At 71.9% G+C, this 56497-nt stretch carries 53 protein-coding genes and 1 riboswitch (1 of these 54 cut by a window edge); of the genes, 11 read left to right on the forward strand and 42 right to left on the reverse strand.

Translation table 11 applies throughout. From position 1 onward, the window contains the following. Positions 1-51: 51 nt before the first annotated feature. The gene (locus ACSU6M_RS05560) at positions 52-1275 is read left to right on the forward strand and encodes a glycoside hydrolase family 18 protein (protein WP_437067565.1); all 1224 of its coding nucleotides are present in this window, start codon (positions 52-54) and stop codon (positions 1273-1275) included. Positions 1276-1338: 63 nt separating this feature from the next. Here ACSU6M_RS05560 and ACSU6M_RS05565 read toward each other — a convergent pair whose 3' ends face one another. The 3 genes from ACSU6M_RS05565 to ACSU6M_RS05575 all read right to left on the reverse strand — a co-directional run bounded on the left by ACSU6M_RS05565 (position 1339) and on the right by ACSU6M_RS05575 (position 3778). Next, a complete protein-coding gene (locus ACSU6M_RS05565; protein WP_437067566.1) occupies positions 1339-1998 on the reverse strand; it encodes a TetR/AcrR family transcriptional regulator in 660 nt (219 codons plus the stop codon). 176 nt (positions 1999-2174) lie between these two features. Further along, complete coding sequence (locus ACSU6M_RS05570; protein ID WP_437067567.1) at positions 2175-2318, reverse strand: SCO1431 family membrane protein; 144 nt, start codon at positions 2316-2318, stop codon at positions 2175-2177. Between the two features lie 74 nt (positions 2319-2392). Further along, on the reverse strand, positions 2393-3778 hold the full coding sequence (locus tag ACSU6M_RS05575; protein ID WP_437067569.1) for a peptidase C39 family protein: 1386 nt from the start codon (positions 3776-3778) through the stop codon (positions 2393-2395). Between the two features lie 176 nt (positions 3779-3954). Here ACSU6M_RS05575 and ACSU6M_RS05580 point away from each other — a divergent pair, with 176 nt between their 5' ends. Together ACSU6M_RS05580 and ACSU6M_RS05585 are read left to right on the forward strand one after the other, a co-directional pair. Next, positions 3955-4560 carry a uridine kinase family protein gene (locus ACSU6M_RS05580; protein WP_437067570.1) on the forward strand — a complete coding sequence of 202 codons (606 nt, stop codon included), beginning with the start codon at positions 3955-3957 and terminating at the stop codon, positions 4558-4560. Between the two features lie 460 nt (positions 4561-5020). Next, complete coding sequence (locus tag ACSU6M_RS05585) at positions 5021-6889, forward strand: AAA family ATPase (RefSeq protein ID WP_437067572.1); 1869 nt, start codon at positions 5021-5023, stop codon at positions 6887-6889. Positions 6890-6956: 67 nt separating this feature from the next. On the opposite strand, the gene ACSU6M_RS05590 is transcribed toward ACSU6M_RS05585, so the two are convergent. The 9 genes from ACSU6M_RS05590 to ACSU6M_RS05630 form a co-directional block, all read right to left on the reverse strand. Next, entirely contained in the window at positions 6957-8045 is a 1089-nt protein-coding gene (locus ACSU6M_RS05590) for a hemolysin family protein (RefSeq protein ID WP_437067573.1), read from the reverse strand. Then, positions 8042-9367: a hemolysin family protein gene (locus tag ACSU6M_RS05595; protein ID WP_437067575.1), complete on the reverse strand. Its 1326-nt coding sequence runs from the start codon at positions 9365-9367 to the stop codon at positions 8042-8044. Before ACSU6M_RS05595 ends, ACSU6M_RS05590 begins: the two co-directional genes overlap by 4 nt. A gap of 199 nt (positions 9368-9566) precedes the next feature. After that, on the reverse strand, positions 9567-10010 hold the full coding sequence (locus ACSU6M_RS05600; RefSeq protein WP_437067577.1) for a PH domain-containing protein: 444 nt from the start codon (positions 10008-10010) through the stop codon (positions 9567-9569). Between the two features lie 15 nt (positions 10011-10025). After that, the gene (gene hisG, locus ACSU6M_RS05605) at positions 10026-10874 is read right to left on the reverse strand and encodes an ATP phosphoribosyltransferase (RefSeq protein ID WP_437067578.1); all 849 of its coding nucleotides are present in this window, start codon (positions 10872-10874) and stop codon (positions 10026-10028) included. A 49-nt stretch (positions 10875-10923) separates the two neighbouring features. Continuing rightward, positions 10924-11196 carry a phosphoribosyl-ATP diphosphatase gene (locus ACSU6M_RS05610; protein ID WP_048458133.1) on the reverse strand — a complete coding sequence of 91 codons (273 nt, stop codon included), beginning with the start codon at positions 11194-11196 and terminating at the stop codon, positions 10924-10926. A gap of 34 nt (positions 11197-11230) precedes the next feature. Further along, a complete protein-coding gene (ribH, locus tag ACSU6M_RS05615) occupies positions 11231-11716 on the reverse strand; it encodes a 6,7-dimethyl-8-ribityllumazine synthase (protein ID WP_165996607.1) in 486 nt (161 codons plus the stop codon). Between the two features lie 24 nt (positions 11717-11740). Beyond that, positions 11741-13033: a bifunctional 3,4-dihydroxy-2-butanone-4-phosphate synthase/GTP cyclohydrolase II gene (locus ACSU6M_RS05620; protein WP_437067579.1), complete on the reverse strand. Its 1293-nt coding sequence runs from the start codon at positions 13031-13033 to the stop codon at positions 11741-11743. Further along, a complete protein-coding gene (locus ACSU6M_RS05625) occupies positions 13030-13671 on the reverse strand; it encodes a nicotinamide mononucleotide transporter family protein (RefSeq protein WP_437067580.1) in 642 nt (213 codons plus the stop codon). Before ACSU6M_RS05625 ends, ACSU6M_RS05620 begins: the two co-directional genes overlap by 4 nt. Continuing rightward, positions 13668-14273 (reverse strand): riboflavin synthase, encoded by a 606-nt coding sequence (locus ACSU6M_RS05630; RefSeq protein WP_437067582.1) that lies wholly within the window; start codon positions 14271-14273, stop codon positions 13668-13670. The genes ACSU6M_RS05625 and ACSU6M_RS05630 overlap by 4 nt, the downstream gene beginning before the upstream one ends. A gap of 150 nt (positions 14274-14423) precedes the next feature. Continuing rightward, positions 14424-14554, reverse strand: a riboswitch (FMN riboswitch). A gap of 186 nt (positions 14555-14740) precedes the next feature. Between ACSU6M_RS05630 and ACSU6M_RS05635 the strand changes: the two genes are divergently transcribed. The 3 genes from ACSU6M_RS05635 (at position 14741) to ACSU6M_RS05645 (ending at position 18964) form a co-directional block, all read left to right on the forward strand. After that, on the forward strand, positions 14741-17101 hold the full coding sequence (locus ACSU6M_RS05635; RefSeq protein WP_437067583.1) for a chitinase C-terminal domain-containing protein: 2361 nt from the start codon (positions 14741-14743) through the stop codon (positions 17099-17101). Between the two features lie 120 nt (positions 17102-17221). Beyond that, entirely contained in the window at positions 17222-18115 is an 894-nt protein-coding gene (locus ACSU6M_RS05640; protein ID WP_437067585.1) for an RNA polymerase sigma-70 factor, read from the forward strand. 102 nt (positions 18116-18217) lie between these two features. Then, positions 18218-18964, forward strand: coding sequence for an SDR family oxidoreductase (locus ACSU6M_RS05645; protein ID WP_437067587.1), 747 nt, complete (start codon positions 18218-18220; stop codon positions 18962-18964). Positions 18965-18971: 7 nt separating this feature from the next. On the opposite strand, the gene ACSU6M_RS05650 is transcribed toward ACSU6M_RS05645, so the two are convergent. Beyond that, on the reverse strand, positions 18972-20267 hold the full coding sequence (locus tag ACSU6M_RS05650; protein WP_437067588.1) for an ROK family transcriptional regulator: 1296 nt from the start codon (positions 20265-20267) through the stop codon (positions 18972-18974). 93 nt (positions 20268-20360) lie between these two features. On the opposite strand from ACSU6M_RS05650, the gene ACSU6M_RS05655 reads away from it, so the two are divergent. Then, positions 20361-21575: an MFS transporter gene (locus ACSU6M_RS05655; protein ID WP_437067590.1), complete on the forward strand. Its 1215-nt coding sequence runs from the start codon at positions 20361-20363 to the stop codon at positions 21573-21575. Here the strand turns inward: ACSU6M_RS05655 and ACSU6M_RS05660 are convergent. Continuing rightward, positions 21532-21993 (reverse strand): acyl-CoA thioesterase, encoded by a 462-nt coding sequence (locus ACSU6M_RS05660; RefSeq protein ID WP_437067591.1) that lies wholly within the window; start codon positions 21991-21993, stop codon positions 21532-21534. The two genes, ACSU6M_RS05655 and ACSU6M_RS05660, sit on opposite strands and share 44 nt — an antisense overlap. 131 nt (positions 21994-22124) lie before the next feature. Between ACSU6M_RS05660 and ACSU6M_RS05665 the strand changes: the two genes are divergently transcribed. After that, on the forward strand, positions 22125-23534 hold the full coding sequence (locus ACSU6M_RS05665; RefSeq protein WP_437067593.1) for a uracil-xanthine permease family protein: 1410 nt from the start codon (positions 22125-22127) through the stop codon (positions 23532-23534). Positions 23535-23608: 74 nt separating this feature from the next. After that, positions 23609-24295, forward strand: coding sequence for a DUF5995 family protein (locus ACSU6M_RS05670; protein ID WP_437067594.1), 687 nt, complete (start codon positions 23609-23611; stop codon positions 24293-24295). Between the two features lie 183 nt (positions 24296-24478). Here ACSU6M_RS05670 and ACSU6M_RS05675 read toward each other — a convergent pair whose 3' ends face one another. The 11 genes from ACSU6M_RS05675 to fmt form a co-directional block, all read right to left on the reverse strand. After that, a complete protein-coding gene (locus ACSU6M_RS05675) occupies positions 24479-26179 on the reverse strand; it encodes a flavin monoamine oxidase family protein (RefSeq protein ID WP_437067596.1) in 1701 nt (566 codons plus the stop codon). Between the two features lie 51 nt (positions 26180-26230). After that, positions 26231-27019 (reverse strand): carbon-nitrogen hydrolase family protein, encoded by a 789-nt coding sequence (locus tag ACSU6M_RS05680; protein WP_437067598.1) that lies wholly within the window; start codon positions 27017-27019, stop codon positions 26231-26233. Positions 27020-27350: 331 nt separating this feature from the next. Beyond that, positions 27351-27803: an Lrp/AsnC family transcriptional regulator gene (locus tag ACSU6M_RS05685; RefSeq protein WP_093551890.1), complete on the reverse strand. Its 453-nt coding sequence runs from the start codon at positions 27801-27803 to the stop codon at positions 27351-27353. A 10-nt stretch (positions 27804-27813) separates the two neighbouring features. Further along, positions 27814-29298, reverse strand: coding sequence for an amino acid permease (locus ACSU6M_RS05690; protein WP_437067599.1), 1485 nt, complete (start codon positions 29296-29298; stop codon positions 27814-27816). 325 nt (positions 29299-29623) lie between these two features. Then, positions 29624-31066 carry a GuaB1 family IMP dehydrogenase-related protein gene (locus ACSU6M_RS05695; protein WP_437067601.1) on the reverse strand — a complete coding sequence of 481 codons (1443 nt, stop codon included), beginning with the start codon at positions 31064-31066 and terminating at the stop codon, positions 29624-29626. A 133-nt stretch (positions 31067-31199) separates the two neighbouring features. Next, positions 31200-31493: a barstar family protein gene (locus ACSU6M_RS05700; protein ID WP_437067602.1), complete on the reverse strand. Its 294-nt coding sequence runs from the start codon at positions 31491-31493 to the stop codon at positions 31200-31202. Next, positions 31490-31870 carry a ribonuclease domain-containing protein gene (locus ACSU6M_RS05705; RefSeq protein ID WP_437067604.1) on the reverse strand — a complete coding sequence of 127 codons (381 nt, stop codon included), beginning with the start codon at positions 31868-31870 and terminating at the stop codon, positions 31490-31492. Before ACSU6M_RS05705 ends, ACSU6M_RS05700 begins: the two co-directional genes overlap by 4 nt. 40 nt (positions 31871-31910) lie before the next feature. Beyond that, positions 31911-32954, reverse strand: coding sequence for a sugar-binding transcriptional regulator (locus ACSU6M_RS05710; protein WP_437067606.1), 1044 nt, complete (start codon positions 32952-32954; stop codon positions 31911-31913). A 78-nt stretch (positions 32955-33032) separates the two neighbouring features. Beyond that, the gene (gene rpe, locus ACSU6M_RS05715; protein ID WP_437067608.1) at positions 33033-33719 is read right to left on the reverse strand and encodes a ribulose-phosphate 3-epimerase; all 687 of its coding nucleotides are present in this window, start codon (positions 33717-33719) and stop codon (positions 33033-33035) included. Positions 33720-33856: 137 nt separating this feature from the next. After that, complete coding sequence (locus ACSU6M_RS05720) at positions 33857-35287, reverse strand: RsmB/NOP family class I SAM-dependent RNA methyltransferase (RefSeq protein ID WP_437067610.1); 1431 nt, start codon at positions 35285-35287, stop codon at positions 33857-33859. Between the two features lie 437 nt (positions 35288-35724). Beyond that, positions 35725-36657, reverse strand: coding sequence for a methionyl-tRNA formyltransferase (gene fmt / locus ACSU6M_RS05725; protein WP_437067611.1), 933 nt, complete (start codon positions 36655-36657; stop codon positions 35725-35727). A 225-nt stretch (positions 36658-36882) separates the two neighbouring features. Here fmt and ACSU6M_RS05730 point away from each other — a divergent pair, with 225 nt between their 5' ends. After that, positions 36883-37428, forward strand: coding sequence for a hypothetical protein (locus ACSU6M_RS05730; protein ID WP_437067613.1), 546 nt, complete (start codon positions 36883-36885; stop codon positions 37426-37428). A 130-nt stretch (positions 37429-37558) separates the two neighbouring features. Here the strand turns inward: ACSU6M_RS05730 and ACSU6M_RS05735 are convergent, their stop codons facing one another. The 15 genes from ACSU6M_RS05735 to pyrR all read right to left on the reverse strand — a co-directional run bounded on the left by ACSU6M_RS05735 (position 37559) and on the right by pyrR (position 55024). Continuing rightward, complete coding sequence (locus ACSU6M_RS05735) at positions 37559-39709, reverse strand: primosomal protein N' (RefSeq protein ID WP_437067615.1); 2151 nt, start codon at positions 39707-39709, stop codon at positions 37559-37561. Positions 39710-39791: 82 nt separating this feature from the next. Next, a complete protein-coding gene (locus ACSU6M_RS05740; RefSeq protein WP_437067616.1) occupies positions 39792-40211 on the reverse strand; it encodes a hypothetical protein in 420 nt (139 codons plus the stop codon). A gap of 470 nt (positions 40212-40681) precedes the next feature. After that, positions 40682-41890, reverse strand: coding sequence for a methionine adenosyltransferase (gene metK / locus ACSU6M_RS05745; protein ID WP_437067618.1), 1209 nt, complete (start codon positions 41888-41890; stop codon positions 40682-40684). Positions 41891-42129: 239 nt separating this feature from the next. Continuing rightward, positions 42130-43335: a bifunctional phosphopantothenoylcysteine decarboxylase/phosphopantothenate--cysteine ligase CoaBC gene (coaBC, locus tag ACSU6M_RS05750; protein WP_437067620.1), complete on the reverse strand. Its 1206-nt coding sequence runs from the start codon at positions 43333-43335 to the stop codon at positions 42130-42132. A 108-nt stretch (positions 43336-43443) separates the two neighbouring features. Then, positions 43444-43716 (reverse strand): DNA-directed RNA polymerase subunit omega, encoded by a 273-nt coding sequence (gene rpoZ, locus ACSU6M_RS05755; RefSeq protein WP_003988945.1) that lies wholly within the window; start codon positions 43714-43716, stop codon positions 43444-43446. A 50-nt stretch (positions 43717-43766) separates the two neighbouring features. Beyond that, complete coding sequence (gene gmk, locus ACSU6M_RS05760; RefSeq protein ID WP_437067621.1) at positions 43767-44360, reverse strand: guanylate kinase; 594 nt, start codon at positions 44358-44360, stop codon at positions 43767-43769. Positions 44361-44421: 61 nt separating this feature from the next. Next, positions 44422-44745 carry an integration host factor gene (locus ACSU6M_RS05765; RefSeq protein ID WP_003977346.1) on the reverse strand — a complete coding sequence of 108 codons (324 nt, stop codon included), beginning with the start codon at positions 44743-44745 and terminating at the stop codon, positions 44422-44424. Between the two features lie 276 nt (positions 44746-45021). After that, positions 45022-45867, reverse strand: coding sequence for an orotidine-5'-phosphate decarboxylase (gene pyrF / locus ACSU6M_RS05770; protein ID WP_437067622.1), 846 nt, complete (start codon positions 45865-45867; stop codon positions 45022-45024). After that, the gene (locus ACSU6M_RS05775) at positions 45864-46970 is read right to left on the reverse strand and encodes a quinone-dependent dihydroorotate dehydrogenase (RefSeq protein ID WP_437067623.1); all 1107 of its coding nucleotides are present in this window, start codon (positions 46968-46970) and stop codon (positions 45864-45866) included. The genes pyrF and ACSU6M_RS05775 overlap by 4 nt, the downstream gene beginning before the upstream one ends. 85 nt (positions 46971-47055) lie before the next feature. Next, the gene (gene carB, locus ACSU6M_RS05780; RefSeq protein WP_437067625.1) at positions 47056-50364 is read right to left on the reverse strand and encodes a carbamoyl-phosphate synthase large subunit; all 3309 of its coding nucleotides are present in this window, start codon (positions 50362-50364) and stop codon (positions 47056-47058) included. Further along, positions 50357-51499 carry a glutamine-hydrolyzing carbamoyl-phosphate synthase small subunit gene (gene carA / locus ACSU6M_RS05785; RefSeq protein ID WP_437067627.1) on the reverse strand — a complete coding sequence of 381 codons (1143 nt, stop codon included), beginning with the start codon at positions 51497-51499 and terminating at the stop codon, positions 50357-50359. Before carA ends, carB begins: the two co-directional genes overlap by 8 nt. Further along, positions 51496-52065: a hypothetical protein gene (locus tag ACSU6M_RS05790; RefSeq protein ID WP_437067629.1), complete on the reverse strand. Its 570-nt coding sequence runs from the start codon at positions 52063-52065 to the stop codon at positions 51496-51498. The genes carA and ACSU6M_RS05790 overlap by 4 nt, the downstream gene beginning before the upstream one ends. Then, on the reverse strand, positions 52062-53348 hold the full coding sequence (locus ACSU6M_RS05795) for a dihydroorotase (RefSeq protein WP_437067631.1): 1287 nt from the start codon (positions 53346-53348) through the stop codon (positions 52062-52064). The genes ACSU6M_RS05790 and ACSU6M_RS05795 overlap by 4 nt, the downstream gene beginning before the upstream one ends. Before the next feature lie 3 nt (positions 53349-53351). After that, positions 53352-54332 carry an aspartate carbamoyltransferase catalytic subunit gene (locus ACSU6M_RS05800; RefSeq protein ID WP_437067632.1) on the reverse strand — a complete coding sequence of 327 codons (981 nt, stop codon included), beginning with the start codon at positions 54330-54332 and terminating at the stop codon, positions 53352-53354. Between the two features lie 119 nt (positions 54333-54451). Further along, positions 54452-55024, reverse strand: coding sequence for a bifunctional pyr operon transcriptional regulator/uracil phosphoribosyltransferase PyrR (gene pyrR / locus ACSU6M_RS05805; protein WP_437067634.1), 573 nt, complete (start codon positions 55022-55024; stop codon positions 54452-54454). A gap of 254 nt (positions 55025-55278) precedes the next feature. Here pyrR and bldD point away from each other — a divergent pair, with 254 nt between their 5' ends. Then, a complete protein-coding gene (gene bldD / locus ACSU6M_RS05810; RefSeq protein ID WP_376734104.1) occupies positions 55279-55779 on the forward strand; it encodes a transcriptional regulator BldD in 501 nt (166 codons plus the stop codon). Between the two features lie 199 nt (positions 55780-55978). Here the strand turns inward: bldD and nusB are convergent, their stop codons facing one another. Next, a complete protein-coding gene (gene nusB, locus ACSU6M_RS05815; protein WP_437067636.1) occupies positions 55979-56407 on the reverse strand; it encodes a transcription antitermination factor NusB in 429 nt (142 codons plus the stop codon). 2 nt (positions 56408-56409) lie between these two features. Further along, positions 56410-56497, reverse strand: the 3' portion of a protein-coding gene (efp, locus tag ACSU6M_RS05820; protein ID WP_437067638.1) for an elongation factor P. 479 nt of this gene lie beyond the right edge of the window; only the last 88 of its 567 coding nucleotides appear in the window; its start codon lies off the right edge, out of view; the stop codon is at positions 56410-56412.

Below are 56497 nucleotides of genomic sequence, written 5' to 3' on the forward strand. Positions count from 1 at the left end.
TGTCAACGCCGCGCCGGCGCATGTCCCCCTCTCCCCCACGAGGAGACACCGATGCGAACCCCCCTCCGATCCCTCGTCGCCACCCTCTGCGGCGCCGTCCTGGGCGCCGGACTGCTGACCGGCGCGGGTACCGCCACCGCGACCACCACCGCTCCCCGGGCCGAGGCGGCCGCCGGATCCAAGATCGTCGGCTATTTCACCGAATGGGGCACCTACGACCGCAAGTACCTGGTCAAGAACATCCGCACCTCCGGCTCCGCCGCCAAGCTCACCCACATCAACTACGCCTTCGGCAATGTCACCGGCGGCAAGTGCGCCATGGGCGACGCCTACGCCGCCACCGACCGCGCCTACACCGCCGCCGAGTCGGTGGACGGCGTCGCCGACACCTGGGACCAGCCGCTGCGCGGCAACTTCAACCAGCTGCGCAAGCTGAAGCGGCTCCACCCGAACATCAAGGTCCTGTGGTCCTTCGGCGGCTGGACCTGGTCCGGCGGCTTCGCCGAGGCCGCCCGCAACCCCGCCGCCTTCGCCCAGTCCTGCTACGACCTGGTCGAGAACCCCAAGTGGGCGGACGTCTTCGACGGCATCGACATCGACTGGGAGTACCCCAACGCCTGCGGCGCCACCTGCGACACCAGCGGCCGGGCGGCCTTCAAGAACCTGATGCAGGCCGTGCGCGCCAAGTTCGGCTCCGGCAACCTGGTCACCGCCGCGATCACCGCCGACGCCACCCCGGGCGGCAAGATCGACGCGGCCGACTACGCGGGCGCGGCGCAGTACGTCAACTGGTACAACCCGATGACCTACGACTACTTCGGCGCCTGGGACGCCACCGGCCCGACCGCCCCGCACTCCCCGCTGACCTCCTACAGCGGCATCCCCAAGCCGCATCTGCACACCTCGGCAACCATCGCCAAGCTCAAGGGCCTCGGCATCCCGTCCTCGAAGCTGCTGCTCGGCATCGGCTTCTACGGCCGCGGCTGGACCGGCGTCACCCAGTCCGCGCCCGGCGGCACGGCGACCGGCCCGGCGGCGGGGACGTACGAGCAGGGCATCGACGACTACAAGGTGCTCAAGACCAAGTGCCCGGCGACCGGGACGGTGGCCGGCACCGCGTACGCCAAGTGCGGCAGCAACTGGTGGAGCTACGACACCCCGGCGACCATCGCGACCAAGATGACGTACAAGAACAGCCAGGGCCTCGGCGGCACCTTCTTCTGGGAGCTGAGCGGGGACACCGCGAACGGTGAGCTCATCCGGGCGATCAACTGACCGTGCGCTCGCGGCGGACGGGGCGGGGGGCGGCCTCCGCCCCGTCTCGCACGGGCCCCTTCTCTACAGCGGCCGGCGGGCCGGCTCCGGGGCCGGGTGGGCCGGGTCCAGCTCCTCGATGGCACGCAGGGTGCCGCCGAGCATCCGCACCAGCAGTTCGCGCATGTCGTCGCGGGACAGTCCGGGGCGGTCGATCCAGTCCAGCGTGGCGCCCTCGACCCCGCACACCCAGCCCAGCAGGCCCATGCGGGCCAGCGGGGCGATCTCCCGGCTGCCGTAGGCGCCTTCGGCGATGGTGCCGACGATCGCCTCCCGCACACCGTCGCGGATGGCGTGCACCTCGGCGTCGAAGCCGACCCCGCCGCTGACGATGGTGCGGTAGGCGGCCTGGTGGTGCTCGGCGTAGCGCAGATAGCCGTCGACGGTGCGGTGCACCCGGTCCGCGGCGGGCAGTTCCGCGCCGCTCGCGGCGAAGCCGACCAGATCGGCGACCGAGTCCTGGACGATCGCCAGGTAGTAGCCGCGCTTGGAGTGGAAGTAGTAGTAGATCAGCCCCTTGGCCACATGGGCCTGGCGGGCGATGTCGTCCATGGAGAGCGCGTCGTAGGGCGTGTCGGCGAACAACTTCCGCCCGATGGCGAGGAGTTCGGCGCGGCGCGCCAGCGAGCGGTCGGTGCCGCGGACCGGTGGGCGGGCGGCGTCACGCTGGTGACTGATGTTCAATGTCGAACCTGATATCCAACGGGCGGCGGGACATCCGCAGTATGTCAGGTCATGGATGGCTCAGGTCGCACAGGTTCTTCACAACCGGCTCTGTCCAGCCGGTGCCGCGCGACGGGTTCCGCACAGCCGGTTCCGCACAGCCCGGTCGGCGCAGCGGGTTCAGCGCGACCGCTTCTTCACAGCAGGCCGAGCTGGGTCACGAGCATCGCGACGACCACGACGAGGACCCAGCCCATGGCGTGCTCGACGATCTTCGGGCCGCGGTCGTCCTGAGGACCGCCGGTGGACACCCGCGTGACGGTGGCTGCGTGCGTGGTCATGGCGTCCACCTTGCCACCCGGAGCGGCTTTTGTGACCGAGAGCTTGGTCACAGCCGCCCCGGACGCCACCGTGCTCAGCGCACGCCCACCGCCGCCAGCGCCCGGCGCTGCTCCGGCGTCGGACGGGCCGGGAAGTACAGGTAGCAGACGCCGCCGGTGCCGGAGACGACCTTGCCGGAGGCGTTGTACCGCTTGGTCCTGAGCCAGATGTTCTCCCACTCGCGCCGCTTGTAGACCCGGCGCACCTCCTCGTTGCTGTCCGAGGCCGGGTCGTTGGCGATCACGTCGCCGTCGGCGGTGAAGCCGATCACCGTCATCAGATGCCCGGAGGTGCCGTACCCGGCGCCGGTCAGCTCCTCGGCGCGGAAGGACTGGGACGTTATGGCCGGGATCCCCGCGGCGATCAGCGTCTCCAGGTCGGTCAGGGAGTGCAGCCGGGTCACCACGCCCTGCAGCCCCCGGAAGGTCGCGGCGTAGGCGGCGTTGAACGGCCAGTTGCCGCAGCCCGCGTACTGGTAGTCGTAGGTGTACCGGGCCGCGTGGCACACCTGCGGGTCGGCGTAGGACGGGTCGACCCAGGACAGCTGCTCCTCGGTGAGCCGGCCGCCCCAGTACTCGATGATCATCTGCGAGGAGGTGGGGCTGCACCATGCCTCGCCGCCGTTGTCGTACTCCGGGTATTGGCCCTTGTGGATCTCCTGCGAGTAGCGCGGCACCGCCAGCTCCCCCGCCACCCCCGGTGTGGACGCGGGCACGGTGAACCGGTCGGGGATGTCGGAGGCCATGGCGCCGAGCCGCCACACGGTGGGCGTGGCCCCGCTGCCGGGGCGGCGGTACAGGGTCAGGCGCAGCCGGTAGGAGGTCAGGCGCAGGCCGCTCGCGGCGTCGTCGATCGCGAAGGTGTCCGTCCAGATGCTGCTCCTGCCGTCGCTCTGGTCGTCCACCGAGGTCCGCCGGATGTCCTGGTCGCCGGCCGCCCAGCGGCCCAGGACGTACCAGGGGGTCTGCGTGCCGTCGGAGTAGGTGCCGCGCAGTTCGACGCCGATCCAGGTGCCGGCCGGGGTGTCGGCGTTCCAGGAGGCGATCACCTCGGTCGCGGGCACGGTGGAGGTGTGCGCCGGCGAGGTCCAGGTCGCGTACTCCCAGGCGGCGGTCCTGCCGGTGTGCGGGTCGGTGTAGTCGACGGTGCCGGCGGGGGTGGCGAGCACGACGCCGGGGCGGGCTCCGGCGACGGGGCGGGTGCCGCGGCAGGTGCCGGAGCGCCAGTCGGTGTACGTGATCCAGAAGCGGTTGTCGACCAGGCGGCCCGGCGCGCGGCCGCCGTCCGGGGCGTCCGTGCCGGCCGGGGCCTGTGCGGGGGCCGCGGGGCCGGCCGCCGCCGGGCCGGCACCGGTGGCGACGGCGGCGACGACCGCGGCGGCCAGGACGGTTCTGCGGGACGGCTGTTCGGCTCTGCTCATGGGTGTGTGACCCCCAGGTGTCCTCAGTCGGGCCCGGCCCGATACCGGCTGCGTCCGCCAACTATGGCCAAACCCGCCCTGTCCATCCAGCACTTCGGGGCATGCCGCGGCCACCAATATGGGTCTGGACCACTGGCGCCACCTGGGCGCACGCGCGCGGCGGCGATGATGGGAGGGTGCACTCCCTGACGCGTCCCCTCCCGTTCCCCGAGCTCGCCCGCCGGCTGCGCGCGCTGCCCCCGTCCGTCGGACCCGTGCGGCTGGTGGCCGTCGACGGGCACGCCGGTTCCGGCAAGTCCACCTTCGCGGGGCGGCTGGCCGAGGCGCTGGACGGGGCGCCGGTGCTGCACCTGGACGACATCGCCACCCACGAGGAGCTGTTCGACTGGACCGGCCGGCTGCGGGAACAGGTGCTCGCACCCTTCGAACGCGGCGAGCCGGCCGCCTACCGGCCCTACGACTGGCGCGCCCGCCGCTTCGGGCCGCCGCGGGAGCTGCCGCCCGCCGAGGTGGTCCTGATCGAGGGCGTCGGCGCGGGCCGGCGCGCGGTGCGGCCGTATCTGGCGCGGCTGCTGTGGATGGAGATGGAGCCGGAAGCGGCGTGGTCCCGCGGACGGGCGCGCGACGGCGAGGAGCAACGGACCTTCTGGGACGGGTGGGTCGCGGCGGAACTGCGGCACTTCGCGCAGGATCCGTCGAAGCCGTACGCCGACCTCGTGGTGCGGCAGACACCGGTGGGGTACGAGGTGCTGGACGGGCGGTCGGCGGGGACCGCTGAGTGACGCTCCGTGACCGACTGTAGACAATGTGGTGAAGTCGTGAAGACCGCCGCGCGGGAACTTCCCGGACTACCCCAACTCCGCTTGACCGACGGGCCGTACAGGTCTTACGTTCTCAATGTGCGCCCCGACGGGGCCACCCACTGACGCGAAGCCCCCGGTTGTTCCCCCGTGACCGGGGGCTTCGTTCTGCCCTCACACCCTGCGCCGGGCGCCGTGAGGCGCCGGATGCTCACCCTGGGTCACCGAAACGGATGCGCCCTCGTTCGCTCCCCTCGCCCCGAACGGCCCGTGTCGCACCCTACGGCGGGCGACACCGACGCAGGTACGATGCCCTCGGCGCGACCTTCGGACGGCTGCCGGCCCGGTCAACTCCGGTACCCGGCACTGCGGTTCGAGCGGAAGGCGGCCGCGGGCGACGGCCCGGCGGTGAGCAGCGGGGGCACGGCTTGTGGGGGACGGGATGGACTTCGGCACGCAGGGCCCCGAGGCCCCGGCCGACCTCGCCTGGCTGCGGGGCGTCGACGCCTACACCATGGGCGCCTATCCGCAGGCGGAGGAGGAGTTCCGCACCGCGGTGCGGCTCGACCCCGGAATGGCGGACGGCTGGCTCGGGCTGCACGCGCTGCGCATCGACACCACGACCGCGCTGCTGCGGATGTTCCGGCACCGCGACCGCTTCGGCGAGCAGCGCGCCCGGCACGCCCGCACCCTCAACTCCTGGTACTGGCTCGGCTGGTGGGTCCAGCCCGTCCTGGAGAGCCCCCGCGATCTGCTGCTCGCGCACGCCTCGCACTGGCTGGACGGCCGGCATGTGCCGGAGCTGGACCGGGCGCTGGCCGGACTGCCGCCGGTCGACACCGACCCCCAGGTGCGCTTTCTGCACGCCTGCCGCTCGTACCTGGTCAAGGACTGGGAACAGCTCGTACGGCACACCGACCCGCTCCTGGACGACCCACTGCTCGGCATCGAGGCCGGGCTGTTCGGCGGTATGGCCCGGGTCCGCCTGGAGATGTACGGGCAGGCCGAGCCGCTGCTCTCTGCCGCGCTGATGCGGTGCCGCAGCGAGCAGCCGCAGCGCAAGGAGCTGCGCTACTGGCTGGCCCGCGCCCACGAGGGCACCGGCCGCACGGCCGCCGCGCTCCCCCTGTACCGGGCCGTGCACCGGGTCGACCCCGCCTTCATGGACACCTCGGCCCGGCTCGCCGCCATCTCCGAGGGCGACGGCTACGACGAGAGCGCCGACCTCGCGGCGATCACCCTGGCCGGCGCCGGGCAGGACAGCGTGGACGGACTCGACGCGCTCGACCCGCTCTTCGGCACGGACGGCCGCGACCTCAGACTGCCCGAGCCGGAGCTGCCGCCGCCGGCCGCTCCCCTGCCCTCGGTCACCGCACCCGCGGTGCGGGAGAAGACGGGGGTGCCCAACGGGCCGCTTCCGGCCGGACCGACGGATGCCGCCTTACTCGACGAGGCGCTCGCCGAGCTGGAGCGCATGGTCGGCCTCGAACCGGTCAAACGGCAGGTCAAGGCGTTGTCGGCGCAGCTGAACATGGCCCGGCTGCGGGCCGGCCAGGGGCTGCCGGTCCAGCCGCCCAAGCGGCATTTCGTCTTCTCCGGCCCCTCGGGCACCGGCAAGACCACGGTGGCCCGCATCCTCGGCCGGGTCTTCTACGCCCTCGGCCTGCTCGGCGGTGACCATCTCGTGGAGGCGCAGCGCGCCGATCTGGTCGGCGAGTATCTGGGGCAGACGGCCGTGAAGGCCAACGAGCTCATCGACTCCGCGCTCGGCGGCGTGCTCTTCGTGGACGAGGCGTACTCCCTCTCCAACTCCGGCTACGGCAAGGGCGACGCCTACGGCGACGAGGCGCTTCAGGTGCTGCTGAAGCGGGCCGAGGACAACCGCGACCACCTCGTGGTGATCCTCGCCGGGTACCCCGAGGGCATGGACCGCCTGCTCGCCGCCAACCCCGGTCTGTCCTCCCGCTTCACCACCCGCGTGGACTTCCCCTCCTACCGCCCCCTCGAACTCACCGCGATCGGCGAGGTGCTGGCCGCCGAGAACGGCGACGTGTGGGACGACGAGGCGCTGGAGGAGCTGCGTTCGATCGCCGGGCACGTCGTCGACCAGGGGTGGATCGACGAGCTGGGCAACGGGCGGTTCCTGCGCACGCTGTACGAGAAGAGCTGCGCGTACCGGGATCTGCGGCTGTCCGCCTACCCCGGCACGCTCACCCGCGACGACCTGGCGACCCTGCGGCTCCCCGACCTGATGCAGGCCTACGGAGAGGTGCTGTCGGGGCGGGGGCCGCAGGATCCGTCGGCCCTCTGAGCCGCCGGGGTCGCCCAGCCGACCAGGGCCAGGCCCCGCGACCCCGACATGATCCGGAAGACAGGCCCTAGGTCGCCAGCGCTTCCTCCGGCTCGCCGCTCACCCGTGGCTCGCTCACCCGTACCTCCGGTGCGGGCCGGCGATGTGCCGGGTCCCGTACCTCGCCGACCAGCAGCTCCAGGACGTCCTCCAGCGCCACCAGTCCCAGGACCCGCCCGGAGGCGTCGGCGACCTGGGCGAGGTGTGTGCCGACGCGGCGCATCACCGTCAGGGCGTCGTCGAGCGGCAGTTCGGACCGGAGGGTCGTCATGTGCCGCCAGACCTGCTGGGGCACGGCACGCTCGGAGTCCTCCAGGTCGAGGACGTCCTTGATGTGGACGTAGCCCATGTAGGCGCCGTTCTCGGCGGCGACCGGGAAGCGGGAGTAGCCGGTGCGGGCCGTCAGCTCCACGATCCGGCCGGGGGTGACCGACGGTCCGACGGTGACCAGCGACTCGCGGCGCAGCAGCACGTCCGTCACCGGGCGCGAGCCCAGCTCCAGGGCGTCCTCCAGCCGCTCCTGCTCCTCGGGGTCGAGGAGCCCGGCCTGGCCGGAGTCCTCCACCAGCCGCCCCAGCTGCACGCTGGTGAAGACGGCCTCCACCTCGTCCTTCGGCTCCACGCGGAACAGCCTCAGCACGGCCTGGGCGCAGGCGCCCAGCGCGCGGGTGACCGGCCCGCACACCCGGGCGAAGGCCACCAGGCCGGGCGCGAGCCAGATCGCGGCCTTCTCCGGGGCCGCCATGGCGAGGTTCTTCGGGACCATCTCCCCGATGACGAGGTGGAAGAAGACCACCACCGCGAGCGCGATCATGTAGCCGAGCGGGTGGACCATGCCGTGCGGCAGACGGATCCATGTGAAGAACGGCTCCAGCAGCCGCGCCACGGTCGGTTCGGCGACCGCGCCCAGGGTCAGCGAGCAGACGGTGATGCCGAACTGGGCGGCGGCCATCATCCGCGGCAGCCGCTCCAGGCCGTAGAGCACCTGGCGGGCGCGGGCGGTGCCGAGCGGTTCGATCTGGCTGCGGCGTACGGAGACCAGGGCGAACTCGGCGCCGACGAAGAAGCCGTTCGCGAGCACCAGCAGGGCGGCGAACAGCAGTTGCAGGACGCTCATCGGGCGGCCTCCCGCACGGCCGCGGTCCGCACCAGCCGTACCCGCTCGGCGCGGTAGTGGCCGACCCGGCGCACGGACAGCCGCCAGCCGGGCAGTTCGGCCCGGTCCCCGGCGGCCGGGATCCGGCCGAGCAGATCGGCGACGAGCCCGGCGACGGTCTCGTAGGGCCCCTCGGGGACCTCCAGCCCTATGCGTGCCAGGGTGTCGACGCGGCAGCTGCCGTCCACGTCCCAGGCGGGCCTGCCGTCCTCGGCGGGGGCGGGGGCCAGTTCCGGGATGTCCTGGCCGTCGTGCTCGTCGCGGACCTCGCCGACGATCTCCTCGACGATGTCCTCCAGGGTGACCACACCGGCCGTGCCGCCGTACTCGTCGACGACGACGGCGATGGGCTGCTCGCTGCGCAGCCGGGCCAGCAGCGGCTGCACCGGCAGCGTCTCGGGCACGAGCAGCGCCGGCCGGGCGATCCGGGCGACGGGCGTGCGCAGCCGGTCGGCGGCGCGGACCGCGAGGGCGTCCTTGAGGTGGACCATGCCCACGATCTCGTCGATCTTCTCCCGGTAGACGGGGAAGCGTGACAGACCGGTGGCGCGGGTGAGGTTGACGACGTCCTCGGCGGTGGCCGAGGACTGCAGGGCGCTGACCTTCACCCGTGGGGTCATCACATGCTGGGCGGTCAGCTCGGCCAGCGACAGGGTGCGTACGAACAGGTCGGCGGTGTCCTGCTCCAGGGCGCCGGCCTGCGCGGAGTGGCGGGCCAGGGAGACCAGCTCGCCGGGGGTGCGGGCGGAGGCCAGCTCCTCGGCGGGCTCGAAGCCGAGCGCGCGCACCAGCCGGTTGGCCACCGCGTTGAGGCCCGCGATCACCGGCCGGAACAGCCGGGCGAAGGCGTGCTGCGGGCCGGCCACGAACCGCGCGACCTGCAGGGGCCGGGACACCGCCCAGTTCTTGGGCACCAGCTCACCGACGACCATCTGCACGGCGGACGCCAGCAGCATGCCCACGATCACCGCGACGCCGGGGACGGCACCCTCGGGCACGCCGAGCGCGGTGACCGGGCCGCCGAGCAGCTCGGCCAGGGCCGGCTGGGCCAGCATGCCGACGATCAGCGAGGTGATGGTGATGCCGAGCTGGGTGCCGGAGAGCTGGAAGGAGAGTTCCTTGAGCGAGTCGACGACCTTGGCGGCGCGCCGGTCGCCGTCGGCCGCGGCCTTCTCGGCGTCCGCGCGCTCGACGGTGACGAGGCCGAACTCGGCGGCCACGAAGAAGCCGTTGGCCAGGATCAGCAGGAACGCCGCCGTCAGAAGCAGCAGAGGGATGGTCATGAGGCCGCCGCCCGTGTGTCGGGACCGGGGGCGGCGCAGGTACTACAGGACGATCCGTCCATCGCTGGAGGGAGTCACTCCTCGACTAGCAGGAGCCCCTGTGCGCCGTCGGGCACCACAGGGGCGGAGGCGCATCCGGTACGCCTCCGCCACCAGATTAGTCAAGACACGGGCGACTACGTCAGGGTGAACGCCACCGTCAGGCGGACGGCTCCCCCGAGCGCGCCTCGACCAGCGCCCGCAGGGCCCTGGCGTGGGCGATGGCCTGCTCCTTGGCGATGCCGGGCTGGATGCCGAGGGCGGGCTGGCTGGTGCCGTCGCTGAGGTCCAGGAACACCCAGGGGTCGCCGACCCGCAGGTTCACCTGGACGATCTCGGCCCATTCCAGGCGCCGGGTGCTGGCGAAGTTGACGACGGTGACGCCGCTCTCGTCGGCGACGACCTTGGGGCGGGCCAGCATCAGCACGACACCGGCGAGCAGGGCCGCGGTGAAGACGAAGCTGATCCGCTCGGCGGTGCTGAGCCGGTCCAGGAGCAGCGCGACCGCGGAGACCGTGGCGAAGATCGCGACGGCCGCGGTGAGCAGCACCGCGCGGGTGCGGCTCGGGCGGAAGGTGACGGGGAGGGCGGGGAGGTCCGACATCGTGGTGCTGCCCCCTCAGAGACGGCAGGCGTGGATGGCGGTGGTCAGGATGGCCCGCGCGCCGATGGCGTACAGGTCGTCCATGATCCGCTGCGCCTCCTTGGTCGGCACCATCGCGCGCACCGCGACCCAGCCCTCGTTGTGCAGCGGGGAGACGGTGGGGCCCTCCAGGCCCGGCGTGATGGCGACGGCCGCTTCCAGGTGCTCGGCGCGGATGTCGTAGTCCATCATCACGTAGGTGCGGGCGACCAGGACTCCCTGCAGGCGGCGCAGGAACTGCTGGACCTTGGGGTCGTCGGCGTCCGCCCCGGTACGGCGGATCACCAGCGCCTCGGACTTCATGATCGGCTCGCCGAAGACCTCCAGACCGGCGTTGCGCAGCGAGGTGCCGGTCTCGACGACGTCGGCGATGGCCTCGGCGACACCGAGCTCGATGGCGGTCTCCACGGCGCCGTCGAGGTGCACGACGGAGGCGTCGACGCCCAGGTCGGCCAGGTGCTGGGAGACGATCCCCTCGTAGGAGGTGGCGACGGTCCGGCCCTTGAGATCCTCGATGCTCGCGACCGCGCCCGGCTTGGCGGCGAAGCGGAAGGTGGAGCGGGCGAAGCCCAGCGGCAGGATCTCCTCGGCGTCGGCGCCGGAGTCGATCAGCAGGTCGCGGCCGGTGATGCCGATGTCGAGCTTGCCGGAGGAGACGTAGATCGCGATGTCGCGGGGGCGGAGGTAGAAGAACTCGACCTCGTTCTCCGGGTCGACGATCCGCAGCTCCTTGGACTCGCGGCGCTGCTGGTAGCCGGCCTCATGCAGCATCTCCGCCGCAGGGCCTGACAGGGAACCCTTGTTGGGGACGGCGATGCGCAGCATGAGGTCGGCTTCCTTTGCGTGGAGGGGTGGGTGGGGCTCTTGCGGGTGCTTACAGGTGGGCGTAGACGTCGTCGAGGGAGATGCCGCGGGCGACCATCATCACCTGGACGTGGTACAGCAGCTGCGAGATCTCCTCGGCGGCCGCCTCCTTGCCCTCGTACTCGGCGGCCATCCAGACCTCGGCGGCCTCTTCGACGACCTTCTTGCCGATGGCATGGACGCCCTTCTCGACCAGCTCTGCGGTGCGGGAAGTGGCGGGATCGCCGTGGGCGGCCTTGTGCTGGAGCTCGGTGAAGAGCTCCTCGAACGTCTTCTTGGACATGGTGGTCCTTACCCTACGCGCTCCCCGGCACCGCTCAGCGCCACGGTTCAGATACTGAACGCAGGGTGGCCGCGGTGGCGACGGCGGCGGTGACCGCCTCGTGCCCCTTGTCCTCGCTGGAGCCCTCCAGGCCGGCCCGGTCCAGGGCCTGCTCCTCGGTGTCGCAGGTGAGCACGCCGAAGCCGACGGGGACGCCGGTGTCGACGGAGACCTGGGTGAGGCCCTGGGTGACGCCCTGGCACACGTAGTCGAAGTGGGGGGTGCCGCCGCGGATGACGACGCCGAGGGCGACGATCGCGTCGTAGCCGCGCCCGGCGAGGACCTTGGCGACCACCGGGAGCTCCCAGCTGCCCGGGACCCTGAGCAGGGTCGGCTCGTCGATGCCCAGGTCGTGCAGGGCGCGCAGGGCGCCGTCGACCAGTCCGTCCATCACCTTCTCGTGCCACTGCGCCGCGATGACGGCGACCCGCAGGTCACCCACATTGCGTACGGACAGCTCCGGTGCGCCCTTGCCGCTCACGTTCTCTCGTCTCCTCGGGGTCTCTTACTGGTTGCCGCAGGTGGTGGTGACGGGAGCCGTCTCCAGCCAGGGCAGGTCGTGGCCCATCCGGTCCCGCTTGGTGCGCAGGTAGCGGAGGTTGTGCTCGCCCGCGGTGACGGGCATCGGCTCGCGCTCGGTGACGGCGATGCCGTGGCGGACGAGCGCGCCGGTCTTGTCGGGGTTGTTGGTCAGCAGCCGGACGCTGCGGACGCCGAGGTCCTTCAGCATCTGGGCGCCCGCCCCGTAGTCGCGGGCGTCGGCGGGCAGACCCAGTTCCAGGTTGGCGTCCAGGGTGTCGCGGCCGCGCTCCTGGAGCTCGTAGGCGCGCAGCTTGGACAGCAGTCCGATGCCGCGGCCCTCGTGCCCGCGCAGATAGACGACGACCCCGCGGCCCTCGGTCCGGATGCGCTCCAGGGACGCCTCCAGCTGGGGGCCGCAGTCGCAGCGCAGGGAGCCGAAGACATCGCCGGTGAGGCACTCGGAGTGCACCCGGACCAGGACGTTCTCGCCGTCGCCGAGGTCTCCGTGGACCAGGGCGACATGCTCGACCCCGTCGACGGTGGAGCGGTAGCCGTACGCCGTGAAGGTGCCGTGGGCGGTGGGCAGCTGGGTCTCGGCCTCGCGGCGGACGGTCGGCTCGCTGGAGCGGCGGTAGGCGATCAGGTCCTCGATGGAGATGATCGTCAGGCCGTGCTTGCGGGCGAAGGGGATCAGCTCGGGCAGGCGCAGCATGCGGCCGTCCTCGCCGGCGATCTCCACGATGGCGCCGGCCGGGCGCAGGCCCGCGAGGCGGGCGAGGTCGACGGCGGCCTCGGTGTGGCCGTTGCGGGTGAGCACGCCGCCGTCCTTGGCGCGCAGCGGGAAGATGTGGCCGGGGCGGACGAAGTCGTCGGCCCGCGCGGTGCCGCTCGCCAGGAGCTGGAGGGTGGTGGCGCGGTCGGCGGCGGAGATGCCGGTGGTCACGCCGTGGGCACCGGAGGCGTCGACGGAGACGGTGAACGCCGTCTTCATGGACTCCGTGTTGTCGGCGACCATCTGCGGGAGCCGGAGCCGGTCGAGTTCGTCGCCCTCCATGGGGGCGCAGATCAGGCCCCGGCACTCGCTCATCATGAAGGCGACGATCTCGGGGGTCGCGTGCTCGGCGGCGATGACGAGGTCGCCCTCGTTCTCGCGGTCCTCGTCGTCGACGACGACCACCGGGCGGCCGGCGGCGATGTCGGCGATGGCCTGCTCGATCGGGTCGAGCGCGAAGTGCTCGACGTCGTCGGTGCCGTAGAGGATCGATGCGGTGCTCATGCGGGCGCTCCTTCCAGGGCGGGCCGCGTGCTCCTGCGGGAGCGCAGCCACCAGTCGCGCATGCCCCACAGGACGAGCGCGCCGTAGATGACGTAGACGAAGCCGGAGAAGGCGTAGCCGTTGGCGAAGTTCAGGGGGACGCCGACGAGGTCGACGAGCAGCCAGGCGAACCAGAACTCGACCATGCCGCGGGCCTGGGCGTACATGGCGACGACGGTGCCGACGAAGATGTACGCGTCGGGCCAGGGGTCCCAGGAGAGGCTCGGGTATGCCTTGAAGAGCAGCGCCACCGCGACGGTGCCGGCGGCGGCCGCGGCGGCCATGGCGGCGCGCTCGGGCCAGGTGGCGAAGCGTACGGAGATATGGCCGTCCTCGGCGCGGTCCTTGCCGCGGTTCCACTGCCACCAGCCGTACAGCGCGACCAGCATCACGACGACCTGCTTGCCGGCGCTGCCGGTGAGGTGGCCGTAGAAGGCACCGAAGAGGATCAGGCCGGCGAGGAACTGCACGGGCCAGGTCCACACCGAGCGGCGCCAGCCGAGGGTGAGGGCGATCAGGCCGCAGATGTTGCCGACCATGTCCGACCAGATGATGTGCTGGTCGAACAGGACGAACGCCTCGGAGTTCAGCCAGTTCACTTCGGTTCCCCCCGACCGGTGGTGAGCAGGCGCTCGACGTACTTGGCGATGACGTCGACCTCGAGGTTGACCGGGTCGCCGGGCTGCTTGATGCCGAGCGTGGTCAGGGCGAGGGTGGTCGGGATGAGGCTGACGGTGAAGAAGTCGGGGCCGGCCTCGACGACGGTGAGGCTGATGCCGTCGACCGTGATCGAGCCCTTCTCGACGACATAGCGGGCGAGGTCCGCGGGGAGGGAGATCTTCACGATCTCCCAGTGCTCGGAGGGGGTGCGCTCGAGGACCGTGCCGGTGCCGTCGACGTGGCCCTGCACGATGTGGCCGCCGAGGCGGGCGCCGACGGCGGTGGGCCGTTCGAGGTTGACGCGGGAGCCGGTGGTGAGGGCGCCCAGGCTGGAGCGCTTGAGGGTCTCGGCCATCACGTCGGCGGTGAACTCGTCGCCCTCGTGGTCGACGACCGTGAGGCAGACGCCGTTGACGGCGATGGAGTCGCCGTGCTTCGCGCCCTCGGTGACGACGGGTCCGCGCAGCCGGAAGCGACAGGCGTCGTCGAGGGTCTCGACGGCGGTGACCTCGCCCAGCTCTTCGACGATTCCGGTGAACACTTCCCGGTCCTCCTGCCTCTTCGGGCACGGACTCCGGGGCTGTCGATGACGACAGAGAGTACGAGCGAGGACACCGGGGGCGACGCCGGACAGGGTTCGCCCGAAGGACGAACCGGTACGGCGGCGCGCACGGATGGATGTGCTCGCCCGCCGCGCACTGCCTCCCATCCGGACTTTAACCGTCGGTCCAGGAATTTCACCTGGTCAACCGGTCGCTGGAGGCGACCGGGTCGCGGACTGTAACCGCCGGTTCGGACTTTCACCGACCCCGGAGTGCGCTGCTACTGGTACATGGCCAGTCTGCCACGGCCGACAGTCGTCCATGCGGGTGATTCCTGTGGGGTGGCTCACATGTGCATGACGAGTCACGGTCATGCGCACATCGCCGCGGGATTGGTCCATACCTATTGACGCATTGGTCTAGTCCTCCCTAGGGTCTGCCCAACTTCCGTGGAGAGGAGCCGACTTTGCCTTCCCCCTCACGCCTGAGAGCCAGACCCGCGCTGGCCGCCGCGGCCGGTGCCGTCGCCGGTCTGCTGCTGGCCGGACTCCCGGCCGTCTCGCACGCCGCCGACCAGGAGTCCTGCCGCCCCGACGGGCTGTACCGGACGCCCGGCGTCGACGTCCCCTACTGTTCCGTCTACGACGCCGACGGGCGCGAGAAGATGGGCGCCGACCACCAGCGCCGGGTGATCGGCTACTTCACCGGCTGGCGCACCGGCAAGGACGGCACCCCCGCCTACCTCGCCTCGGACATCCCGTGGAACAAGATCACCCACATCAACTACGCCTTCGCGCACATCGACAGCTCCCACAGGATCTCGGTGGGAGCGGACGGCGCGAACAACGCGGCGACCGGGATGACCTGGCCGGGCGTGGCGGGCGCCGAGATGGACCCGGCGTACCCCTACAAGGGCCACTTCAACCTGCTGAACAAGTTCAAGAAGCAGCATCCGGACGTCAAGACGCTGATCTCGGTGGGCGGTTGGGCGGAGACCGGCGGCTACTTCGCCGACGACGGCACCCGCGTGAACTCCGGCGGCTTCTACTCGATGGCCACCAACGCCGACGGCTCGGTGAACCAGGCGGGCATCGACACCTTCGCGGACTCGGCCGTCGCCTTCCTGCGCAAGTACGGCTTCAACGGCGTCGACATCGACTACGAGTACCCGACGACCATGAAGGACGCGGGCAACCCGCTCGACTGGTCGATCTCCAACGCCCGCCGCGCCGGCCTGGTCAAGGGCTACGCGGCCCTGATGAAGACGCTGCGCGAGAAGCTCGACCGCGCGGGCGCCGCCGACGGCCGGCACTACCTCCTCACGGTGGCCGCGCCCTCCTCCGGCTATCTGCTGCGCGGCATGGAGACCTTCCAGGTCCAGAAGTACCTGGACTACGTCAACATCATGTCCTACGACCTGCACGGCGCCTGGAACGAGTACGTCGGCCCGAACGCCTCCCTCTTCGACGACGGCAAGGACGCGGAACTCGCCGCGGCGGGCGTCTACGGCAGCCAGCAGTACGGCGGCATCGGCTACCTCAACACCGACTGGGCGTACCACTACTTCCGCGGCTCAATGCCGGCCGGCCGCATCAACATCGGTCTGCCCTACTACACGCGCGGCTTCAAGAACGTCCAGGGCGGCACGGACGGTCTGTGGGGCAAGGCCGCCGCGACCAGCTGTCCGGCGGGCTCCGGTCTGACCAAGTGCGGTGACGGCGCGGTCGGCATCGACAACCTGTGGCACGACAAGGACACCAACGGGCAGGAGTCCCCGGCCGGTTCGAACCCGATGTGGCACGCCAAGAACCTGGAGAAGGGCGTCGTCGGCGACTACCTCACCCGGTACGGCTTCCCGGCCGGCACCAAGCTCACCGGCACCTACGCCCGCAGGTACGACTCCACGCTGGTCGCGCCCTGGCTGTGGAACGCCGAGAAGAAGGTGTTCCTGTCCACCGAGGACGAACAGTCGGTGGCCGCGAAGGCCGACTACGTCGTGGACCGCGGCATCGGCGGCACGATGGTGTGGGAGCTGGCGGGCGACTACGCCTGGAACGCGGCCAAGGGTCAGTACGAGCCCGGCTCCACGCTCACCTCGCTGATGTACGACAAGTTCAGGTCGGCGTCCCCGTACGGCGCGAAGGTCTCCAACAAGGCGCTGCCGGACAAGGCCGTGAACATCGGCGTGGAGTTCGGCGACTTCAAGCTGGGCGACTCCAACTACCCGATCACGCCCAAGGTGAGGATCACCAACCACACCAAGGCGACCCTGCCGGGCGGCACGGAGTTCCAGTTCGACTACTCCACCGCGGCGCCGGGCAACGCCTCCGACCAGTCGGGCTTCGGCACCAAGGTGATCAGCAGCGACCACACCGGCTCCAACGTCGGCGGGCTGAAGGGCGACTTCCACCGCGTCTCGCTGAAGCTGCCGAGCTGGCAGTCGCTGGCGCCGGGCGCGTCGGTGGAGCTGTCCTTCAACTACTACCTGCCGGTGTCCACGCCGTGGAACTGGACGGTGACCATCGCCGGCACGACGTACTCGCTGGCCGGGAATCTGGCGCGGGGCACGACGCTGGTGGAGCCGGGGACGACCACGCCGACCCCGACGCCCACGCCGACTCCGACGCCCACGCCCACGCCGACCCCGACCCCGACGCCGACCGGTGGGGCGTGCACGGCCCCGGCCTGGGACGCGGCCACGGCGTACACCGGGGGCAATACCGTGTCCCACAAGGGGCACTCGTGGAAGGCCAAGTGGTGGACGAAGGGCGAGGAGCCCGGCACCACCGGCGAATGGGGGGTCTGGCAGGACCTGGGTGCCTGCTGACCCCGAACGGACCGGCCCGGCGGCGGTGACGAAGGCCCTTGCCCGCCGCCGGGCCTCCCAGGCGCCGCCGCGGGACCTCCCAGGCGCCGCCGCGGTCGGGCCTTCTGGCAGGGTGAGGACATGACGACTGCCGCCGCGCTCGCCGACGAGTTCCAGACGCACCGTCCCCGGCTGTTCGGCCTCGCCTACCGCCTGCTCGGCTCCGCCGACGAGGCGGAGGACGCCGTCCAGGACGCCTGGCTGCGCTTCAGCGGCGCCGACCGGGCGGAGATCGAGCAGCCGGGGGCCTGGCTCGCCAAGGTCGTCACCAACCTCTGCCTCACCCGGCTGACCTCCGCACGGGCCCGCCGGGAGAGCTACGTCGGCACCTGGCTGCCCGAGCCGGTGCTCACCTCCGACGGCACCCTCGGCCCCCTGGAGTCCGCCGAGCAGCGCGAGGCCGTGTCCCTGGCCGTGCTGGTGCTCCTGGAGCGGCTGACGCCGACCGAGCGGGCCGTGTACGTGCTGCGCGAGGCGTTCGGGTACGGGCACCGGGAGATCGCGGAGGTGCTCGACCTCACCGAGGCGAACTGCCGCCAGCTGTACCGGCGGGCGGTGCGGCGGGTGGCCGCCGACGAGCACCGGTTCGATCCGGAGCCCGAGCGGCGGGAGCAGCTGGTCGCCTCCTTCCTCGGCGCCGCCCGCGACGGCGATCTGGCCGGCCTGGAGAAGCTGCTGGCCGCCGACGTCACCTGGTACAGCGACGGCGGCGGCAAGGTCTCCTCGGCCCGCCGCCCGGTCGAGGGGCGCGACAAGGTCGCCCGGCTGCTGCTCGGTGTCACCGAGCGCTATCTGGTCGGCGTCACCGTCGCGACGGCCGAGATCAACGGTGCCCCGTCGCTGGTGGCGTGGGCCGGCGACGAGCTGATCGCGGTGGCCGCGTTCGAGGTGCGGGACGGGCTGATCAGCGGGGTGCAGAACGTGATGAACCCGGAGAAGCTGGCCTTCGTACGGCGTCAGCTGGCCCGCGCCTGAGCGCGTCGGGCGAGGTTGTCACATTCCCAGGGGGCTGTGCGGTCCTGCTGTCGAAGGGCGTTCCGCTCCGGGACCGCCCGGCGTTCGAAGGGGCTGAAGAGCATGACCACGATCCTGGTGACCGGCGGGACCGGAACCCTCGGCCGGCACGTCACCGAGCGGCTGCGGGCGGACGGGCACGAGGTACGGGTGCTCAGCAGGCACGCCCAGCCGTATGCCGTGGACCTGCGCGAGGGGGGCGGCGGGCTCGGCGCGGCGGTGGAGGGCGTGGACACCGTGGTGCACTGCGCCACGATGCCGCGCGGCGGCGACGAGCGGGCGGCGGCGAACCTGATCGCGGCGGCGCGGCGGGCGGGGGTCGGCCATCTGGTCTACATCTCCATCGTGGGCGTGGACCGGGTGCCGTTCGGCTACTACCGGACCAAGCTCGCCGTCGAGCGGCTGGTGGAGGAGTCGGGGCTCGGCTGGACGACCCTGCGGACGACGCAGTTCCACGATCTGCTGGTCCAGTTGTTCGAGGTGCTGGCCAGGTCTCCGCTGATGCCACTGCCCGCCGGGGTGGCCGACCAGCCGGTCGAGGTCGGTGAGGTCGCCGACCGGCTGGTGGAGCTGGCCCTGGCCGCGCCCGCGGGGCGCGTGGAGGACATGGGCGGACCCGAGGTGCGGTCCTTCGCCTCGCTGGCCCGCGCGTATCTGGCGGCGGCCGGCCGGCGCCGGGCGCTGGTGAACGTGCCGCTGGCCGGCGCCACGTACCGCGCCTTTCGCGCGGGCGGTCATCTCACGCCGGGACTGGCCGTGGGCAAGGGCACGTTCGAGGAGTATCTGGAGCGGCGGTTCGGGGCGGCCTGAGCCGCGCTCACCGCTCCGGCGGTGCGAACAGCTCGTCCTGGGCGCGGTCCCGGGCGGTGAGCAGGGCGCCGCGCAGCACGGCACCCCCGCCGAGCGCGCTCGCCCGGACCTCGGTGGCCAGCGGCGACATCCGCCGGACCCGCTCCTCCACCAGCCCCGCCAGCAGCTCGCCCCCGGCCTGCCCGACCTCCCCGCCGAGGACCACGCATCCGGGGTCGAGCACGGCGGCGACGGAGGCGACACCGACGGCCAGCCGGTCGGCGAGGGCGTCCAGGAAGAGGGCCCGCTCCCCGGCGCCGTCCGCCACCGCTCCGCGCACCAGCGCCGCCGCCACCGGCTCCGCCCCCTCGGCACGCGCCGTCAGGCCGTACTCCCCCGCCAGCCGCTCGATCGCCGCCGCACCGGCGAGGGAGTGGAACCCGCCCTCGCAGTCGGTGGCGGAGGGCAGGGTGGCGGTGCCCGGGACCGGGAGGAATCCGATCTCACCGGTGCCGCCCGAGGCACCGCGGCGCAGTGCGCCGTCGAGGACGACGGCGGCGCCGGTGCCGTGGCCGAGCCAGAGGAGGACGAAGGTGTCGCGGTCACGGGCGGCGCCCTCGCGCTGCTCGGCCAGGGCGGCGAGGTTGGTCTCGTTCTCGACGGTGACGCGGGCCTCGGGCAGCCGTTCCTGGAGGGCGGCCACCAGACGCCGGTGCCAGGCGGGCAGCCCGCTGGAGTCACGGAGGTCGCCGGTCGCGGGGTCGATCAGACCGGGCGCGCCGATGCCGACGGTGTGCAGCTTTCCCCACGCTTCGACCGCCCGCCGCGCTTCGACCGTGCCCCGCGCTTCGGCCGTCCCCCGCGCCTCAACAGCCCCCCACCCCGCGCCCGGCTCTCCCGAGGGCGCCCCCCGCGCCCCCGCCTCCCCGGCCGCGCGCTCGACCAGCCCGACCGCCCGCTCCACCGCCGCTCCGGTGCCGCCCTCCCCGCCGACCGGCGTGGACGCCTGCGCGAGCACCCGGCCCAGCAGGTCGGAGACGACCACGGCGACGCTCTCCATCCGTACGTCGAGGGCCGCGAGATGGGCGCGCTCGGCGACGATGCCGTAGAGCTTGGCGTTGGGCCCCCGGCGCTGCTCCCCCGCCTCACCGACCACCTCGATGAGCCCGGCGGCGGTCAGCCGGTCGACGAGGTCGGCGACCGTCGGCCGGGACAGACCGGTCAGCTGCTTGAGCTGAGCCGCCGTCAGCGGGCCTTCTTCCTGCAGCAGTCGCAGGGCGAGCCGGTCGTTCAGGGCCCGGGCGGTGCTCGGTGATGCGGGCATGGGCGCATCTTATCCGCTATCTATCAGGCAGGGTTCCTGATAGTTTACGGACACATCCAACAGGCGGGGCACCGGTCCGGGAGGGGCAGGAAAATGGAGGCAGTGTCCTACGAGCTGCGCGATGTGCGGCGCGCCCGGTACGCCGTGGCCGCCGTGTTCGCCGTGCACGGCGCGGTGACCGGGTCGTTCGCCACGCGCGTGCCCTGGATCCAGGACCACGCGGGGGTGAGCGCCGGGCAGCTGGGCCTCGCGCTCGCCTTCCCCGCGCTCGGCGCGTCGCTCGCGATGCCCCTGGCGGGCCGGATCAGCCACACCTTCGGTGCCCGCAACGCGCTGCGCGGGCTGATCGCCCTGTGGACCCTGTCGCTCGTGCTGCCCGCGCTCGCCCCGAACCTACTCGCCCTGTGCCTGGCGCTGTTCGTCTACGGCGCCACGGCCGGCATGTCGGACGTGGCGATGAACGCGCTCGGCGTCGACGTCGAGAACCGTCTGGGCCGCTCGATCATGTCCGGGCTGCACGGCATGTGGAGCGCGGGTGCCCTGATCGGCTCGGCAGGCGGCACCCTCGCCGCGCATCTCGGCGCCGACGCCCGCCTGCACCACGTACTGGCCGCCGCGGTGCTGACCGTGCTGGGTGTGGCCGCCTGCGCCTGGGTGCTGGACCTCCAGCCGGCCGAGGACGAGGAGCCGCCGCCGAGGTTCGCGCTGCCGCCGAAGTCGGCGCTGCTGATCGGCGCGATCGGGTTCTGCGCGGTGTTCGCCGAGGGCGCCAGCCTGGACTGGTCGGCGGTCTATCTGCGCGACGAGCTGGAGGCGTCCGCGGGACTGGCCGCGGCGTGCACCACCGGCTTCACGCTCACCATGGCCGTGGCCCGGATCGCGGGCGACAAGGTGGTGGACCGCTTCGGCTCGGTGCGCACGGTCCGGGCGAGCGGTGTCCTTGCGGTGCTCGGCGGAGTGCTGATCGTGGCCGCGCCGCACCCGGCGATGGCGATGACCGGGTTCGCGCTGATGGGCCTCGGCATCGCGGTGGTCGTGCCGCTGTGCTTCGCCGCGGCCGGCCGCAGCGGCCCCAACCCCAGCCAGGCCATCGCGGGCGTCGCGACGATCACGTACACCTCGGGGCTGATCGCCCCGAGCGCGATCGGCGGGATCGCCCAGGCGACCAGCCTGGTGGTGTCCTTCGGTCTGGTGACCCTGCTGGCCGGCGGCCTGCTGGCGTTCGCGGGCGTGCTGCGGGCCGGTGACCGGGACCGGCCGAAGGTCAGCCGTCCGTCGGACGCAGCAGTGCCCGACCGGCGGCCCTGAACTCCTCGCTCCACGGCGCCGGGCGCAGCGTGTCCGCGTCCAGCCGCACCAGCACCCGGCTGCCGTGGGCGTAGGTCGTCGCCCCGTCGGCCGAGCAGAAGCGGAAGCCGTAGGTCAGGCCGGTGGTGCCGAGCCGGTCCAGCCACAGGTGGACGGCGTACTCGCCGGGCCGGGTGACCGGCGCCTCGTAGGCGATCCGCAGCTCCTTGACGGCGTTGCAGGCGTCGCCGGCCGCCGCCCAGTCACCGGCGTAGTGGAAGCCGTGGTCCTGCCACAGCGCGGCCCAGGCCCGCTCGACCATCAGCGGATAGCGGGCGTTGTGCAGCAGGCCGAGCGCGTCGAGATCGTCGAAGTGCACGGTGACGGGGACGAGCCGGCCGTACGACAGGGCGGGCGCGGTCGGGGCTTCGGCGGTCACGAGGGGTCTCCTGTGGTGGACGATTCAACCAAGCTGGAACGGCCCCCATCCTAAGCGGGCGCTCAGCATGCCCCGCGGGCAGGGACAATGGTCGGCGGTCAGCCACCCGTACGACGAAAGCGAAACCCCTCATGGATCTCGGCGTCCGCTGGAAACTGCACGGCGACGGACGCACCCCGGCCCCCGGCGCGGTGGTCCGGCCCGACGAGCGGCTGTCCTGGCCGCGCACGGTCGGGCTCGGCGCCCAGCACGTGGTGGCGATGTTCGGGGCGTCGTTCGTGGCGCCGGTCCTGATGGGCCTGGACCCCAATCTGGCGATCATGATGTCGGGCGTGGCGACGATCGTCTTCCTGCTCGCCACCCGCGGCAAGGTGCCCAGCTACCTCGGCTGCTCCCTGTCCTTCGTCGGCGTGGCCGCGGTGATCCGCGCCCAGGGCGGTACGAGCGCCACCGTCACCGGCGCGGTGTTCGTCGTCGGCGTCGCGCTCTTCCTGGTCGGTCTCGCGGTCCAGCGGTTCGGCGCGCGGATCATCCACGCGGCCATGCCGCCGATCGTCACCGGCGCGGTCGTGATGCTGATCGGCTTCAACCTGGCCCCGGTCACGGCCGCCACCTACTGGCCGCAGGACCAGTGGACGGCCCTGCTGGTGATGCTGTTCACCGGTCTCGCGGTCGTCTGCCTGCGCGGCTTCTGGTCCCGGGTCGCGATCTTCCTGGGTCTGGTCTTCGGATACGGCATCTCCTGGGCGTTCGACCGGATCTTCGGCAAGATCCACTCGGCGGACGGCAGCGGCAAGGTCACCGACCACTGGCGCCTGGACTTCTCCGCCGTCGGCAAGGCCGACTGGATCGGCCTGCCCGACCTGCACGGCCCCACCTTCCAGTGGTCGGCGATCCTGGTCGCGCTGCCCGTCGTCATCGCGCTGGTCGCCGAGAACGCCGGGCACGTCAAGGCGGTCGGCGAGATGACCGGCGACAAGCTCGACGACAGGCTGGGCACCGCGATCTCCGCCGACGGCGTCGCCTCGATGCTGTCCACCGCGGTCGGCGGCCCGCCCAACACCACGTACTCCGAGAACATCGGCGTGATGGCCGCGACCCGCGTCTACTCCACCGCCGCCTACTGGGCCGCCGCCGGCTTCGCCCTCCTGTTCGGCCTCTGCCCCAAGTTCGGCGCGGTCGTCGCCGCGATCCCGGGCGGTGTCCTCGGCGGCATCACCGTCATCCTCTACGGCATGATCGGCCTGCTCGGCGCCCAGATCTGGATCAACGCCAAGGTGGACCTGCGCAACCCTCTCAACCTGGTCCCGGCCGCCGCGGGCATCATCATCGGCGTCGGCAACGTCACCATGGAGTTCACCGACACCTTCTCGCTCAGCGGCATCGCCCTCGGCACGATCGTCGTCATCACCGGCTACCACGCGCTGCGCGCCTTCGCCCCGGCCCATCTGAAGACGCAGGAGCCGCTGCTGGACGAGGGCACGTCGTCGTACGACACGGAGGCGGACGCCGACGACGCGGCGCGGGGCGCGAAGCCGTAGCGCCGTTCCCCCGTTCTGGGGAAGCCTCGGGCCCGCCGGCACTCCCGTCGGCCCGGGGCTGGGACCCTGCCCCCATGGCGCAGTTGGAACACTTCACCACACCCGTCGACGAGGTCGTCTCCCGGATGCGCGCGCTGGACGCGGCCCTTCCCGCGCGGGACGGGGTCGCCGTCTTCAACCGTGTCTATCTGGCCGTGACCGAGGCGGTCGACCGGCAGCTGGCAGCGGGCCGGTTCCCGGATCCGAGGGCCGCGATCACGCTGGACGTGCGGTTCGCGGAGCGCTATCTGTCCGCCGTGGACGCGGCCGCCTCGGACGGCCGTCCCCCCGCCTGCTGGCGGCCGCTGTTCCAGTTCCGCCGCCATCCCGGCGTACGGCCGCTGCAGTTCGCGCTCGCCGGGATCAACGCGCACATCGGACACGATCTCGCGCTGGCCGTCGTGGACGCGTGCCGCAGCCTGGACTGCGAACCGGGCGAACTGGAGGACGAGTTCGACCGCGTGGGCGACCTCCTGGTGACGCTGGAGGAACGCATCCGCGAGGACCTGATGCCCGGCCCCGACCTGCTCCAGATCGCCGACCCGCTCACCCATCTCCTCGGCTCCTGGAGCCTGGAGCGGGCCCGCGACGCCACCTGGGCGGCGGCCCGTGCCCTGTGGGCGCTGCGCCGGCTCCCGGACGTCGCCGAGGAGTTCGTCGACCGCCTGGACGCGGCCGTCGGCTTCGCGGGACGCATGCTGCTCACACCCCTGCCCGGCTGACGGTCCGGGCGCGCGCTGTGCCCTGACTCGGACGACCGTGGTCGCGGGGGCGCCGGGCCGGCGCACCGCCCGGCACCGGCAGTTCTGACCGGCCGTCCCGGCATGGATCCGGAAACGTTGGAAAAGGCGCGGCCGGCCGGACTCGGGGGCTTCCGGCCGGCCGCGCCTCGATCAGGGGCCCGGTCAGTCCTCGGGCAGTTCCACCGGGGCGATCTCGTCGAAGACGTCGCCCGGGCCGGGGTTGGCGGCGTCGGTGGTGCCGCCGAAGTGGTGCATGACGCCCCAGACCGCGTTGAGCGCGGTCTGGATCGCGCCCTCGGCCCAGCCGGCCGTCCAGGAGATGTCGTCGCCGGCGAGGAAGATGCCGCGCTTGTCCTCGGGCAGCCGGTCCTGCATGAAGTGCGTGTACAGGCGGCGCTGGTAGCGGTAGTGGCCCGGCAGGTTGGCCTTGAACGCGCCCATGAAGTAGGGCTCGTTCTCCCAGGAGACCGTGACCGGGTTGCCGATGATGTGCTTGCGGATGTCGACCTTCGGGTAGATCTCGCCGAGCGACTTCAGCATGACCTCCATCCGCTCGTTCGCGGACAGCGGCAGCCACTTCAGGCTGTCGTCGCACCAGGTGTACGACAGGCAGATCACGGCCGGCTTGTCCGGACCGTCGTCGAGCAGGTAGGTGCCGCGGGTCATGCGGTCGGTCAGCGTCATCGACATGACGTCCCGGCCGGTCTCCTCGTCCTTGTCCAGCCAGAACGGCCGGTCGACCGGGACGAACAGCTTCGACGACTCCATGTAGTGGGTGCGCTCGATGGCCGTCCAGTGGTCGATCGGGAACAGCGCGTCGTCGCAGGCGATCTTGGACAGCAGCATCCAGGACTGGGCGGTGAAGATCGCCGCCTTGTAGGTGCGGATGTCGCCGTTGGCGTCGGTGACCGTGATCTGGTTGCCCGCGGTGCGGTGCAGCCGCGTCACGGCCGGCTTGGGCTGCCCGCCCTCGTGCAGCTTGGCGAGCGAGGTGCCGTACGCCCAGTGGACGATCTTCTCCGGCTCGCGCTCCCACAGGCGCAGCGGCAGCTGCTGGGAGCCGCCGACGATGCCGCGGTGGTGGTCGTCGGCCTCGGTGTAGACGACGCGCAGGATCTCCAGGATGGAGTTCGGGAAGTCGGTGTCCCAGCCGCCGGTGCCGAAGCCGACCTGGCCGAAGATCTCGCGGTGCCGGAAGGACTTGAACGCCTCGGACTCGCACAGGAAGCCGTAGAAGGTCTGGTTGTCCAGCTTCTCGACGAGCTTGGACCAGATCTCCCGGATGCGCGGCACGTCCCGCTCGCGCATCGCGCGGTTCATGTCGGAGAAGTCGGCGCCCTCCTCCAGGCACTTGTTCCACGCCGCGGCGACATCGCGGTAGACCTGCGGCAGGTCGTCGATGGTCTCGGCGTAGTGCGTCTCGCCCTTGAGGTCGACGACGGTCGACGGGGTGGCCTCGGCGAGCGGGTTCGGGAAGGGCCTGGTCTCCAGGCCGACCAGGTCGATGTAGTGCTGGAGGGCGGTGGAGGACGGCGGGAAGCGCATCGCGCCCATCTCCGCGGTCAGACCCTCGGTGTTCGGGCCGTCGAAGCCGACGGTGCGCAGCCGGCCGCCGATCTGGTCGGCCTCGTAGACGACGGGCTTCATGCCCATCTTCATCAGCTCGTAGGCGGCGACGATGCCGGACAGGCCGCCGCCGATGATCGCGACCTCGGTGCCGTGCTCGGTCGCCGGTATCTGGCCCAGGCCCGCCGGGTGGGCCAGGAAGTCGTCGTACGCGTACGGGAAGTCCGGGCCGAACATGGTGATCGGCGGCTGCTGCTCGTCGGCGTGCTCGACGGCGTTGGGCACGGTGGACGTCATGGGGTACGGACTCCTTGCGGGGACGAACTGGGAGAGGTTCTCGGCGAGCGCTCAGACGAGGGACCCGTACAGGCCGGGGCGCCGGTCCTTCAGATACGGGTTGTTCTCGCGGGAGGCGGCGAGGAAGGCGGGGTCGACGTCGGCGAGGACGAGCTGCTCCTGCCGGCCGGCGCGGGTGCGGGCGATGCCGTCGGGGCCGGCGAGGGTGGAGAGCCCGACGAACTCGAACTCGCCCTCGGCGCCGACGCGGTTGACGTACGCCACGTACATCTGGTTCTCGAAGGCCCGCACCGGCACCAGCGACTCGGCGACGAACTGGAAGGGGTGCATCTGCGCGGTCGGCACCAGCAGCAGGTCGGTGCCGGCCAGGGCGTGGGCGCGGACGTTCTCCGGGAACTCCACGTCGTAGCAGATCATCAGGCCGACGGTGAGGCCGTTCAGCTCGGCCTGCACGACCGGGGTGTCGCCCGGTGTGAAGTGGTCGCGCTCGAAGCAGCCGAACAGGTGGGTCTTGCGGTAGTTGGCCAGACGGGTGCCGTCGGCGGAGATCAGCTGGGCGGAGTTGTAGACGGTCTCGCCGTCGCGCTCCGGGTAGCCGTAGGCGATCGCCAGGCCGTGCCGGGCCGCCAGCTCGGCGATCGCGTCGGCGGCCTCACCGTCCGCGGACTCGGCGAGCCGCGCGATGTCGTCGCCGATCGCGTACCCGGTCAGGAACATCTCCGGCGCGGCCAGCAGCCCGGCACCCGCGGCGGCGGCCCGGCCCGCGGCCTCGTCGAGCACCTTCAGGTTCTCGACGGTCGAGCCGGGGCGGCCGGAGCTCTGGAGCAGGGCGGTACGCATACGGGTTCCTCACCGGGACGGGCGGGTCTGGGGGCGCCTCCGCGGATGAGTGCGGGGGCCATCTAGAAGGTACGGGCGCCCGACCGGGGCGGACAAGGCGCGGCCGTTGCGCGCCAGTGCACGGTTTGTTGCGTCGGATGCGGGGTGCACGGCGATTCGTTGCGCCCGTCGAGGGGGCGGTCGAGGTGCATCGGCGGCTGCGGGTGGTTCGTGGCTGGTCGCGCAGTTCCCCGCGCCCTTGAGGTACGTCCGGTGGACGCAGCCAAGGGGCGCGGGGAACTGCGCGACCGACCACTTACCGCCCGCAGCCGCCGGACGGCAGAAGCACCCCCTACGTCGGCGACCCCGAAGAAAACCTCCGCAGCAGCGGCGACAGCACCAGCACCGACTTGGTGCGCTCCACGAACGGCTCCCCCGCGATCCGCTCCAGGACCCGCTCGAAGTGCCGCATGTCGGAGGCGAAGACCTGGGCGACCGCGTCCGCGTCCCCGGTGACGGTGGACGCGGCCACGACCTCCTGGTACCGCTCCAGACCCCGCTGGATGGTCTCCGGCGAGGTGTTGCGGCGGCAGTAGATCTCGACGAACCCCTCGGTCTCCCAGCCAAGCGCCGCCGGGTCCACCCGGACGGTGAACCCGGTGATGGCGCCGGTGGCGCGCAGCCGGTCCACGCGCCGTTTGACGGCGGGCGCGGACAGGCCGACGAGCTGCCCGATGTCCGCGTAGGAGCGGCGGGCGTCCTCGGCGAGGGCGTGCACGATGCGTTCGTCGAGATCGTTCAGCACTGCGGGTGGTTCACTTCACTTCGGCTTCAGACGCCTCAGGCGTCGCGAGACGGGAACGGCGAAGGCCGTAACTGAAGTAGAACACGAGACCGGCGGCCATCCAGAAACCGAAGACCACCCAGGTGACGGTGTCGAGGCCGGAGAGGTTCCACAGGCAGAACCCGAAGCCCAGCACCGGCAGCAGGGGACCGAACGGCACCTTGAAGGAGCGCTCCAGCTCGGGCCGCTTGTAGCGCAGCACGATCACCGCGACGTTGACCAGGGCGAAGGCGAACAGCGTGCCGATGCTGGTGGCGTCGACGAGCTTGCCCAGCGGGATCATGGCGGCGAGGACACCGCAGAACAGGGACACGACCACGGTGTTGACGCGCGGGGTGCCGGTCTTGGTGTCCACCTTGCCGAGCGCCTTGGGCACCAGGCCGTCGCGGGCCATCGCGAAGAGGATGCGGGTCTGGCCGTAGAGCACGGTCAGCACCACGCTGGCGATGGAGATCACGGCGCCCAGGGCGAGCATCGTGCCCCAGAACGTCTGACCGCTGACGTCGTTCATGATCGCGGCGAGCGAGGCGTCGGAGCCCTCGAACTTCGTCCACTCCCAGGCGCCCACCGCGACCACCGCGACGAGCACGTACAGCGCGGTGACGATGAGCAGCGACAGCATGATCGCCCGCGGCAGGTCCTTCTTCGGGTTCTTCGCCTCGGCGCCCGCCGTGGAGGCCGCGTCGAAGCCGATGTAGGAGAAGAACAGCGTGCCGCTGGCGGCGGTGACACCGGCGATGCCGAGCGGCATGAAGTCGGCGTAGTTGCCGGACCGGAAGCCCGTGACGCCGACCGCGCAGAACAGCACCAGCGCGGCGATCTTCACCATGACCATGATGGTGTTGGCGCGGGCGGACTCGCGCGCACCGCCGAGCAGGAACACCATCGCCAGCAGCACGACCAGCAGGCCGGGCAGGTTGATGATGCCGCCCTCACCGGGCGCCGAGGACAGCGCGGTGGGGATGGTGACGCCGATGGTGCCGTCGAGCAGCTCGTTGAGGTACTCGCCCCAGCCGACGGCGACGGCGGCCACCGACACGCCGTACTCCAGGACCAGGCACCAGCCGCAGACCCAGGCGACGAGTTCGCCCATCGTTGCGTATGCGTACGAGTACGAGGAACCGGCGGCCGGGATGGAGCCCGCCAGCTCGGCGTAGGACAGCGCGGAGAAGAGGGCCGTCAGACCGGCGATGACGAAGGCCAGGGTGACGGCCGGGCCGGCCTCGGGGACGGCGTCGCCGAGGACGACGAAGATACCGGTGCCGAGCGTGGCACCGATGCTGATCATGGTGAGCTGCCACAGCCCGAGCGAGCGGCGCAGGCTGCCGCCCTCACCCTGGTCACTGTCGGCGACCAGGAGTTCGACGGGCTTCCTGCGCATCAGACGGGCGCCGAGCCCCGAGGACACGGGGGTGGTCTCACTGCGGTGGTGCGGGGGTGCGCCTTGGTCGAGCACGCGCGGCTCCTTAATCCTGCCGATCAGGGGGGGACGGGGATGTGGCGGCACCCCGTCCCGCAGGGTCCGCACACCGAGCGGAAACCCCGCCACGCCTCGTACAGCGCAGGAGCCTACGATCCCGGGCATTGCTGCCGTAATGCAGCAACCTTGCGTATGCCCGCAAGATCGTTGCGTTCATGGCCAGGGGGTGGACATTTGTTGCGGGAGGGCTTTCGAGTGTTGCGCGGGGCCGCTCCCAGGCGCGTGACCAGGCATTTCCCCGGACATACGACGACGGCCCCCGCCGAGGTGGCGGGGGCCGTCGGAAAAGGCGTCGCAGCCGTCAGCTCCAGCTGGCGTGCAGCGGCTTGCCCTCGGCGTAGCCGGCGGCGCTCTGGATGCCGACGATGGCCTTCTCGGCGAACTCCTCCAGGGAGCCCGCACCGGCGTAGGTGCAGGAGGAGCGGACACCCGCGATGATCGAGTCGATCAGGTCCTCGACACCCGGGCGGGCCGGGTCGAGGAACATCCGGGAGGTGGAGATGCCCTCCTCGAACAGCGCCTTGCGGGCGCGGTCGTAGGCGGACTCCTCGGAGGTGCGGTTGCGCACGGCACGCGCGGAGGCCATGCCGAACGACTCCTTGTAGGCACGGCCGTTGGCGTCGTGCTGGAGGTCGCCGGGCGACTCGTAGGTGCCGGCGAACCAGGAGCCGACCATCACGTTGGACGCGCCGGCGGCCAGCGCCATCGCCACGTCACGCGGGTGCCGGACACCGCCGTCGGCCCAGACGTGCTTGCCGTACTTCTTCGCCTCGGCGGCGCACTCCAGCACCGCGGAGAACTGCGGCCGGCCCACGCCGGTCATCATGCGGGTGGTGCACATGGCGCCGGGACCGACACCGACCTTGATGATGTCCGCGCCCGCGTCGATCAGATCCTTGACGCCCTCGGCGGAGACGATGTTGCCCGCGACGATCGGCACCTGCGGGTCGAGCGCCCGCACCACCTTGATCGCGTTGATCATCGACTCCTGGTGGCCGTGCGCGGTGTCGATGACGAGCGTGTCGACGCCCGCGTCCAGCAGCTGCTTGGCCTTGCCGGCCACATCGCCGTTGATGCCGACGGCGGCGGCGATGCGCAGCCTGCCGTTCGCGTCCACGGCCGGGGTGTACAGGGTGGCCCGCAGCGCGCCCTTGCGGGTCAGGATGCCGGCCAGCTTGCCGTCCTGGTCGACGGCCGGGGCGTAGCGGCGGTTGTGGTGGTCGAGGGTGTTGAACGCCTCGCGCGGGTCGATGTCGGCGTCCAGCAGGAGCAGGTCCTTGGACATGACGACTTCGAGCTGGGTGAAGCGGTCGACGCCGGAGAGGTCGGCGTCGGTGACGACACCGATGGGCCGCTGGTTCTCGTCGACGACGACACCGGCGTTGTGCGCCCGCTTGGGCAGCAGGGACAGCGCGTCGGCGACGGTCTGGTGGGGGGCCAGCACGATCGGCGTGTCCAGCACCAGGTGGCGGCTCTTGACCCAGGAGACGACCTCGGTGACGACCTCGATCGGGATGTCCTGCGGAATGACCACGAGGCCGCCGCGCCGGGCCACGGTCTCGGCCATGCGGCGGCCGGCGATCGCGGTCATGTTGGCCACGACGAGCGGGATCGTGGTGCCCGTGCCGTCCGGCGAGCTGAGGTCCACACCCTGCCGGGAACCGACCGCGCTGCGGCTCGGCACCATGAAGACGTCGTCGTACGTCAGGTCGTACGAGGGCTGGATGTCATTGAGGAAACGCACGTGCTGCACATCCCAGTCGATCAGAGGTGGCCCCCGGACAGGACAGCCAGGGGGGCGAAGAGCACGTACTTCATTGTCCCATGTCGGCCGGAATGCCGTGCACGGTCGGTTCATCCAGGCTACGCAGGGTGCGTTAGGAGGATCCTCCGAGGGCGAGGGCCACGGTGGGCACGGAGGCGTGCGAGAAGACGTCGAGGGCGGTCTCCCACTCCCGCGGCCGCGCCTCGGCGTAGGGCCGCCAGTTCTCCACGAGGAGGAGCACGCCGGCCTCCTGGGGCCACACCCCCGGATCGGACAGGCAGTCGGCGAGGGCGTCCCAGTTGCGGCCGAACCAGTCCGGCAGGCGCAGGTCCCGGGCGCAGCGGTCCATCAGACCGGCCTTGTCGGTGACCCCGTCGAGGTCGAGGGTGACGACGTCCTTCGTCATCTCAGCACCGCCCGGAAGCTGTCGTAATGATCGTCGGTGTAGTAGACCTCGCCGCCCCGGCCGGTGACCAGCCGCCGGGCGCCGCGGTCGCGCTCGCCCGGCGTGCGCACGGTGTACTCGCGGTAGTACCCGCGCTCGCGGTCCGGCAGGAGCCCCTCGAAGTTCCCGAAGACGGTGCCGTCGCGCTCGTACGGGAACGGCCCGCCCCGGTCGATGAGCGCCAGCGTCTCGCGGGCCTCGGCGGGCAGGTCGGAGACGCGGACGGTGGCCATGCCGTCGGCCCAGGAGGGGGCCGGCTGCTCGGCGCTCCCGGCGCACGCCGCGAGCAGGACCAGGACGAGACAGGCGAGCACCCTGGGGACGGACCGCAGCAGCATGTCGCCGATGCTGCCACGACCGCCCCTGGGGCACCCGCTGTCAGGCTCCGTCCGGGTCGGCCCGGTTCAGCGCGGGCTTCGGCGTCGGACCGGCGGTCATCAGGTAGTCCGCGGCCGAGGTGTCCGTCACCAGCGAGGTGACCAGCCCCGAGCGCAGTACGGCGTCGATCGCGGCCGCCTTGCGCTGCCCGCCCGCGATCGCGACGACCTCGGGGATACGGCGGAGCTGGTCGGCCTTGACCGTGATGCACCGCTCCCCCAGGTCCCGGCCCACCCGGCGGCCCTGCGCGTCGAAGAGGTGCGCGGACATCTCGGCGGCGACCCCGAGCGAGGCGTAGTGCGCCCGCTCCTCGTCGCTGAGCATGTCGTGCACCGTGGAGATGCCCGGCTCCCAGGAGCCGATGGACACACAGGCGACGGTGACCTTGTCGAAGTACTCGAACGCCCGCGCGATACCGGTCTGGTGCCGCAGCGCCTGCGCGGTGGCCACGTCCGGCAGCAGCATCGGCGCGTAGATGGGGTGCGCGTCGCCGCCGGAGACCTGCGCGGCGCGCCGCACGGCCTCCACCGAACCGCGCTCGGCGGTCCCGGCGTCGTACACGCCCGTCAGCTGCACCACCGTGCAGGGCGGCAGCCGGTCGAGCGCCGCCGCCATGTGGATGGTGGACCGGCCCCAGGCCAGCCCCAGCACGTCCCCCTCGTTCACCAGCTCGCCGAGCAGATCGGCGGCGACCTCACCGAGGTTCTCGGGGTCGGGCGTCTCCTCCGACTCGGGAGGGGACTCGACCACGACGGCGTGCCTCAGGCCGTAGCGGGCGCGCAGCGCGTCGGAGCGCTCGGCGTCCAGCTCGGCAGGGACGCGGATCTCGATACGCACGAGATCCCGTTCGAGGGCGGTCTCCAGGACCCGGGCCACCTTGAAGCGGCTGACGCCGAACTCCTCCGCGATCTGGATCTTGGATTTGCCCTCGAGGTAGAAGCGGCGGGCCATGGCCGCCGCCTGCACCAGCTCAGCGGGTCCCATCCGCATGGCTGACCGGCCCGCCGACATACCCGACACGGCGATCTCCTCACTGCTGTTCACACTCTGGATTCGCCGTTCATCCTTGCAGATGTGGCGCGTTCGATCCGCCCCGATGGGCGCCGTTCATGTTCCTGACGCTCAGTGGTCGCACGCCCACGACGCCTTGGCGGTCGCCGAGTCCGCCTGGGCGCGCAGCGCGCGGACCGCTTCGGCCGGGTCCTCGGCGTTGTAGACGGCCGATCCGGCCACGAAGACATCGGCGCCGGCGTCGGCGCACTGCTCGATGGTGGACGCCGAGACCCCGCCGTCGACCTGGAGCCACAGCTGCAGCCCGTGCTTGCTGATCAGCTCCCGGGTGCGGCGGATCTTCGGCAGCATGATGTCGAGGAACGCCTGGCCGCCGAAGCCCGGCTCGACCGTCATGATCAGCAGCATGTCCAGTTCGGGCAGCAGGTCCTCGTACGGCTCGATGGGCGTCGCCGGCTTCAGCGCCATGGAGGCGCGCGCGCCCTTGGCCCGGATCTCGCGGGCGAGCCGCACCGGGGCGGCGGCCGCCTCGACGTGGAAGGTGACGGAGGAGGCACCCGCCTCGACGTACTGGGGCGCCCAGCGGTCGGGGGCCTCGATCATCAGATGGCAGTCCAGCGGGGTGTCCGTCGCACGGGCGAGCGACTCCACGACCGGCACGCCGAGCGTGAGGTTCGGGACGAAGTGGTTGTCCATGACGTCGACGTGGAGCCAGTCGGCTCCCTCGACCGCCTTGGCCTCGTCCGCGAGGCGGGCGAAGTCGGCGGACAGGATGCTGGGGTTGATCTGCGCGGCCATGCACCAAGCCTATGCGCTGCGCCGGGCTTGAGCGGTGGGGGTACCGGGGGCGGCGGTGGCTGGGCGGGTGCGGGTCGGTTTGTGGTTGCTCGCGCAGTTCCCCGCGCCCCTGCGGCGTCGTCCTTGCCGTTCCTCCGCTATGACGCCGTCCGGCGGATCAGGGCCAGATACATCGCGTCCGTGCCGTGCAGATGGGGCCACAGCTGTACGTCGGGGCCCTCGCCGAGGTCCGGTACGCCGGGCAGCAGCGGGCGGGCGTCGACCAGTTCGGTGTCGGGGAACTGCTTGAGCACGTCGGCGACCACGGCCCGGGTCTCGGCGAGGTGGGGCGAGCAGGTGGCGTAGCCGACGATGCCGCCGACCCGCACCGACTCCAGCGCGGTGCGCAGCAGGGCGCGCTGCAGCGGCCCGAAGCCCTCCAGGTCCTCGGGACGACGGCGCCAGCGGGCCTCGGGACGGCGGCGCAGGGCGCCCAGGCCGGTGCAGGGGACGTCCATCAGCACCCGGTCGAAGGTGCCGGGCCGCCACGGCGGACGGGTGCCGTCGGCGGCGATCACCTGGTAGGGGCCGGGGTTGCCGGCCAGGGCCTTGGCGACCAGCCCCGCCCGGTGCGGCTGCTTCTCGCTCGCGAGCAGCGTGGCTCCGCGCTCGGCGGCGAGGGCGCCGAGCAGCGCCGCCTTGCCGCCGGGGCCGGCACAGCCGTCGAGCCACTTCTCGTCGGGGCCGTCCAGCGGCGCGCCGGCCAGCGCCAGCGCGACCAGCTGGCTGCCTTCGTCCTGGACGCCGGCCCTGCCCTCCCGCACGGCCTCGATGGCACCGGGTTCGCCGCCCTCGGTGAGCCGCACGGCGTACGGCGACCAGCGCCCCGGCACCGCCGCCTCCTCGCCGAGCAGTTCCTCGGTCGTGGCCCGGCCGGGCCGGGCGACCAGGGTGACCTCCGGCCGCTCGTTGTCGGCGGCCAGCAGCCGCTCGATGCCCTCGCGCCCGCCGCCCAGCGAGTCCCACAGCGCGGAGACGACCCAGCGCGGGTGGGAGTGCACGACGGAGAGATGGTCCTCGGGGTCCTCGTCGTACGACGGCGCGACCTTGGCGAGCCAGCCCTCCAGGTCGTCCTGCGCGATCTTGCGCAGCACGGCGTTGACGAACTTGGCCCGTCCGTCGCCCAGCACCACCCGGGCCAGCTCCACGGTGGCGGACACCGCCGCGTGGGTCGGGATGCGCGTGCCGAGCAGCTGGTGCGCACCGAGGCTCAGCACGTCCAGGACGGGCGGGTCGACCTCCCTCAACGGCCGGTCCACGCAGCTCGCGATGATCGCGTCGTACGTCCCCTGCCGGCGCAGCGTCCCGTACACCAGCTCGGTGGCCAGGGCCGCGTCCCGTCCGTCGAACTTCTCGGGCCCCTCCTTCTCGCGGGCCTTCCGCAGCAGCGGCGGCAGCACGAGGTTGGCGTACGCGTCCCGCTCGTCCACGGCGCGCAGCGCGTCGAAGGCGAGGATGCGGACGGGGTCCTTCTTGGGCCGCCGGTAGGGCTTGCCGGCGGGACGGGGCCGACGGGAGGTGTCGCTCACGAAAAGGTGCTCCGGATCTCGTATACGGTCTGCGCCCAGCGTACGTCGGGGGGAGGCGGGGGCGCGCGGGGCGGGGAGGCGGGGGTGCGCGGGGCGGGGAGGCCGGGGCGCGCAGGGCGGGAAGGCGGTCGCGCGCAGGGCAGGGTGGCCGGGGCACGCAGGGCGGGAAGGCGGGGGTACGCGGGGCGGCATGGCCGGGGCGGGAAGGCGGTTGCGCGGGGCGGGATGGCCGGGCGCGCAGGGCAGGGAAGCCGGCCCGGTCCTAGCGGGCCGGCCTCCCGGCCCACGGGAGCGCCGAGGCGCGAGGCCGGTCTCCAAGCCCACCGCAGCCCCAAGGAACGCGGCCGCGCCACGGACCCGGCCTCCCGGCCCGCCGCGGCCCCGGGCACGCGCCCGCGCCGCGGAGGCGGCCCGTGCCCCACGGCCCCGCGAGGGCGTCAGTTCCCGACCGTCTCCCCGGCCGCGATCCGCACCCCACGGGCCCAATCGGCGGCCTTCATCGGCTTCTTGCCCTGCGCCTGCACCCACACCAGCTCCACCGCGTGGGAGCCGGTGCCGACGTGGACGCTGTTCTTGCCGACGGCGAGCTGACCCGGCGTGAGGTCGGTGCGGTCGGGCGCAAGGGCGACCTGGATGAGCTTCAGGCGCTCGCCGCGGAACGTCGTCCAGGCGCCCGGCGCGGGCGTGCAGCCGCGCACCACCCGGTCGACGCGCAGCGCGGGCGCGGCCCAGTCGACGCGCGCGTCATCGACGGTGATCTTCGGGGCGAGGGAGACGCCGTCGGCGGGCTGCGGCACAGCCTTGAGCGTGCCGTCCTCGATGCCGTCCATGGTCGCGGCGAGCAGCCCCGCTCCCGCGAACGCGAGCCGGGTGAGCAGGTCACCGCTGGTGTCCGTGGGGCGGATCGTCTCGGTGACCGTACCGAAGACCGGGCCGGAGTCCAGGCCCTCCTCGATCAGGAAGGTCGACGCGCCCGTGATCTCGTCGCCCGCCATCAGGGAGTGCTGCACGGGCGCGGCCCCGCGCCAGGCGGGCAGCAGCGAGAAGTGCAGGTTGACCCAGCCGTGGGCCGGGATGTCGAGGGCGACGCGCGGCAGCAGGGCACCGTAGGCGACGACCGGACAGCAGTCGGGGGCGATCTCGCGCAGCCGCTCCAGGAACTCCGGGTCACGCGGCTTCACCGGCTTCAGCACCTCGATGCCGGCCTCCTCCGCCCGCTCGGCGACGGGGCTCGCGACCAGCCTGCGTCCGCGGCCGGCCGGCGCGTCGGGGCGCGTGACGACGGCGGCCACCTCGTGCCGCCCGGAGGCGATCAGGGCGTCCAGGGCGGGAACGGCGACCTCGGGGGTACCGGCGAAGACGAGCTTCATGGGTGGGTTCGGGCCTCTCGGGCGGGGGTCGACACGGGCAGCGCACCAGTCTATGGCGCCGGGCTCCCCGCGCACCGCGGGCATCCGGGGGCGTACGCATATGCCCTTACGCCCCCGGACCGTGACCCGTGGCGGCCAAACGCGTTGGTCAAGAAAGAGTTGACCACAACGGGCCGCTTTCGCGGCTCGATCCCTTCTCCTCAACGCCGGTTCGAGAGGCTTGTTATGGCCGACCACGCAACTCACGACGCCCAGGCTCGGGCCAGCCTGCACTTGTTGGTGCGGGACATCGAGCGGGTCCGCCGGCAGGTGGACGCACTGCGCACGCTCACCGCCCAGCTGGGCAACGTCTACCGCCCGCGCCGCTCCGGCCCGTCCACGGGCTTCGTCGTCTACGGACGCGCCCCCGCCCCCACGGTCCGCCTCGCCCAGGAGCTGCGGGACAGTGTCGAGACCCTGGTGACGGCCGCGGTCGACTTCGACCGCTCGCTCGGCTTCTCCTGGGACGCGGTGGGCTCCGCACTCGGCGTCACCAAGCAGGCGGTGCACCGCCGTTACGGCTCGCGCCGCGCCGCGGCCCAGGCCGCGAGCACCGAGCCCGAGCGCACGCCGGAGCCGTCGGGCACCCGCACGCTCAACGTCACCGCCGGCCTGCCCGCGGTGCCGACCGTCCCCGCCGCCCGCTCGATGCCGACCCAGCCGACCGCGGGCAGCCCGTCCCTCCGCGACGACCCCAGGCCCCCGGCCTTCCCCGGCCCCCGCAACGGCTGACGCCACCCCCCTCGGATGCCCTCCCGCGGCCACCACCGGGAGGGCATCGGCGTACCCGAGCCACTACGCACACACCCGCAAGCCAACCCCGACCCGGCCACGGCCCGGTGCGTCGCCGCTCGACGGCCCGTCACCCGATGTCCGGCGGATCGATGCGCACCCGTACCGCCTCCCCGCTCCCCCGCGCCATCCGGGCGGCCTGTGCGCCCTTCAGCGCGGCGGCGAGGGCGGACCCGCTGCCCGGGGGGACGCGGATGAGGGCGCGGTCCCAGTGGTCGCCCGGAGGCGGTCCACCGGGCCGGCGGGGGCGGCCGGCGGGCGTGACGGGGAGCGGCACCGGTCCCAGCACCTCGGCGTCGGCGGGCAGCTCCACGGCGGCCAGGAACTCGGCGACCGCCTCCGCCACACCGGACACCGCGGCCATCCGGGAGACCGGCGGGAAGCCCAGCTCGGCCCGCTCGGCGAGCTCGCGCACCGCGTGGCCGACGGGGTCCCAGCGCACGAGCGCCTGAACGGGCCGCAGCGTGGCATCGGCGACCACGACGACCGTGCCCCCGGCCGACCGCTCCCGCACCAGCGACGCCGCGCCGATCCAGCGCCGCAGCGCGTCCTCCCCGGCCCGCAGGTCGGGCCGCCCGAGCATCGCCCAGCCGTCGAGCAGCACGGCCGCGGCATAGCCGCCCTCGGCGACGGGTTCCGCCCCCGGCGTGCTCACCACCAGCGCGGGCGTCCCCGGCACGGTGTCCAGCACATGCTCGCGCCCCGAGGTGCGCACCGGGACCTTGGGGAACGCCCGCCCCAGCTCCTCGGCGGTGCGCCGGGCCCCGACGACCTGCGCCCGCAGCCGGAAGCCCCCGCACTCCGGGCAGTGCCAGGCGCTCTCCTCCCGCCCGCACCAGCCGCACCCCAGCGCCCCGCCGTCCCGCCCCTCCAGCGGCCCGGAGCAGTGCCGGCAGCGCGCGGGCGTACGGCACTGCGCGCACGCCATGCGCGGCACGTACCCGCGTCGGGGGACCTGCACCAGCACCGGGCCGCCGTGCGCCAGCCCGTCCCGGATGGCCTGCCAGGCGAGGGTGGGCAGCCGGGCGGCGCGGGCGGCCTCGTCGCGGGCCAGGTCCTGGTCGCCGACGGTGCGCACCAGCGGGGTGAGCGCCCGTACCCGGTCCCGCCCGGCGACCAGCGGCCTGGCCCAGCCGGTCTCCACCAGCTGCGCGGCCTCCACGGTGCAGCTGAGGCTGCCGAGCAGGAAGGCGCACCGGTCCTGCGCGGCCCGCAGCAGCAGCACCTCGCGCGCGTGCGGCTGCGGGGCGTGCTGCTCGCTGTGGTTGTCGTCGCCGTCGTCCCAGATGGCGACCAGACCGAGGTCCGGCACCGGCGCGAACATGGCCGCGCGGGTCCCCACCACGGCCCGCACGGATCCGCGTCGCACGGCGAGCCACTCCCCGTACCGCTTCTCCGGACCCGCGTCCGCGGTGAGCAGCGCATGGCGCCCCTCGCCGAGCAGCCGGGTCAGCGCGGCGTCGACCCGCGCGGCGGCCCGCCCGTCCGGGACGACGACCAGCGCGCCGCGCCCCGAGGCCAGCGTGGCGGCGACCGCCCGCGCCAGCTCCTCGGCCCACCAGGGCCCCGGCAGCGCGTTCCACACGGCACGCGGCGCCCCGCCGGAGGCCAGCGCCTCCAGAAAGGCCGGCCCGCGCTCGTAGCGCGCCCACGATCCGGGCTCCGGCCGCGCGGGCGGCGGCAGCGGCGCGGGCGACGGCCGCTGCTCGGCCCGCGCGCTGCGCGGCGGTACGGCGAGCTGGAGCACGTCGGCGAGACTGCCGGCGTACCGGTCGGCGACCGCCCGCGCGAGCCCCAGCAGCTCCTCGCTCAGCACGGGCTCCGGCGACACGACCTGGGCGAGGGCGGCCAGCGGCCCCGAGTAGTCCGACTCGGCCCGCCGCTCGACGAGGAACCCGTCGATCAGTCCCCCGCCCTCCCGGCGCCCGTCCCGCACCCGGTGCCGACCGGCCCCGAACCGCACCCGCACCCGCACGCCGGGCTGCGCCTCGGCGTCCAGCTCCTGCGGCACGGCGTAGTCGAAGTACCGGTCGAGATGGAGCACCCCCTTGTCCACCAGCACCCGCGCGACCGGCAACTCCTTGGCCAGCGCGGCCCCCCGCCACGTCCTCGGCTTGGCCCGTGGCTCCTTCGCCCTGCGCACACTCTCCCGGATCAGCGCGAGCTGCTCCGGCGGCGCCCCCTCGGCCCCGCCGCTCACCGACCCGTTCTCCCCGCTCACGCTTGCATTCTTACCAAACGGGACTGACAGTCGCCGTGCGCGAGCCCGGCTCCTGAGCGGGCGGTGCGGGGGCGGCCGCCGGTCAGCCGTTCTGCTTCGGCACCCTGACCACTCTGCGAGGGTGGCTCGGCAGCCGGGGCGAGATCATGCTGCGGACGACGACGCCCACCGCTTCCGCCTCCGTCTCGGTCAGTTCGTCGAGCAGCGGAGCGAGCTTCATGACGCGGGCGGAGACCTCGGTGCCGGGCCGAACCCCGAACCAGTCGGCGGCGATCATCTCGCACACCTGGTCCTCCGTCGTGCCGAACAGCTTCGCGATCCCCGGCCACTCGTCGGGTGTCGGCGGCGCGGTACGCGCCTGCTGCCCCTTCCACGGGCCGTGTTCCACGACGTTGCGCCACCAGCTGTGGGAGCGTGCCCGGTCGCAGCCGACCTGCATGGAGATGTAGTCCATGCGCTCCGCGAGCGCCCTGGCGGTGTCCCTGAAGGGAGTATGGGTCACAGCCCGAGAGTAGAAAAAATCAACGCCGCGCACAGGGAAATGACAAAAGAAGTGGGCTTCGTGAATCTGGAGTGTGGCGGGTCCGCCGACGCGGCCCGAGATCCCGGCGGCTGCGGAACACGCACGCCCCGAGGGGCGCGTCTGCCTTGGACCGCTCGGCCATACCGGTCGTGGACCGGCAGCAGGATTCGAACCTGCGAGGGAATGGATTCCCGGGAAGGATCCGCGGCCTGCGCACCGGGCCGTGTCGGCGGGCCTCCCGAGATCAGGTCGGCAGCGGGTCACAGGAATTCCAGGTTCACCGCACGCGCGAAGCGCACTCCACTGAAGGAACCACGGCCTGCGCACCGGGAGGCGCCCTCAGCGTAGGGAGCGCGCACGGGCCGCGCCAGCCCTTAAACGCACCCGACACGCCGAGGCCCGGCACCCCCTGGGGGCGCCGGGCCTCGGTGAAGCCGTGCTGCGGGACCTTACAGGCCCGCGGCCTTGCGCAGCGCGTCCACGCGGTCCGTCTTCTCCCAGGTGAAGTCGGGCAGCTCACGGCCGAAGTGGCCGTAGGCGGCGGTCTGGGCGTAGATGGGGCGCAGCAGGTCCAGGTCGCGGATGATGGCGGCCGGGCGCAGGTCGAAGACCTCGTCGATGGCCTTCTCGATCCGGTCGATCTCGACCTTCTCGGTGCCGAAGGTCTCCACGAACAGGCCCACCGGCTCGGCCTTGCCGATCGCGTACGCCACCTGCACCTCGCAGCGGGAGGCCAGGCCCGCGGCGACCACGTTCTTGGCGACCCAGCGCATCGCGTACGCGGCGGAGCGGTCGACCTTGGACGGGTCCTTGCCGGAGAAGGCGCCGCCGCCGTGGCGGGCCATGCCGCCGTAGGTGTCGATGATGATCTTGCGGCCGGTCAGGCCCGCGTCGCCCATCGGACCGCCGATCTCGAAGCGGCCGGTCGGGTTCACCAGCAGCCGGTAGCCCTCGGTCTCCAGCTTGATGCCCTCGTCCAGCAGGGCCTTCAGCTCCGGCTCCACCACGAACTCGCGGATGTCGGGCGCCAGCAGCGACTCCAGGTCGATGTCGCTGGCGTGCTGCGAGGAGACGACGACGGTGTCGAGGCGGACCGCCTTGTCGCCGTCGTACTCGATGGTGACCTGCGTCTTGCCGTCGGGGCGCAGGTAGGGGATGGTGCCGTTCTTGCGGACCTCGGACAGCCGCTTGGACAGGCGGTGCGCGAGGAAGATCGGCAGCGGCATCAGGGTGGGCGTCTCGTCGGACGCGTAGCCGAACATCAGGCCCTGGTCGCCGGCGCCCTGCTTGTCCAGCTCGTCGTCGTCGCCCTCGACCCGGGACTCGTAGGCCGTGTCGACACCCTGGGCGATGTCCGGGGACTGCGCGCCGATGGACACCGACACACCGCAGGAGGCGCCGTCGAAGCCCTTCTTGGAGGAGTCGTAGCCGATCTCCAGGATCTTGTCCCGGACCAGCTGCGGGATCGGCGCGTATGCCTTGGTCGTGACCTCACCGGCCACATGGACCAGGCCGGTGGTGATGAGGGTCTCGACGGCGACGCGGGACGTGGGGTCCTCGCGCAGCAGCGCGTCGAGGATGGTGTCGCTGATCTGGTCAGCGATCTTGTCGGGGTGACCCTCGGTCACGGACTCCGAGGTGAACAGGCGACGGGACACAACGCTCCCTGAGGTTGCAGCGGCTGCTGGCTGATCATGGGCGGACGGGTCGGGGGCTGCGCCCGGCGCCGTCCGAGAACAGTTTATCGGTCGCGCTCCGCCGCGGGCCCCCGTGTCTCGCCTCTCGGGAGGGGTGTGACCTGCGGCACGGGCATTCTGCCCAATCGGGGACGGTGTGACCAGGGGCGCCACGCCCCGATCTGGCGATCTTCGAGGGCGTCTCGAACCGTTCGGAACCGTCAGCCCAGACGTGCGGCGACCAGGTCCCACACGGTGTCGGCCAGGGCCTCCTTGGGCCCGTGCGGTACGGCGGTCTCGGAGCCGTCGGCCCCCAGCACCACGGCCTCGCTCTCGTCCGCGCCGAAGGTCTTGCGCTCCCCCACCTCGTTGACCACGAGCAGGTCGCAGCCCTTGCGCTCCAGCTTGGCGCGGCCGTTGGCGAGGACGTCGTCGGTCTCGGCGGCGAAGCCGACGATCACCTGTCCGGGGCGGGCGCGCTCGGCGGAGATCTCGGCGAGGATGTCCGGGTTGCGCACCAGGACGACGGGCTCGGGCTCCTGGCCGTCCTTCTTCTTGATCTTCCCGGCGGCGTAGGCGGCCGGGCGGAAGTCGGCGACGGCCGCGGCCATCACCACCGCGTCGGCGTCGGCGGCCGCCTTCAGCACGGCCTCGCGCAGCTGCACGGCCGTGCCGACGGGGACGACGTCCACGCCCGCCGGGTCGGGCAGTCCGCTCGTGTTGGCGGCGACCAGGGTGACGCGGGCGCCGCGCGCCGCGGCGGTGCGGGCGAGGGCGTAGCCCTGCTTGCCGGAGGAGCGGTTGCCGAGGAAGCGGACGGGGTCGAGGGGCTCGCGGGTGCCGCCGGCGCTGATCACGACATGGCGGCCGGCGAGGTCGGGCCCGGTGACGCCGCGGGCCAGGACCCGGCGGCAGACCTCGAAGATCTCGGCGGGGTCGGGCAGCCGGCCCTTGCCGGTGTCGACGCCGGTGAGGCGGCCGACGGCCGGCTCGATGACGACGGCGCCGCGGCGGCGCAGCGTCGCCACGTTCTCCTGGGTGGCCGGGTGCTCCCACATCTCGGTGTGCATCGCGGGCGCGAAGACGACCGGACAGCGGGCGGTGAGCAGGGTGTTGGTCAGCAGGTCGTCGGCGAGACCGTGCGCGGCCTTGGCGAGCATGTCGGCGGTGGCGGGTGCGACGACGACCAGGTCGGCGTGCTGGCCGATACGGACGTGCGGGACCTCGTGGACGGAGTCCCAGACCTCGGTCGAGACGGGGTTGCCGGACAGCGCCGACCAGGTGGCCTCACCCACGAAGTGCAGGGCTGAGGCGGTCGGCACGACACGGACGTCATGGCCGGACTCGGTCAGTCTCCTGAGCAGCTCGCACGCCTTGTACGCGGCGATGCCACCGCTGACCCCCAGCACGACCTTCGGCTTGTCCACCGTCACTCCCCGGACCTCGGAAACGTAGAACGCAATCCCCATGACACACCACAGGCCCGGCGGGGACACCGCCGGGCCTGTGGAAAAGTCAGCTGCAATCCGCTGATATCACTGCGCCGGGCCCTCGACGGCCTCGGACGTCAGCAGACCCGCGTTGATCTCGCGCAGGGCGATCGAGAGCGGCTTCTCGTGGACGTGGGTGTCGACGAGCGGACCGACGTACTCGAGGAGGCCCTCGCCGAGCTGCGAGTAGTACGCGTTGATCTGGCGGGCCCGCTTGGCCGCGTAGATCACGAGGCTGTACTTCGAGTCGGTGGCCTCGAGGAGCTCGTCGATCGGCGGGTTGATGATGCCCTCGGGCGCGGAGATGGAAGAGGACACACTCTACCTTCCGATGGGTGGGAAAGAATCAGTGAAGGTGACCGAAACGATCACACAACATCCATCAAGGCTAGCAGCTCGCGCGCTACATCCTCGACGGAGGTGTTGACCAGGGTCTCGTCGAACTCCGGCTCGGCCGCCAGCTCGACCTTCGCGGCCGCCAGCCGCCGCTCGATCACCTCGGGCGGTTCGGTGCCCCGGCCGGTCAGCCTGCGCACCAGCTCTTCCCAGGAGGGCGGAGCCAGGAACACCAGCTGGGCCTCGGGCATCGACTCGCGGACCTGCCGGGCGCCCTGGAGGTCGATCTCCAGGAGCACGGGCTCGCCCGCCTCCAGGCGCTCCAGCACGGCCGTGCGCGGCGTGCCGTAGCGGTTGCCGGCGAACTCGGCCCACTCGAGCAGCTCGCCGTTGGCGATCAGCTTGTCCATCTCCTCGTCGGTGACGAAGAAGTAGTGGACTCCGTGCTGCTCGCCGGGGCGGGGCTTGCGGGTCGTCGCCGACACCGAGAGCCAGACCTCGGGGTGTTCCTTGCGCATATGAGCGACGACCGTGCTCTTGCCGACCCCGGAGGGGCCGGAGAGCACGGTCAGCCGCGGACGTACGTCCGGGGGCTCGGGGGTCGTCCCCCGGGGTGTTACAGCCATGCAGCGATTATTCCAGCAATCGCGGGGTGCCCGGGACGGCGGTCCCGGAGAGCCCCGTACGTCAGGAACCGGTGCTGCCGAACTCGCGCTCCAGGGAGGCGATCTGGTTGGAACCGAGGCCGCGCACACGGCGGCTCTCGGAGATGCCGAGTCGCTCCATGATCTGCTTGGCGCGGACCTTGCCCACGCCCGGCAGCGACTCAAGGAGGGCGGAGACCTTCATCTTGCCGATGACGTCGTTCTCCTGGCCCTGCTTGATGACCTCGTGAAGGGAGGCGCCGGAGTGCTTGAGTCGATTCTTGACCTCGGCCCGCTCCCGGCGAGCCGCGGCGGCCTTTTCGAGCGCGGCTGCGCGCTGTTCGGGGGTAAGGGGCGGAAGAGCCACGCCTACGTCACCTCGGATGTCGAACTGTCGGATACGGACCGGTGAGGAACCTAGTCGCCCCACACCTGGGGAGCCACGAGCAACACGCTTGCCCGGTCTCTCGTCGGAGACTAGCGGTCGATGCCGCCAGAGTCAGCGAGAACAGCGGAAAAGTCCAGGTCAGCCTCCGTCAGGACGGGACATTTCCGACATATTGCCCCGGATTTGAGGATGTATTCAGGCTCAAGCCGGTCCGAAGCCCGCCGCCCGACCCCTCGAACAGGCGTCCAGATCCGCTCAGTGACCCGCCACCGCCGCCCGGACCTCCTCCGCGAACCGCTCCGCGGCCGTCCGCAGCGCGCTGACGTCGGGACCGTGCCGCAGCACCCCCCGGCTGACGTTGGGCACCACGTTGCGCACCGCGGAACCGAACACCCGCGGAAGGTCGGCCGCGGTGGCGCCCTGCGCCCCGATGCCCGGCGCCAGGAGCGGACCGCCCATGTCCAGGTCGTACGAGGACAGGTCGCCCAGCGTCGCCCCGACGACCGCGCCGAAGGAGCCCAGCGGCTCCTCCCCCGCGTTCTCGGCGGCCAGGTGCCGCAGCATCGTCGCGCCGACGTTCCTGCCGTCCTCGCGGATCGCGTGCTGCACCTCGCCGCCCTCCGGGTTGGAGGTCAGCGCCAGCACGAACAGGCCGGTGCCGCTCTCCCGGGCCAGCGCGACCGCCGGCGACAGCGAGCCGTAGCCGAGGTACGGGGAGACGGTCAGCGCGTCCGAGAACAGCGGCGAGTCCTTGCGCAGGAACGCCTCGGCGTAGGCGGCCATGGTCGAGCCGATGTCGCCGCGCTTGGCGTCCATCAGGACCAGGGCACCGGCCGCGCGGGCCTCCTCCACCGTCTTCTCCAGCACGGCGACACCGCGCGAGCCGAAACGCTCGAAGAACGCGCTCTGCGGCTTCAGGACGGCGACCCGGTCGGCCATGGCCTCCACGACCGTACGGCTGAACCGCTCCAGGCCGGCCACGTCGTCGTTCAGGCCCCACTCGGACAGCAGGGAGGCGTGCGGGTCGATGCCCACGCACAGCGGGCCGCGCTCGTCCATGGCACGGCGCAGTCGGGCGCCGAAGGGCTCCAGGGGGCTCATGCGGGCTTCCTCACGTCGGCGCCGACCGCGTCGGCGAGGGTGGCGTACGGGCTCTGGCGCAGCCGCGCGGCGAGGCCCTTGTGGAGGGCGCGGCTGTAGAAGGGGCCCTCGTAGACGAAGGCGCTGTAGCCCTGGACCAGCGTGGCGCCGGCCAGGATGCGCTGCCAGGCGTCCTCGGCGTTCTCGATGCCGCCGACGCCCACCAGGGTGATCCGGTCGCCCACGCGCGCGTACAGGCGCCGCAGGACCTCCAGGGAGCGTGCCTTCAGCGGCGCGCCGGACAGGCCGCCGGTCTCCTGCACGACGGACGGCGAGGAGGTCAGGCCGAGGCCCTCGCGCGCGATGGTGGTGTTGGTGGCGATGATGCCGTCCAGGCCGAGCTCCACCGCGAGGTCGGCGACCGCGTCGATGTCCTCGTCGGCGAGATCCGGCGCGATCTTGACCAGCAGCGGCACCCGGCGTGTGGTGACCGTCCGGTCGGCGGCCTCGCGCACGGCGGTGAGCAGCGGGCGCAGCGCCTGCGTGGCCTGGAGGTTGCGCAGCCCCGGCGTGTTGGGCGAGGAGACGTTGACGACCAGGTAGTCGGCGTACGGGGCGAGGCGCTCGGCGGACTTCACGTAGTCCAGGACCGCCTCCTCCTCCGGGACGACCTTGGTCTTGCCGATGTTGACGCCCACGACCGTGCGGAAGACCGGGTTGCGGGAGGCCAGACGGGCGGCGACGGCGAGCGAGCCGTCGTTGTTGAAGCCCATGCGGTTGATCAGCGCCCGGTCGGGGATCAGGCGGAACATCCGCTTCTTGGGGTTGCCCGGCTGCGGCTCCCCGGTGACCGTGCCGATCTCGACGTGATCGAAGCCCATCATCGACATGCCGTCGATCGCCTGGGCGTTCTTGTCGAACCCGGCGGCCAGGCCGAACGGGCCGTGCATGCGCAGCCCGAACGCCTCGGTGCGCAGCTCCTTGTAGCGGGGCGCGAGCACGGCGGCGACGAAGGTGCGCAGCACCGGGACGGCGGCCACGAGACGGATCCACCGGAAGGCCAGATGGTGGGCCTTCTCCGGGTCCATGTACTGGAAGACCAGTCGGAAGAACAGCTTGTACATAGTTCAGTCCCCATGCTGTGTCATCTGGGGGACACCCCCAGACCCCCGAGGGGGACACCGTTTCCGGTGTCCCCCTCGTCGGCTGCTAGTCGCGGGCCGCGGTCAGGTGTTCGGCGTGTTCCTGGAGCGATCGGACGCCCACGTCGCCGTGGTTGAGGGCGTCGATGCCCTGGACGGCGGCGGCGAGCGCCTGGACCGTCGTCAGGCACGGCACGGACCGCGCCACGGCCGCCGTACGGATCTCGTAGCCGTCGAGGCGGCCGCCGGTGCCGTACGGGGTGTTGACGATGAGGTCGACCTCGCCGTCGTGGATGAGCTGGACGATGGTCTTCTCACCGTTGGGGCCGGTGCCCTCGGACTGCTTGCGCACGACCGTGGCGTTGATGCCGTTGCGCTTGAGGACCTCGGCGGTGCCGGAGGTGGCCAGCAGCTCGAAGCCGTGGGCGACCAGCTCGCGGGCCGGGAAGATCATCGAGCGCTTGTCGCGGTTGGCGACCGAGATGAAGGCGCGGCCCTTGGTGGGCAGCGGGCCGTAGGCGCCGGCCTGCGACTTGGCGTACGCCGTGCCGAAGACCGAGTCGATGCCCATGACCTCGCCCGTGGAGCGCATCTCCGGGCCGAGGACGGTGTCCACGCCGCGGCCGTGGATGTCCCGGAAGCGGGACCACGGCATCACGGCCTCCTTGACCGAGATCGGCGCGTCGAGCGGCAGCTCGCCGCCGTCGCCGTGCTTCGGGAGCAGGCCCTCCTCGCGCAGCTCGGCGATGGTCGCGCCCAGCGAGATCCGGGCGGCGGCCTTGGCGAGCGGCACCGCGGTCGCCTTCGAGGTGAAGGGGACGGTACGGGACGCGCGCGGGTTGGCCTCCAGCACGTAGAGGATGTCGCCGGCCATCGCGAACTGGATGTTGATCAGGCCACGCACGCCGACGCCCTTGGCGATGGCCTCGGTGGAGGCGCGCAGGCGCTTGATGTCGAAGCCGCCGAGGGTGATCGGGGGCAGGGCGCACGCCGAGTCGCCGGAGTGGATGCCGGCCTCCTCGATGTGCTCCATGACGCCGCCGAGGTACAGCTCCTGGCCGTCGTAGAGGGCGTCGACGTCGATCTCGATCGCGTCGTCCAGGAAGCGGTCGACGAGGACCGGCCGGGTGGGGCTGATCTCGGTCGACTCGGCGATGTACGACTCCAGGCGCGTCTCGTCGTAGACGATCTCCATGCCGCGGCCGCCCAGGACGTACGACGGGCGCACCAGGACCGGGTAGCCGATCTCGTCGGCGATGGCCTTGGCCTCGGCGAAGGTGGTGGCGGTGCCGTGCTTGGGGGCCGGCAGGCCCGCCTCGGCGAGCACGCGGCCGAAGGCGCCGCGGTCCTCGGCGGCGTGGATGGCCTCCGGGGAGGTGCCGACGATCGGCACCCCGTTGTCCTTCAGCGCCTGCGACAGGCCCAGCGGGGTCTGGCCGCCGAGCTGGACGACGACGCCCGCGACGGGGCCGGCCTGCTGCTCGGCGTGGACGATCTCCAGCACGTCCTCGAGCGTGAGCGGCTCGAAGTACAGGCGGTCGGAGGTGTCGTAGTCCGTGGAGACGGTCTCCGGGTTGCAGTTGACCATCACGGTCTCGTACCCGGCGTCGGACAGCGCGAAGGAGGCGTGGACGCAGGAGTAGTCGAACTCGATGCCCTGGCCGATGCGGTTCGGACCGGAGCCCAGGATGATGACGGCCGGCTTCTCGCGCGGCGCGACCTCGGTCTCCTCGTCGTAGGAGGAGTAGAAGTACGGCGTCTTGGCGGCGAACTCGGCGGCGCAGGTGTCGACCGTCTTGTAGACCGGGCGGACGCCGAGGGCGTGCCGGACCTCACGGACGACGTCCTCGCGCAGGCCGCGGATCTCGGCGATCTGCTGGTCGGAGAAGCCGTGCCGCTTGGCCTCGGCGAGCAGCTCACGGGTGAGCTCGGGCGCCTCGGCGAGCTCGTCGGCGATCTCCTTGATGAGGAAGAGCTGGTCGACGAACCAGGGGTCGATCTTCGTGTACGCGAAGACCTCCTCGGGCGTGGCGCCCGCACGGATGGCCTGCATGACGGTGTTGATGCGGCCGTCGGTGGGACGGACGGCCTCCGCCAGCAGGGCCTCCTTGTCGCCGGGGTCGCCGACGAAGGTGAACTGGCTGCCCTTCTTCTCCAGGGAGCGCAGCGCCTTCTGGAACGCCTCGGTGAAGTTGCGGCCGATGGCCATGGCCTCGCCGACCGACTTCATGGTGGTGGTCAGCGTGGAGTCGGCCTGCGGGAACTTCTCGAACGCGAAGCGCGGGGCCTTGACGACCACATAGTCGAGCGTGGGCTCGAAGGAGGCCGGGGTCTCCTGCGTGATGTCGTTCGGGATCTCGTCGAGGGTGTAGCCGACGGCCAGCTTGGCGGCGATCTTGGCGATCGGGAAGCCGGTGGCCTTGGAGGCGAGGGCGGAGGAGCGCGACACGCGCGGGTTCATCTCGATGACGATCACGCGACCGTCCTCGGGGTTCACCGCGAACTGGATGTTGCAGCCGCCGGTGTCGACGCCGACCTCGCGGATCACGGCGATGCCGATGTCGCGCAGGATCTGGTACTCGCGGTCGGTGAGCGTCATCGCCGGGGCGACGGTGATGGAGTCACCGGTGTGCACGCCCATGGGGTCGAAGTTCTCGATGGAGCAGACGACCACGACGTTGTCGTTCTTGTCGCGCATCAGCTCCAGCTCGTACTCCTTCCAGCCGAGGATGGACTCCTCCAGGAGCACCTCGGTGGTCGGGGAGAGCGTGAGGCCCTGGCCGGCGATGCGGCGCAGCTCGTCCTCGTCGTGGGCGAAGCCGGAGCCGGCGCCGCCCATGGTGAAGGAGGGGCGGACGACGACGGGGTAGCCGCCGAGCGTCTCGACGCCCGCGAGGACGTCCTCCATGGAGTGGCAGATGACCGAGCGGGCGGACTCGCCGTGGCCGATCTTCTTGCGGACCTCCTCGACGACCAGCTTGAACTGGTCACGGTCCTCGCCCTTGTGGATCGCCTCGACGTTGGCGCCGATCAGTTCGACGCCGTACTTCTCCAGGACGCCGTTCTCGTGCAGCGAGATCGCGGTGTTCAGGGCCGTCTGGCCGCCCAGGGTGGGCAGCAGCGCGTCGGGGCGCTCCTTGGCGATGATCTTCTCGACGAACTCCGGGGTGATCGGCTCGACGTAGGTGGCGTCGGCGATCTCCGGGTCGGTCATGATCGTCGCCGGGTTGGAGTTCACGAGGATGACCCGCAGGCCCTCGGACTTCAGGACCCGGCACGCCTGGGTGCCGGAGTAGTCGAACTCGGCGGCCTGGCCGATGACGATCGGGCCGGAGCCGATGACCAGGACGGACTGGATATCGGTGCGCTTAGGCACGCTGGCCCTCCATGAGCTTCACGAAGCGGTCGAACAGGTAGGCGGCGTCGTGGGGACCGGCGGCCGCTTCGGGGTGGTACTGGACGCTGAAAGCCGGCTTGTCGAGGAGCTGGAGCCCCTCCACCACGTTGTCGTTAAGGCAGACGTGGGAGACCTCGACGCGGCCGTAGGGGGTGTCGGTCGCCTGGTCGAGCGGGGCGTCGACGGCGAAGCCGTGGTTGTGCGCGGTGACCTCGACCTTGCCGGTCGTGCGGTCCTGCACCGGCTGGTTGATGCCGCGGTGGCCGTACTTCAGCTTGTAGGTGCCGAAGCCGAGCGCGCGGCCGAGGATCTGGTTGCCGAAGCAGATGCCGAACAGCGGGGTGCCCCGCTCCAGGACGGCCTGCATCACGGAGACCGGGTGGTCGGCGGTGGCCGGGTCGCCCGGGCCGTTGGAGAAGAACACGCCGTCCGGGTTCACGGCGTACACGTCCTCGGCGGTCGCCGTGGCGGGCAGCACATGCACCTCGATGCCGCGCTCGGCCATGCGGTGCGGGGTCATGCCCTTGATGCCGAGGTCGACGGCGGCGACGGTGAACTTCTTCTCGCCGATCGCGGGGACGACGTACGGCTCGGTGGTGGCGACCTCCGCCGACAGGTCCGCGCCCTTCATCTCGGGGGCCTGGCGGACCTCGGCGAGCATGGTGCCCTCGTCGGGCAGGGCGTTGCCGGAGAAGATGCCGACGCGCATGGCGCCGCGCTCGCGCAGGTGGCGGGTGAGGGCGCGAGTGTCGATGCCGGAGATGCCGACGACGCCCTGCGCGCGCAGCTCCTCGTCCAGCGAGCGCCGGGACCGCCAGTTGGAGGGCACGCGCGCGGGGTCGCGCACGACGTAACCGGCGACCCAGATGCGCTTCGACTCGGGGTCCTCGTCGTTGACGCCGGTGTTGCCCACGTGCGGGGCGGTCATCACGACGACCTGGCGGTGGTACGAGGGGTCGGTGAGGGTCTCCTGGTAGCCGGTCATGCCGGTGGAGAACACGGCCTCGCCGAAGGTCGCCCCCACGGCCCCGTAGGCGCGGCCGCGGAAGATCCGGCCGTCCTCCAGGACGAGTACGGCGGGAACTTTCTCGGTTCCCCTGGTGGAGGTCGTCATCGTTCGGCGCCTTCCGTGCTGTTGGTTTCGATCATGGAGTTGATGGCGGCGACCCACTCGCCGTGCTCCGCCGCGCGGTCGGAGCGGAAGCCGGAGTCGAGCAGCCTGTCGCCGTGCGCCCAGGTCACCACGAGCAGTCCGCCCTCGGTGAGGACCTTGCCGGCGATGCCCTTGTCGAGCCGGGCCTCGCGCAGGGCCCCGACCGGGACGAAGAAGTCGGTCGCTCCGGGGCGTACGACGTCCAGTCCCTGGTCCGTCAGGGTGAGCTCGACCCGGCTGCGGGTGCCCAGGCCGTGCGCCACGATGCGGTCGAGCCACTGCCCCGCGGTGGTGGAGCCGTGGTAGCGGCCGCTCATGGTCAGTTTCGCCTCGCCCGGCGATTCGGGCGCGCTGGGCAGCTCCGGCAGGTCGCTCTGGAGCGTGCCGCGCCACTTCCAGCCCTCGCGCATCAGCCAGTAGACCAGCGCGACGAAGAGGGCGAGTCCGACGATCCAGCCGATGCGGGCGGCCCAGTCGGTCACTTGCGCCGATTCCTTCTCGGCGGCCAGCAGGAGTACAGAGGTCACGTGAGCTTCCCGTCGACGAGGGTGGCCTTGCCCCGGAGCCACGTGTGCGTCACACGGCCCGGCAGCTCACGCCCCTCGTACGGGGTGTTGCGGCTGCGCGAGGCGAAGCCCGCGGGGTCCACCAGGCCACGGTATGCCGTGTCGACGAGCGTGAGGTTGGCGGGCTCACCAGCCGAGACGGGGCGTCCGTGGCCCTTCGCCTGCCCGATCTCGGCAGGCTTGAAGGACATCCGGTCGGCGACCCCGGCCCAGTCCAGCAGGCCCGTCTCCACCATGGTCGCCTGGACCACTGACAACGCGGTCTCCAGGCCGACCATGCCCATGGCGGCGGCGGCCCACTCGCAGTCCTTGTCCTCGTGCGGGTGCGGGGCGTGGTCGGTGGCGACGATGTCGATCGTGCCGTCGGCGAGCGCCTCCCGCAGGGCCATGACGTCACGCTCGGTGCGCAGCGGCGGGTTGACCTTGTAGACCGGGTTGTACGTCCGCACCATCTCGTCGGTCAGGAGCAGGTGGTGCGGGGTGACCTCGGCGGTGACGTCGATGCCGCGGGACTTGGCCCAGCGGACGATCTCGACGGACCCGGCGGTCGACAGATGGCAGATGTGCACCCGCGAGCCGACGTGCTCGGCGAGCAGCACATCGCGGGCGATGATCGACTCCTCGGCGACGGCCGGCCAGCCGCCCAGCCCCAGTTCGGCGGAGACGACGCCCTCGTTCATCTGGGCGCCCTCGGTCAGCCGCGGCTCCTGCGCGTGCTGGGCGACGACCCCGCCGAACGCCTTCACGTACTCCAGCGCCCGCCGCATGATCACCGCGTCGTCCACGCACTTGCCGTCGTCGGAGAAGACGGTGACCCCGGCGGCCGACTCGTGCATCGCGCCGAGCTCGGCGAGCTTCTTGCCCTCCAGGCCGACGGTGACGGCGCCGATGGGCTGCACATCGCAGTAGCCGTGCTCCTGGCCGAGCCGGTAGACCTGCTCGACCACGCCGGCGGTGTCGGCGACGGGGAAGGTGTTGGCCATGGCGAACACGGCGGTGTAGCCGCCGGAGGCGGCGGCGCGGGTGCCGGTCAGGACGGTCTCGGAGTCCTCGCGGCCCGGCTCGCGCAGATGGGTGTGCAGGTCGACCAGGCCCGGCAGCAGCACCCGGCCGTCCGCCTCGACGACCACGGCGTCCTCGGCGGACAGGTTCCGGCCCACCTCGGCGATGATCTCGCCGTCGATCAGCACGTCCTGCGGCTCACCGCCGAGCACCTTCGCACCACGGATCAGGGTCTTGCTCATGTCTTACTTCTCCTCAGCGGTACGGGCGTGGGTGACGGCGGGCTCGTTGCCGCCCAGCAGCAGGTACAGGACGGCCATGCGGATGGAGACGCCGTTGGCGACCTGTTCGACGACCGTGCAGCGGTCGGAGTCGGCGACCTCGGCGGTGATCTCCATGCCGCGGACCATGGGGCCGGGGTGCATCACGATGGCGTGCTCGGGCAGCCGCGCCATCCGGTCGCCGTCCAGGCCGTACCGGCGGGAGTACTCGCGCTCGGTCGGGAAGAACGCGGCGTTCATCCGCTCGCGCTGCACCCGCAGCATCATCACGGCGTCGGACTTGGGCAGCGTGGAGTCGAGGTCGTACGACACCTCGCAGGGCCAGGTCTCGACGCCGACCGGCACCAGGGTGGGCGGCGCGACCAGGGTGACCTCGGCGCCGAGCGTGTGCAGCAGGTCGACGTTGGAGCGGGCGACCCGGCTGTGCAGGACGTCGCCGACGATCGTGATGCGCCGCCCGGAGAGGTCCTTGCCGAGGCCGGCGTCCCGGCCGACCAGGCGGCGGCGCATGGTGAAGGCGTCCAGCAGGGCCTGGGTGGGGTGCTGGTGGGTGCCGTCACCGGCGTTGATGACATGGGCGTCGATCCAGCCGGAGGTGGCCAGGCGGTACGGGGCTCCGGAGGCGCCGTGCCGGATGACGACGGCGTCGACGCCCATGGCCTCCAGGGTCTGGGCGGTGTCCTTCAGGGACTCGCCCTTGGACACGCTGGAGCCCTTGGCGCTGAAGTTGATGACGTCCGCCGACAGCCGCTTCTCGGCGGCCTCGAAGGAGATACGCGTGCGCGTGGAGTCCTCGAAGAAGAGGTTCACGACGGTGCGGCCGCGCAGGGTCGGCAGTTTCTTGATCGGCCGGTCGGCGACCCGGGCCATCTCCTCGGCGGTGTCGAGGATGAGCACGGCGTCGTCGCGGGTGAGGTCGGCGGCCGAGATGAGATGACGCTGCATCTGTCAGGCTCCGTAAGGCAGTGATCGGGATCCGGGGGTCTGGGGGATCCCCCAGAGGGCGCAGCAGGGCAGACCGGGGCACCTGCGGGCACGCCGAAGCGCGCCCTGGGCCTGAGCTGCTACTGGGCGGCCGGCTTCACACCGAGCAGCACGGTGTCGCGACCGTCCTCCTCGGCGAGCTGGACCTTGACCGTCTCCCGCAGCGACGTGGGGAGGTTCTTGCCGACGTAGTCGGCGCGGATGGGCAGTTCGCGGTGGCCGCGGTCGACGAGGACCGCGAGCTGCACCGCGCGGGGGCGCCCGATGTCGTTCAGGGCGTCGAGGGCGGCGCGGATGGTGCGGCCGGAGAAGAGCACGTCGTCGACGAGGACGACCAGTTTGCCGTCCAGGCCGTCACCGGGGATCTCGGTGCGGGCCAGCGCACGCGGCGGGTGCATGCGCAGGTCGTCGCGGTACATGGTGATGTCCAGCGAGCCGACCGGGATCTCGCGCTCGGTGATCTGACGGAGCTTGGCGGCGAGCCGCTGGGCGAGGAAGACGCCTCGGGTCGGAATGCCGAGGAGCACCACGTCGTCGGCGCCCTTGGCGCGCTCGACGATCTCGTGGGCGATGCGGGTCAGTACCCGCGCGATGTCGGGGCCTTCGAGAACGGGCCGCGCATCGGACGCTTGCGCATCCTGGTGCTTGTCCATACGAAACGGACCTCCTTCTCCGCCTCACGGGACGGACCTTAAAGGACGTCGGGATTGCGCCATCCACCGTACCAGGCCCCGGGGACCGCCTCGGTTCACCCCCTTGGCCCAATGGCCCCCGACTTCCACGGAAGAGTCGGTGCGGACCATTCGGCTTGACGCGGCAGAGTAACGCTGCGTAACCTCACAGTGAGTTACCAGCCGCGCGGCACGGAAACCAAGCCGGCCGCGTCGACCCAGTGCCGGGGAGCTATATGTCCAGCGAATACGCCAAACAGCTCGGGGCCAAGCTCCGGGCCATCCGCACCCAGCAGGGCCTTTCCCTCCACGGTGTGGAGGAGAAGTCCCAGGGGCGCTGGAAGGCCGTCGTGGTCGGTTCGTACGAGCGCGGCGACCGTGCCGTGACCGTGCAGCGCCTCGCCGAGCTGGCGGATTTCTACGGCGTGCCGGTGCAGGAGCTGCTTCCGGGCACGACCCCGGGCGGCGCCGCCGAGCCCCCGCCGAAGCTGGTCCTGGACCTGGAGCGGCTGGCCACCGTGCCGGCCGAGAAGGCGGGCCCCCTCCAGCGCTACGCGGCGACGATCCAGTCCCAGCGCGGTGACTACAACGGCAAGGTGCTCTCGATCCGCCAGGACGACCTGCGCACCCTCGCCGTCATCTACGACCAGTCCCCCTCCGTCCTCACAGAGCAGCTGATCAGCTGGGGTGTCCTGGACGCGGACGCCCGCCGCGCGGTATCCCACGAGGATGCCTGACCGCTCAGCGGCTGGAGCAGAAACGTAACGCCGGGGTGGCGGGAGCTGTACGGCTCCCGCCACCCCGGCGGCGTTTTTCCTGCTGTGCGCTGTCGACGCGTCGGGCCGTGACACGCCGAAGGGGCGCGGGGAACCGCGCGGCAGGCCACGGACGAACCGCGGCCGCCGGAGTTCCCCGGCGCCCCTGTTGCCGATGCGCTTACGCGCGACGAAGCTGCGGCTTGAGTTCCTTCAGACGGCCCAGCAGACCGTTCACGAACGAAGGCGACTCGTCCGTCGAGAACTCCTTCGCCAGCTGCACCATCTCGTCCAGCACCACCGCGTCCGGCGTCTCGTCGACCCAGATCAGCTCGTACGCCCCGAGACGCAGAATGTTGCGGTCGACGACCGGCATCCGGTCCAGCGTCCAGCCGACGGCGTACTGCGAGATCAGCTCGTCGATGCGCTGGGCGTGCTCGGCGTACCCCTCGACCAGCTGCATGGTGTACTCGCTGACCGGAGGCTGACGGGTGTCACTCCGCGCGTGCCGGACCCAGTCCGCGAGGACCGTGACGACGTCGGCACCGCGCTGGTCGCCCTCGAAGAGGATCTGGAAGGCGCGCTTGCGGGCCGTGTTGCGGGCAGCCACGGTTAGCTGTTCACCCGGCCGAGGTAGTCGCTGGTACGGGTGTCGACCTTGATCTTCTCACCGGTGGTGATGAAGAGCGGCACCTGGATC

It is taken from the genome of Streptomyces sp. enrichment culture, assembly GCF_964272895.1.
Taxonomy (GTDB): Bacteria; Actinomycetota; Actinomycetes; order Streptomycetales; family Streptomycetaceae; genus Streptomyces.

Excerpts from the sequence above, each read along its gene's own strand:
- fmt (WP_437067611.1), bottom strand. The coding sequence starts at position 36,657 with ATGAAGCTCGTCTTCGCCGGTACCCCCGAGGTCGCCGTTCCCGCCCTG.
- ACSU6M_RS05575 (WP_437067569.1), bottom strand. The coding sequence starts at position 3,778 with ATGAGCAGAGCCGAACAGCCGTCCCGCAGAACCGTCCTGGCCGCCGCG.
- gmk (WP_437067621.1), bottom strand. The coding sequence starts at position 44,360 with ATGGCTGTAACACCCCGGGGGACGACCCCCGAGCCCCCGGACGTACGT.
- ACSU6M_RS05620 (WP_437067579.1), bottom strand. The coding sequence starts at position 13,033 with ATGAGCACCGCATCGATCCTCTACGGCACCGACGACGTCGAGCACTTC.
- hisG (WP_437067578.1), bottom strand. The coding sequence starts at position 10,874 with ATGCTGCGCATCGCCGTCCCCAACAAGGGTTCCCTGTCAGGCCCTGCG.
- ACSU6M_RS05570 (WP_437067567.1), bottom strand. The coding sequence starts at position 2,318 with ATGACCACGCACGCAGCCACCGTCACGCGGGTGTCCACCGGCGGTCCT.
- carA (WP_437067627.1), bottom strand. The coding sequence starts at position 51,499 with ATGACGACCTCCACCAGGGGAACCGAGAAAGTTCCCGCCGTACTCGTC.
- ACSU6M_RS05610 (WP_048458133.1), bottom strand. The coding sequence starts at position 11,196 with ATGTCCAAGAAGACGTTCGAGGAGCTCTTCACCGAGCTCCAGCACAAG.
- ACSU6M_RS05560 (WP_437067565.1), top strand. The coding sequence starts at position 52 with ATGCGAACCCCCCTCCGATCCCTCGTCGCCACCCTCTGCGGCGCCGTC.
- ACSU6M_RS05675 (WP_437067596.1), bottom strand. The coding sequence starts at position 26,179 with ATGACGTCCACCGTGCCCAACGCCGTCGAGCACGCCGACGAGCAGCAG.
- ACSU6M_RS05670 (WP_437067594.1), top strand. The coding sequence starts at position 23,609 with ATGGCGCAGTTGGAACACTTCACCACACCCGTCGACGAGGTCGTCTCC.
- bldD (WP_376734104.1), top strand. The coding sequence starts at position 55,279 with ATGTCCAGCGAATACGCCAAACAGCTCGGGGCCAAGCTCCGGGCCATC.
- rpe (WP_437067608.1), bottom strand. The coding sequence starts at position 33,719 with ATGGCCGCGCAGATCAACCCCAGCATCCTGTCCGCCGACTTCGCCCGC.
- ACSU6M_RS05590 (WP_437067573.1), bottom strand. The coding sequence starts at position 8,045 with ATGAGCGTCCTGCAACTGCTGTTCGCCGCCCTGCTGGTGCTCGCGAAC.
- ACSU6M_RS05665 (WP_437067593.1), top strand. The coding sequence starts at position 22,125 with ATGGATCTCGGCGTCCGCTGGAAACTGCACGGCGACGGACGCACCCCG.
- ACSU6M_RS05795 (WP_437067631.1), bottom strand. The coding sequence starts at position 53,348 with ATGAGCAAGACCCTGATCCGTGGTGCGAAGGTGCTCGGCGGTGAGCCG.
- ACSU6M_RS05730 (WP_437067613.1), top strand. The coding sequence starts at position 36,883 with ATGGCCGACCACGCAACTCACGACGCCCAGGCTCGGGCCAGCCTGCAC.
- ACSU6M_RS05680 (WP_437067598.1), bottom strand. The coding sequence starts at position 27,019 with ATGCGTACCGCCCTGCTCCAGAGCTCCGGCCGCCCCGGCTCGACCGTC.
- ACSU6M_RS05645 (WP_437067587.1), top strand. The coding sequence starts at position 18,218 with ATGACCACGATCCTGGTGACCGGCGGGACCGGAACCCTCGGCCGGCAC.
- pyrR (WP_437067634.1), bottom strand. The coding sequence starts at position 55,024 with ATGGACAAGCACCAGGATGCGCAAGCGTCCGATGCGCGGCCCGTTCTC.
- ACSU6M_RS05600 (WP_437067577.1), bottom strand. The coding sequence starts at position 10,010 with ATGTCGGACCTCCCCGCCCTCCCCGTCACCTTCCGCCCGAGCCGCACC.
- ACSU6M_RS05655 (WP_437067590.1), top strand. The coding sequence starts at position 20,361 with ATGGAGGCAGTGTCCTACGAGCTGCGCGATGTGCGGCGCGCCCGGTAC.
- ACSU6M_RS05705 (WP_437067604.1), bottom strand. The coding sequence starts at position 31,870 with ATGCTGCTGCGGTCCGTCCCCAGGGTGCTCGCCTGTCTCGTCCTGGTC.
- ACSU6M_RS05800 (WP_437067632.1), bottom strand. The coding sequence starts at position 54,332 with ATGCAGCGTCATCTCATCTCGGCCGCCGACCTCACCCGCGACGACGCC.
- ACSU6M_RS05650 (WP_437067588.1), bottom strand. The coding sequence starts at position 20,267 with ATGCCCGCATCACCGAGCACCGCCCGGGCCCTGAACGACCGGCTCGCC.
- ACSU6M_RS05700 (WP_437067602.1), bottom strand. The coding sequence starts at position 31,493 with ATGACGAAGGACGTCGTCACCCTCGACCTCGACGGGGTCACCGACAAG.
- ACSU6M_RS05595 (WP_437067575.1), bottom strand. The coding sequence starts at position 9,367 with ATGACCATCCCTCTGCTGCTTCTGACGGCGGCGTTCCTGCTGATCCTG.
- pyrF (WP_437067622.1), bottom strand. The coding sequence starts at position 45,867 with ATGAGCCCCCTGGAGCCCTTCGGCGCCCGACTGCGCCGTGCCATGGAC.
- ACSU6M_RS05775 (WP_437067623.1), bottom strand. The coding sequence starts at position 46,970 with ATGTACAAGCTGTTCTTCCGACTGGTCTTCCAGTACATGGACCCGGAG.
- ACSU6M_RS05585 (WP_437067572.1), top strand. The coding sequence starts at position 5,021 with ATGGACTTCGGCACGCAGGGCCCCGAGGCCCCGGCCGACCTCGCCTGG.
- ACSU6M_RS05640 (WP_437067585.1), top strand. The coding sequence starts at position 17,222 with ATGACGACTGCCGCCGCGCTCGCCGACGAGTTCCAGACGCACCGTCCC.